Origin of the sequence: Paraburkholderia bengalensis (assembly GCF_037126505.1) — a bacterium.
Classification (GTDB): domain Bacteria; phylum Pseudomonadota; class Gammaproteobacteria; order Burkholderiales; family Burkholderiaceae; genus Paraburkholderia; species Paraburkholderia bengalensis.
This window is the reverse complement of sequence record NZ_JACFYJ010000021.1, coordinates 56417-102250: the sequence shown is the minus strand read 5'-3', so window position 1 is coordinate 102250 and position 45834 is coordinate 56417. Positions and strand designations below refer to the sequence as shown.

General features: G+C 59.4%; 49 protein-coding genes (1 of these 49 running past the window's edge). 25 read left to right on the top strand and 24 right to left on the bottom strand.

Annotated features, from left to right (window positions below; genetic code table 11):
• Positions 1-186, bottom strand: a 186-nt coding sequence (locus H3V53_RS15465) for a type II toxin-antitoxin system ParD family antitoxin (RefSeq protein ID WP_336598680.1), incomplete at its 3' end; no start/stop codon positions are given.
• Between the two features lie 1025 nt (positions 187-1211).
• On the opposite strand from H3V53_RS15465, the gene H3V53_RS15460 reads away from it, so the two are divergent.
• Entirely contained in the window at positions 1212-1685 is a 474-nt protein-coding gene (locus tag H3V53_RS15460; protein WP_336598675.1) for a hypothetical protein, read from the top strand.
• Between the two features lie 482 nt (positions 1686-2167).
• On the opposite strand, the gene H3V53_RS15455 is transcribed toward H3V53_RS15460, so the two are convergent.
• The 3 genes from H3V53_RS15455 to H3V53_RS15445 all read right to left on the bottom strand — a co-directional run bounded on the left by H3V53_RS15455 (position 2168) and on the right by H3V53_RS15445 (position 5120).
• The gene (locus H3V53_RS15455; protein ID WP_336598674.1) at positions 2168-2413 is read right to left on the bottom strand and encodes a hypothetical protein; all 246 of its coding nucleotides are present in this window, start codon (positions 2411-2413) and stop codon (positions 2168-2170) included.
• A gap of 515 nt (positions 2414-2928) precedes the next feature.
• Positions 2929-3918 carry a ParB/RepB/Spo0J family partition protein gene (locus H3V53_RS15450; RefSeq protein WP_336598673.1) on the bottom strand — a complete coding sequence of 330 codons (990 nt, stop codon included), beginning with the start codon at positions 3916-3918 and terminating at the stop codon, positions 2929-2931.
• Entirely contained in the window at positions 3915-5120 is a 1206-nt protein-coding gene (locus H3V53_RS15445) for a ParA family protein (RefSeq protein ID WP_336598679.1), read from the bottom strand. Before H3V53_RS15445 ends, H3V53_RS15450 begins: the two co-directional genes overlap by 4 nt.
• 1041 nt (positions 5121-6161) lie before the next feature.
• On the opposite strand from H3V53_RS15445, the gene H3V53_RS15440 reads away from it, so the two are divergent.
• Entirely contained in the window at positions 6162-7556 is a 1395-nt protein-coding gene (locus H3V53_RS15440) for a replication initiation protein (RefSeq protein ID WP_336598672.1), read from the top strand.
• Positions 7557-8181: 625 nt separating this feature from the next.
• Here the strand turns inward: H3V53_RS15440 and H3V53_RS15435 are convergent.
• On the bottom strand, positions 8182-9501 hold the full coding sequence (locus H3V53_RS15435; protein WP_336598671.1) for a hypothetical protein: 1320 nt from the start codon (positions 9499-9501) through the stop codon (positions 8182-8184).
• A gap of 651 nt (positions 9502-10152) precedes the next feature.
• Between H3V53_RS15435 and H3V53_RS15430 the strand changes: the two genes are divergently transcribed.
• The 14 genes from H3V53_RS15430 (at position 10153) to H3V53_RS15365 (ending at position 25031) form a co-directional block, all read left to right on the top strand.
• Positions 10153-10866 (top strand): VirB8 family type IV secretion system protein, encoded by a 714-nt coding sequence (locus H3V53_RS15430; protein WP_336598670.1) that lies wholly within the window; start codon positions 10153-10155, stop codon positions 10864-10866.
• Between the two features lie 5 nt (positions 10867-10871).
• On the top strand, positions 10872-11753 hold the full coding sequence (locus tag H3V53_RS15425) for a TrbG/VirB9 family P-type conjugative transfer protein (RefSeq protein WP_336598669.1): 882 nt from the start codon (positions 10872-10874) through the stop codon (positions 11751-11753).
• Between the two features lie 2 nt (positions 11754-11755).
• On the top strand, positions 11756-13015 hold the full coding sequence (locus H3V53_RS15420) for a TraB/TrbI/VirB10 family type IV secretion system protein (RefSeq protein ID WP_336598668.1): 1260 nt from the start codon (positions 11756-11758) through the stop codon (positions 13013-13015).
• Positions 13008-13814 (top strand): transglycosylase SLT domain-containing protein, encoded by an 807-nt coding sequence (locus tag H3V53_RS15415; RefSeq protein ID WP_336598667.1) that lies wholly within the window; start codon positions 13008-13010, stop codon positions 13812-13814. The genes H3V53_RS15420 and H3V53_RS15415 overlap by 8 nt, the downstream gene beginning before the upstream one ends.
• On the top strand, positions 13811-15076 hold the full coding sequence (locus H3V53_RS15410; protein ID WP_336598666.1) for a TrbG/VirB9 family P-type conjugative transfer protein: 1266 nt from the start codon (positions 13811-13813) through the stop codon (positions 15074-15076). Before H3V53_RS15415 ends, H3V53_RS15410 begins: the two co-directional genes overlap by 4 nt.
• Complete coding sequence (locus H3V53_RS15405) at positions 15073-15519, top strand: lytic transglycosylase domain-containing protein (protein ID WP_336598665.1); 447 nt, start codon at positions 15073-15075, stop codon at positions 15517-15519. Before H3V53_RS15410 ends, H3V53_RS15405 begins: the two co-directional genes overlap by 4 nt.
• A gap of 5 nt (positions 15520-15524) precedes the next feature.
• A complete protein-coding gene (locus tag H3V53_RS15400) occupies positions 15525-16148 on the top strand; it encodes a toxin co-regulated pilus biosynthesis Q family protein (protein ID WP_336598664.1) in 624 nt (207 codons plus the stop codon).
• Between the two features lie 5 nt (positions 16149-16153).
• On the top strand, positions 16154-17770 hold the full coding sequence (locus H3V53_RS15395) for a type II secretory pathway protein (protein ID WP_336598663.1): 1617 nt from the start codon (positions 16154-16156) through the stop codon (positions 17768-17770).
• The gene (locus H3V53_RS15390; RefSeq protein ID WP_336598662.1) at positions 17707-19062 is read left to right on the top strand and encodes a type IV pilus inner membrane component PilO; all 1356 of its coding nucleotides are present in this window, start codon (positions 17707-17709) and stop codon (positions 19060-19062) included. Before H3V53_RS15395 ends, H3V53_RS15390 begins: the two co-directional genes overlap by 64 nt.
• Positions 19049-19660: a hypothetical protein gene (locus H3V53_RS15385; protein ID WP_336598661.1), complete on the top strand. Its 612-nt coding sequence runs from the start codon at positions 19049-19051 to the stop codon at positions 19658-19660. Before H3V53_RS15390 ends, H3V53_RS15385 begins: the two co-directional genes overlap by 14 nt.
• A gap of 3 nt (positions 19661-19663) precedes the next feature.
• Complete coding sequence (locus H3V53_RS15380; RefSeq protein ID WP_336598660.1) at positions 19664-22084, top strand: ATPase, T2SS/T4P/T4SS family; 2421 nt, start codon at positions 19664-19666, stop codon at positions 22082-22084.
• Between the two features lie 371 nt (positions 22085-22455).
• Complete coding sequence (locus tag H3V53_RS15375; RefSeq protein WP_336598659.1) at positions 22456-23217, top strand: type II secretion system protein; 762 nt, start codon at positions 22456-22458, stop codon at positions 23215-23217.
• A 65-nt stretch (positions 23218-23282) separates the two neighbouring features.
• A complete protein-coding gene (locus H3V53_RS15370; protein WP_336598658.1) occupies positions 23283-23870 on the top strand; it encodes a hypothetical protein in 588 nt (195 codons plus the stop codon).
• Between the two features lie 15 nt (positions 23871-23885).
• A complete protein-coding gene (locus tag H3V53_RS15365) occupies positions 23886-25031 on the top strand; it encodes a hypothetical protein (protein ID WP_336598657.1) in 1146 nt (381 codons plus the stop codon).
• Positions 25032-25748: 717 nt separating this feature from the next.
• Here the strand turns inward: H3V53_RS15365 and H3V53_RS15360 are convergent.
• From H3V53_RS15360 to H3V53_RS15330, 7 genes are all read right to left on the bottom strand, one after another.
• Entirely contained in the window at positions 25749-26723 is a 975-nt protein-coding gene (locus H3V53_RS15360) for a CAP domain-containing protein (protein WP_336598656.1), read from the bottom strand.
• Positions 26724-26921: 198 nt separating this feature from the next.
• On the bottom strand, positions 26922-27293 hold the full coding sequence (locus H3V53_RS15355) for a hypothetical protein (RefSeq protein WP_336598655.1): 372 nt from the start codon (positions 27291-27293) through the stop codon (positions 26922-26924).
• Between the two features lies 1 nt (position 27294).
• Positions 27295-27465 carry a hypothetical protein gene (locus H3V53_RS15350; RefSeq protein WP_336598654.1) on the bottom strand — a complete coding sequence of 57 codons (171 nt, stop codon included), beginning with the start codon at positions 27463-27465 and terminating at the stop codon, positions 27295-27297.
• A gap of 13 nt (positions 27466-27478) precedes the next feature.
• Positions 27479-28663 (bottom strand): hypothetical protein, encoded by a 1185-nt coding sequence (locus H3V53_RS15345; protein WP_336598653.1) that lies wholly within the window; start codon positions 28661-28663, stop codon positions 27479-27481.
• Positions 28664-28729: 66 nt separating this feature from the next.
• Positions 28730-30064 (bottom strand): coiled-coil domain-containing protein, encoded by a 1335-nt coding sequence (locus H3V53_RS15340; protein ID WP_336598652.1) that lies wholly within the window; start codon positions 30062-30064, stop codon positions 28730-28732.
• Between the two features lie 140 nt (positions 30065-30204).
• Positions 30205-30684, bottom strand: coding sequence for a hypothetical protein (locus H3V53_RS15335; protein WP_336598651.1), 480 nt, complete (start codon positions 30682-30684; stop codon positions 30205-30207).
• Between the two features lie 216 nt (positions 30685-30900).
• On the bottom strand, positions 30901-31575 hold the full coding sequence (locus H3V53_RS15330; protein ID WP_336598650.1) for a nuclease-related domain-containing protein: 675 nt from the start codon (positions 31573-31575) through the stop codon (positions 30901-30903).
• 388 nt (positions 31576-31963) lie between these two features.
• On the opposite strand from H3V53_RS15330, the gene H3V53_RS15325 reads away from it, so the two are divergent.
• The 5 genes from H3V53_RS15325 to H3V53_RS15305 all read left to right on the top strand — a co-directional run bounded on the left by H3V53_RS15325 (position 31964) and on the right by H3V53_RS15305 (position 35286).
• Positions 31964-32275, top strand: a complete 312-nt coding sequence (locus H3V53_RS15325; protein WP_336598649.1) for a hypothetical protein — start codon at positions 31964-31966, stop codon at positions 32273-32275.
• Between the two features lie 109 nt (positions 32276-32384).
• A complete protein-coding gene (locus H3V53_RS15320) occupies positions 32385-32819 on the top strand; it encodes a hypothetical protein (RefSeq protein WP_336598648.1) in 435 nt (144 codons plus the stop codon).
• Positions 32820-32830: 11 nt separating this feature from the next.
• On the top strand, positions 32831-33610 hold the full coding sequence (locus H3V53_RS15315) for a hypothetical protein (RefSeq protein WP_336598647.1): 780 nt from the start codon (positions 32831-32833) through the stop codon (positions 33608-33610).
• A 267-nt stretch (positions 33611-33877) separates the two neighbouring features.
• The gene (locus H3V53_RS15310; RefSeq protein WP_336598646.1) at positions 33878-34960 is read left to right on the top strand and encodes a DUF7146 domain-containing protein; all 1083 of its coding nucleotides are present in this window, start codon (positions 33878-33880) and stop codon (positions 34958-34960) included.
• A 104-nt stretch (positions 34961-35064) separates the two neighbouring features.
• Entirely contained in the window at positions 35065-35286 is a 222-nt protein-coding gene (locus tag H3V53_RS15305; RefSeq protein WP_028366960.1) for a hypothetical protein, read from the top strand.
• A gap of 69 nt (positions 35287-35355) precedes the next feature.
• Here the strand turns inward: H3V53_RS15305 and H3V53_RS15300 are convergent, their stop codons facing one another.
• The 4 genes from H3V53_RS15300 to H3V53_RS15285 form a co-directional block, all read right to left on the bottom strand.
• Complete coding sequence (locus tag H3V53_RS15300) at positions 35356-35598, bottom strand: hypothetical protein (RefSeq protein WP_028366961.1); 243 nt, start codon at positions 35596-35598, stop codon at positions 35356-35358.
• The gene (locus tag H3V53_RS15295; protein WP_336598645.1) at positions 35591-35743 is read right to left on the bottom strand and encodes a hypothetical protein; all 153 of its coding nucleotides are present in this window, start codon (positions 35741-35743) and stop codon (positions 35591-35593) included. Before H3V53_RS15295 ends, H3V53_RS15300 begins: the two co-directional genes overlap by 8 nt.
• Before the next feature lie 88 nt (positions 35744-35831).
• On the bottom strand, positions 35832-36218 hold the full coding sequence (locus tag H3V53_RS15290; RefSeq protein WP_336598644.1) for a hypothetical protein: 387 nt from the start codon (positions 36216-36218) through the stop codon (positions 35832-35834).
• Complete coding sequence (locus H3V53_RS15285) at positions 36215-37234, bottom strand: PRTRC system protein D (protein ID WP_336598643.1); 1020 nt, start codon at positions 37232-37234, stop codon at positions 36215-36217. Before H3V53_RS15285 ends, H3V53_RS15290 begins: the two co-directional genes overlap by 4 nt.
• A gap of 1287 nt (positions 37235-38521) precedes the next feature.
• Between H3V53_RS15285 and H3V53_RS15280 the strand changes: the two genes are divergently transcribed.
• The gene (locus H3V53_RS15280) at positions 38522-39649 is read left to right on the top strand and encodes an integrase domain-containing protein (protein ID WP_336598678.1); all 1128 of its coding nucleotides are present in this window, start codon (positions 38522-38524) and stop codon (positions 39647-39649) included.
• Between the two features lie 258 nt (positions 39650-39907).
• On the opposite strand, the gene H3V53_RS15275 is transcribed toward H3V53_RS15280, so the two are convergent.
• From H3V53_RS15275 to H3V53_RS15240, 8 genes are all read right to left on the bottom strand, one after another.
• Positions 39908-40045, bottom strand: coding sequence for a hypothetical protein (locus tag H3V53_RS15275; RefSeq protein WP_336598642.1), 138 nt, complete (start codon positions 40043-40045; stop codon positions 39908-39910).
• A 76-nt stretch (positions 40046-40121) separates the two neighbouring features.
• A complete protein-coding gene (locus tag H3V53_RS15270; RefSeq protein ID WP_336598641.1) occupies positions 40122-40580 on the bottom strand; it encodes a hypothetical protein in 459 nt (152 codons plus the stop codon).
• 308 nt (positions 40581-40888) lie between these two features.
• On the bottom strand, positions 40889-41281 hold the full coding sequence (locus tag H3V53_RS15265; RefSeq protein WP_336598640.1) for a DUF7682 family zinc-binding protein: 393 nt from the start codon (positions 41279-41281) through the stop codon (positions 40889-40891).
• A gap of 56 nt (positions 41282-41337) precedes the next feature.
• Complete coding sequence (locus tag H3V53_RS15260; RefSeq protein WP_336598639.1) at positions 41338-41652, bottom strand: hypothetical protein; 315 nt, start codon at positions 41650-41652, stop codon at positions 41338-41340.
• 184 nt (positions 41653-41836) lie between these two features.
• The gene (locus H3V53_RS15255) at positions 41837-43051 is read right to left on the bottom strand and encodes a DUF1173 family protein (protein ID WP_336598638.1); all 1215 of its coding nucleotides are present in this window, start codon (positions 43049-43051) and stop codon (positions 41837-41839) included.
• Between the two features lie 3 nt (positions 43052-43054).
• On the bottom strand, positions 43055-43345 hold the full coding sequence (locus tag H3V53_RS15250; RefSeq protein ID WP_336598637.1) for a hypothetical protein: 291 nt from the start codon (positions 43343-43345) through the stop codon (positions 43055-43057).
• Complete coding sequence (locus H3V53_RS15245; protein WP_336598636.1) at positions 43342-43587, bottom strand: hypothetical protein; 246 nt, start codon at positions 43585-43587, stop codon at positions 43342-43344. Before H3V53_RS15245 ends, H3V53_RS15250 begins: the two co-directional genes overlap by 4 nt.
• Before the next feature lie 28 nt (positions 43588-43615).
• The gene (locus H3V53_RS15240; RefSeq protein WP_336598635.1) at positions 43616-44008 is read right to left on the bottom strand and encodes a hypothetical protein; all 393 of its coding nucleotides are present in this window, start codon (positions 44006-44008) and stop codon (positions 43616-43618) included.
• Between the two features lie 591 nt (positions 44009-44599).
• Here H3V53_RS15240 and H3V53_RS15235 point away from each other — a divergent pair.
• The 3 genes from H3V53_RS15235 to H3V53_RS15225 all read left to right on the top strand — a co-directional run.
• Entirely contained in the window at positions 44600-45394 is a 795-nt protein-coding gene (locus H3V53_RS15235) for a hypothetical protein (protein WP_336598634.1), read from the top strand.
• A gap of 13 nt (positions 45395-45407) precedes the next feature.
• Positions 45408-45629, top strand: coding sequence for a hypothetical protein (locus H3V53_RS15230; protein ID WP_336598633.1), 222 nt, complete (start codon positions 45408-45410; stop codon positions 45627-45629).
• A gap of 81 nt (positions 45630-45710) precedes the next feature.
• A protein-coding gene (locus H3V53_RS15225) for an SNF2-related protein (protein WP_336598632.1) crosses the window boundary here: on the top strand, positions 45711-45834 show its beginning. 2996 nt of this gene lie beyond the right edge of the window; the window shows 124 of its 3120 coding nt (coding positions 1-124); it begins with the start codon at positions 45711-45713; the stop codon falls past the right edge of the window.

The following is a 45834-nucleotide window of genomic DNA, read 5'->3' as shown; positions in this document are numbered from 1 at the left end:
CGGGCCGGAGCGCTCCCCCTTCTCGAGTTCGACACGCAAGGCATCGAGTTTGGCTTCCTGTTCCTCCAGCAAACGCAGGCCGGCCCGAACCACGTCGCTTGCCGTGTCGTATCGCCCGGCCCGCACGCGATCTTCGACAAATTCGGCGAAGTGGTCGCCGAGCGAAACGGATGTATTCTTGCCCATCATTGGCTCTCCTAGTTTCTGTATCCATTATACCAATTCTTGGTAACCGGCCGCGCACACCGTGATAACCGCTTCGCGCGGAGGATGGCAATCGGCGGCGGCGACTTCGCTTCCGCCCTGCCGCGAGTGAAGGATTTTTTTACAAATAACGTATCAATCACTACATTTTTGCGAACGAGGGTGTATGCCGCTCGCCAAGTGCATTGATGGTGCGCTGAGACGCCTGTGGCCTCAAATTTTCGTGAAACATCCGACAAACGACTCGAATTAGATGCGCTAAATCAATGATTTATCGGCGCTATTCTTTCTTTCCGGATGTTTCACGCGCGACTCGTAGCCCCGCGGACGGTTTGACATTACCGCCCGGTAATGTCGAAACAGACTGGGTGCGGGGCCGTTTGACAGTACGGCCCGAAGTGACACCGGGGACGAGTACGGTGACTCGCCGCGTCGAACGGGGTCCGCCAATGACTAATGGTCCGAGCCGGGGAAGACTCCAAAGGGCCCCGCGGGCATTATTCATTAGTAATCCTTAGCGTATGAGCCATTCCGTCGGGGGTTCGCAGATCCAAAAAGGCCTCCGTGAGTGTCCGCAGTCCGTCAGGGGGACGCTAGATAGCCGGCTCAGTTGAGTTCGCTGTTCGGTGGAAATCCCGGGCATGGCCAACCATGTTTCGCCTTCGGGGTGGATTTCCTCGGTATGGATGCTCAACGACCGTAGCACCTGCCTGCCGTGTTTTTTGGCTCGGCTATCCTTTTCGCAGCACGCTTGGAGGTGGCCAACCGGAGTTCCTTTCGCTCAGTCGCGGTACTGCCCTCGGTCAGAGCGGCCGTTCAAAAGCACTCTCAAGAAGCCATTGAGGCTGGAGGTTGACCAATTGAACCCCGCGCTCTCGCCCTCACCTCCCTCATAAGCCCCGAGCAACTGATGACGGCGGTACTTTCCGTATGGAGGCGGCAATTCAGTTTCTATTTTTAGGGCATAGGCGCCTGTTGGTTGATAAAGCCCGCGCACACCGCTACCCATGTTTCGTCGCCGCGCCGAGCTGTGCGGCGCATTCACTGACGACATCATTGTTCACTATGCCGGTGCGGAACTCGGGTTGATCCATCTGTTGCGCGTTGTGGGCAAGGGCGTGAAGCGCTTCTCCCGCTCGTGCCGCCCGTCCTTGAGGCGCTCGGCGGCTATCTGGCCGTACGCGGCTTTGCGCGCGGTCCCCTCGCCTGCCCGTGGCACGACGGTCATTCCCGCGCAGCCCGACAAGCAGCGCATTGGTCGGGTGGAACGCGAAGCGGCTGCAAAAGACGTTGACGTGCAAGCTACGCCGGTCGGCCTCCCGCGGCAGACGAGGCCCGACCAATATGCCACGCTGTATGCCGTGATCAAGCGCTTTTTCGCGGTGGCGATGCGGAGGCCTTGCTTCACCACTCCCGTCACGCACGCGCCTTCGCGGCGTTACGGCACGCGTTCTTCTCGCACGCGGTGGCAAACGGCGTGAGCCTCGAAAGTAGGCGGAATTTTGCGGGGCACGACTCGCTCAATACAACGTCCGTCCGGTTGACCGTGAAGGTTCATTAGCTCAAGCGGAGTGAGTGAGCAGTGTGCTTACTTCGGCTTCGGCCTGCCGCAGAGACGTTTCCGCCTCTCGGTACTGCCGGGCGATTTCTTCGGTCGGCATATCAGGAGCGCGATCTCAGCTGTGGCATAGGGTTATTTAGGAGAAGGAGTCAGGTGGGTAAGATTGTTGCGTAGCGCGATTGGCATCTGCCGCGAGCCCTTCCCTGTATTTATCAGCGAGAGACAGGGGCGGAAATACTGCTGCTTCCGACCCGCAAGAACGTAGAGACACCGTGTGTCTTTGCTGCTTTCGACAGCTCCCGTGCGGTTTTTTCGGCGATTCCCACCTCGCTGAAATCGAGAGGTGTTTCCCGCAGACAAGCGCGGACAACTGAGCGCGACTTCCCTTGAGGGTCGCTGATCTCACTCGTTCGACCATGAAAGGATCGCGGCAGGAAGTTCGGATACCGCTACCGCTTCACGCATCTTGGCGAATCCCAGTTTTATCTTCAGTTTGTCGGTCAGCACCACTGCCGCTTGTCTGTAAGAGGACCAGTTGAGTACCGTTGCCGGCGTGGTAGAGAGCAGCCACCGAAGAGGGTCTGCCACATGAATAACGATGTGCGCGGTACGACGACGAAGGATCTTACGTGCAGCCGTAGCGACCATCGAAAAGCCATCAATTAAGAACTTTGCTAGGCAGTTTAAAGTCGCCGATTGATTAGATATTAACGGCCGACTCAGTCACGTTCATGAGACTTGTCAGTCGCCACCACGACCTCAACTCTCTACTACGCACCAGAGATGTCAGCGCGCGCCAGAATCAGGAGCGTACGGACGTAGAGAGCGTGCTGCTTCTCGACACGTCGCGCGACATCGCACCGCTCTTCGGCCCGTCTTTGGCCCGACTATGGCTTACGCCAATTTCTCAAGCGTTTCTTGGCCCGAGCGTGGTCCGAACTTGGGCCGACGTCGGTATTACCGGGCACTCGCACCGTTTAGGTCTCTAGGCGGCGCCGACACAAAGCCCCGCGTGCCAGTAGTACTGACACGCGGGCGCCAACTGCGTCCCCCGGTGTGCGGACACTGTGTCGGTACTACTGACACCGCGCCGTCGCGCCGACCGTCTTTGGCTTGGGCATGAAAAAAGCCCGCGGTTGCGGGCTTCCATTGGAATGGCTGCGTCACTGCTGCGCGCTTGGTTCTTCCCGGTACAGCTCGCTAATCAGTTGCCGGATGCGAGTCTCCTGAGCCTCGCTAAGCGATCCCGTCTTGATCTTGACTGTGAAGGAATTGACGTCCTTCGTAATGCTTCCGGCCTGCTCCTTGCCCGAAAAAAACTTCGCGATACTCCGCTCGCGCGCCTCAGCTCGTGACCCTTTGCGCGTGGCCTGCGCGGCGATTGCCGCAGCATAACGGCCCTGGAGAATTTCTCCTTTAACGACGTCCGGCCATAAGTCCTTTGCCGCAGCCAAGCCTGCGGCGCCATGCTTCTTAATAGCCGAGACAATTTCCTCTGCGGCGTTGCAACCCAGCAATGCCGGTTGCAAGTCCAAATGCTCCTTGATGAAATCAGGGAGCTTGTCGAAGGCCAGGAATTGATACAGCCCGGAGCGCGACATGCCGAGGGACTCGGCGAGCCGCTTTCTATTCGGGAACTCTGCTTCCGCCCGACGGAGCGAAACTGCAACTTCGTAGTCGGTCAGGTTGGCACGCCCGATGTTCTCTACCAACGCGAGAACTACCATGTCCTCATCGGAGCATTCGACTATTACCGCCTTAATCTGCTCCAGGCCCAAGATCTTGTGCGCACGCAATCGCCGCTCACCAGCGATCAGCTGGTAGCCGGACTCGACGCGCCGCACCGCCACCGGCTGAACTAAGCCCTTCTCGCGAATTGACTCGGCAAGATCCGAAAGCTCGGATTCGACAAAAATGCGCCGAGGTTGCCATGGGTTAGGCACCACCTCGGCAACTGGAATCGTTGCCTGGCCGCCGCGCGCTTCCAACTCTTGAATTTTTAATTGTGCGGCCGCCAACGCCCCCGCCATCCCGGGTCCCGTCTTCGGCTTCTCAACCACGGGTTTGGTCGTTTCCATCTCCTCGTCAGAGATTGAGGACGTCTTCCGGAGGTTGGCAGTTTGTTGAGCCATGCGATCACGAATGCTGCTCATTGCGCGAGACTCCATTCATCGACGTACATGTTGTCAATCCACCTGCAGTATTCGACCAGCGGTTGGCGTACACGCTGCACCGTCTTTGAAACCCCATCGGATTTGCTGAGGTCAAACACAGTCGATAGCGCTAGCGCCCCGTTGCTCATCACCGAACTTGCCGGAATCTCGGTCGTAGTCAGCCAGTCTTCGTAGGCGCGTTGCGTCCAAGAACGAACAATGGGTGCAGATGAAGTCGGGCTTGTATCCACTTTCGACAGAATGACGGAGATAAAATCGTAGACCTTGTCTGACTCCTTCTCCATGAAGTTCGCGGCTATATCCGAAAATAGCCCCCAGAACGACACCGAGCTGATGAAGTCCAAGCTCTCTGGCACCAAGGGCATCACCATCGAATCAGCTGCCATCAACGCGTTTAAAGTGAGGTAGGAGAGGGATGGCGCAGTGTCCAAGATGATGTAGTCGTATTTCTTGCGCAGCGGCTCCAAGCCTTTTCGCAGGATTGCCCAAAACTGATAGCTCGGGCGAGTCTTAAGCATCGAGGGGATGAAGAACTCAGCACTGAACAGCGATGGATGCGCGGGAATCACATCCAAGCCGTCCCAATAAGTTTCCTTGATCGCGTATTCCAGACCTCCTTCCATCTCTTCGTTATAGATAAAAGGGAGCACTGTCGAATCCTCGTCGACCTCCTTCTCAGCATAAAGTCCGCAAAGTTCGGACAGTGATGCCTGCGGGTCCAAGTCAACCACCAGTACCTTCCGCCCACGCAACGACAACCCCTGAGAAATACACATGGTGGTCGTAGTCTTCGTTGACCCTCCCTTGAAGTTTGCAACCAGAACGATCTTGCCGTCGGCCTCGCGACCAGTCACTAGCGGCGATTGATAGATTTCCGACAATTGTTGTACGTAGGTGCGTGCCTCTGCCAGGCTGAACAGGCGGCTACGTCCCGTTCCGTGCGCAACGCCCGGCGGCAAAGTGCTGCCTTCACGTGTTGCTTGGTAGTGGAGTTTGGTCCGGTCTAGCCCGCACAAATCTGCCACTTCGGCAGTCGTAAAGTTCGGTGGCGCCTTTCGCGGCCTCGGCGTAAGGATTTGCTCACGCAGTTCGGCTGTCAGTCCGTCCAGCTTTTTCGCAAAATTGGCGATTTTCGCTAGAGGCACCTTGCGCGTGATAGGAGGGAATTCGGCTTTATTCATCATTTTTACGCTTTCACCTGAAATCAGGACAAAGCGTAGAATACTCGAAAACTTTGACAAAAGCGCGTTCGCCTTAGCTGGCTTCTGAAATTTGTCGCCTAAATGACTGAAAACCAATGAAAAACCCCAACGGTCAGAGGGGACCAAGCCTTGACTGCCCTTGTCGAAGCACGGCGGCAGGTGCGCTCATGGTGAGATGAATTGTGGAAATATGTCGACACGCTGGCGCCAGCTGAGGGGAGGCATTGGCCAGCGCATGAGGCCACTTGGCTATTTCAACAATTCTACTCACCAACGAAAGGCCGCCTCGCAGCGGGAAGGCACGTGGCTCCGGGCGCACTTCAATCATCCTTCTCTCAGCCGGAACGAGCCGCTGACGTGTATGGCCGCGCAGGTTACGCCTCTACAAAATTTCTCACCATCAGCCACCGCCGAACGCGATTTATCCACAGGAGCCATCGACCAAGAACTTCGTTCGGACGACCTCGCGCGACTCGAGCGGAAAAAAGTGAGCACCCTAACTATGGCAACGCACAAAATCACTCACCTTCCGTTCAACAAAACCACTCACCGACGACCGATCGTTTTCCCGCTAGCCCATTGTCTGGCAAGGGTTTCAGCGACTGGAGGGCATAATGCAACAAAATCACTCACCATCTCTCCTTACCTACAAATTCACTCACCAGCCGCTGGAAAACTTCTCACCTTCGTGAGGATTCGCACTCACCTTTGGCCAACAAGATCTCTCACCTCGAGCACAGAAATTCTCACCTAAACGGTGCTACCTGATTGATTTCGCGAGCCTTTTTCGCTCTCTGTAGTTAGCTTGTTGGTTTTGGTTTTAAAAATCACTTAAAAAACTAACAACCGCCCCGGGCCGTTCAATGCAAAAGATAGGCGACCCTGTTCGGTCCTTAGGCGCCAATGCCCGCGATGAAAATTGTTGCAATGATTGGCTTCATGGTGAGTCTTTTTGTTTTGACATCTCACCTACACGTGTTAGATTCTGCGCGACCGGGCAAACTAGGGACACGATCCTCGATGGGAAACAACATTACGACACGCGCAACCTCGCGTCAGCTGTCGTTTGAGCTGTTCGAGGAGATGCTCGCCGCAGATACGCCAATCAACGAATCGACGAAGGAAATTGGCTACCAGCGTAACAACGTTTTCGTCGATATCACCGATGTGGGTATTACAGCCAGGCGATTCCTGGACGCGGCGCATTTCATTGTTGCGCAGGAGCCAACCACCCCGAAGGTTTACGACGTTGAACTCAGCTACTTCCGATGGCTCATGCGCTATGACAGTTACAACTATAAGCACCTGCGAACGGTGGTGTCCGAAGCTCAGAAGGCTTTGATTCAGGTTTCGTCCTCGCCCACGGGCAGCACGTTCGGAGAGGATGAAAAGTGGGTGTCAGTCCAGCTCATCGGTATCGTCGGCATCGACAAAGGGCGGATCACGTTTGCTGTTCCGGAGCCGCTGATTCCGCACATCAAAGATCCGGTGAAATCGCACTGGCTGAGCCTGCGAATCACCTCCGCCTTCACGCTTACCTATGCTAGAGCTATCTACGACCACGTCCTCGGTTACGTAGCCGAAGGGATAACCGAATGGTTCGAAGTCGATGTGGTACGTGGCTGGCCCGGAAAAGCTGCGTCTCCCGCAACCGAATTCAAGTATTTCAAACGCGACAGCCTCGACAAGGCGGTTAAGCAGATCAACGCAGTCTCCGACATTGAGTTGAGCTACGAGACTCGCACCGTGAACCCGAAGTCGAAAAAGATCGACCGGATTCGTTTCAGGCTGACGCGCAAGGAAACTGCTGGGGCTATTCGAGCGAGCCTACTTGGCGCGCAAGAGATATATACGACGCTGAAGAACGAATTCGGGTTCACTGAAAAGCAGTTCAACACCATCTCGCAAAACCGCGCTGTTTGGTCGGATGAGCGTATTCTCCAGGCAATCGAATACACGCGCGCCAAGGTCGACTCCGGCCAAATCAAGAAGAGTCCGGGCGCCTACCTGCTAAAGGCTATCACTGATGGCTACAAGCTATCGGATGCTGACCGCAAAATGCTTACGGTCCAGCAACAGCAGCAGGAACGGGGGAGGGCGGAGTCCAGCGCTAAGGAACTGGCTACAGCAGCCGTCGCCGCAAGCACTGCAGCGGCAGAGGAGCGCAGTAAAACTAAGGCCGTCGAGAATGCCGACCTTGGGCGTGAGGCGTATCACAAGGCGGACGGTAGGGCGCAAAAGGACTTCATGCGTGCCTTTATCGCCTCCGCGGCTGGCAAGCTGGCCATCAAGCGGGTAAAGCTCAACCCTGCGACGATCCAAGAGTCGGAAGTGCTGGCGCATAAGGACCTTTCCTTTGCGCTCTACACCTTCGTGTTCCTGCGCACGAAAGCGGAAGCCGCCGCCAAGGTTTAAGCTTCATGTGAGCACTCGGCCCAGCACCTCGTAGACCCTCACGGGCTCCATAAGACCGTCACGAACATCGCACAGTATAGGCACACGCCCTGACGAATTTGCGAGACTGAGCGCGCCATCTTTTTACGTGTAATGGCTTGTCCAAAGTCCGCCTCGTTCTAAGTGTATGAACTTAAACAAGAACGCGCGTGACGAAACTGTAGCCAGTCCTGCGCGTTCCACCCTTTTTTGGCCCCACCAAACGATGGAAGTACACAGATCCGTGGTTCATGGGATGGTGAAAGAGCTATGAAACAAGCGCTCACTCCACGGGAGTAGCCTTAACACGTATAAAGACACCTCCCCGCGTCAGCGGCTCATACTTGGGGACCGTGAGCATAAAGGCGCTTAATTCCCTGCGCCTTTCGCCTCAAATCGCGCATTAGAAGTTTTTTCAGTGGTAGCCATTGATCAAGGGTTGCTAGAAACTGATCGGCCCACAAACGGCGCACGAACCCACGAATGACTGTTGAACCGCGCGCAGCCGGCAGCGGCTAAGCTGCCGTCTCATGGATTTGCTGGCGACCGTCTACAGTTGCTGCAACGATGCAGATCAATTCTGCGGCCGAGGCATAGCTCGATGCGCTCAGGTAGTTCTGCACGATGCACCGATCCTAACGGTTTCGAACGGGTTCGCAGCAAGGTATTGATACGAAACCAGATCGTCGAAGCACTTCCTCACCGTTTCGAGCGCTTTCCGCCGGCTCGCGTACGAGAGCGGTCCACGGAAGGGACGCCAAGTCGGTTCATCGCGCGAGCGCCGCCCCTTCATTATCCAGACAGATCGCGGTTGAGGATCCACCGCAAACTGGTTGATGTATTCATCGGCATCGATGACATCAATGCTCGACAGCGGCTTTTCCTTCGCGATAATGGCCCACAACAACAAACGTTCGACTTCGTTTTGATATCTGTTCCGAGTCGTTGGGTTCCGGTACTCAGACAGCCAGTGCTCCAGCGCAGATCGATCGTCGTGAACGCCAACAGGAGGCATGGCAATGCCACGGTTCGATCCCACAGAGCCGGACAGGTGCGGAGGTGTTGAAAGGCGGGAAAGAGGAACTGGCCTGTTAAGCCGTCGCCGGTGCGTAGCGACATACGGCCGGCGCAGATCTACGCGCGGCTTAACGATGCCGCTACTGGCTCCTGCCACGCTATTGGCGTTCGCCGCGCGGCCTGCGAACGCCACGTTCAGACAGCCCACAAGCGTTTCAAGGCGCGATTCACTGTCTGGATCCAACGCGTCGAGATGTATCTCCACGAATATACGGCCCGGTCGGCCGCGCCTCTCGGGCGCACGCCGCACTTTGGCAAGGAATTGTGAAGCGTCGATTCCCATAAGACGCGCCAGCATACGTTGTGGGCTCGGCTGTGGTACCAGCTTCCGGGCAGCTACCGCCTCTTTGCGGATTGCCTCAACCCCTCGCACGGCTACTAAGTCTGCAATGGCCCGCCCCATTTCGAAGGTCAGGCAATCCGCCGGGAGAACACTCGTTAGCTCATCGGGTAGATTGGCCACGGCCGATGCCGACACGATTCGCGAATGCGCGATGCCCATCACTTCGGCAGCTTCGCGCATCGTTGCCCATGTTTTCAGCCGAACGCCTTCGCGATAGCGCCTGTACAGCGCCAAGGGGCTATCCCTCTTGTAGGTTCCACGAAAGCCGGGAGCGCGATGGGTGCCGCATAGATGCGCCATAATTTCAGTACGCGACTTCCCAGTCGGATCAATCAGGGCAGCGCGGCTCACTAGATAAGCAATACCGTTCTTGTTCCTCATGCGAACGAGTTGACGGGCTGTCTCGTGCACTATGCCAACGTCGGAAAACAGCGCCAAAATCTCGTCAGGAAATGCCGAAACAGCTAGCGCTTGTTGAATCTGTGCCCGGCGAACGCGGAGGCCCAAGCTCGTTAGTCTCTCCGCTGCCTCCGCTTGGCTTCCCCACTTTAGTCCAAGCCCTGCACGATAGAGAGCCACGAGCGCCAGCGGGTCGTCAGCTAAAGTGTTGGTCCTACTATTAGCCGCGTTACTCATTTCGCTCATCCAATCTCATGATCGTCGGTTAGTGCATGCGGACGAAAAAGAAGCCAAACCCTCGCGCCAATCCGTTACCTTTCATTTGTCGGTTTCTTGCCGGCTAGCGCTTGGACACCATGCCGTCAAGCCTTAGGCGACCGAGAGAGGTCTTCCAGGACATCAATGCCATCTTGAACGTGAAGCAATTCTTCTGATCCCATACACGTATAACGCGTTTTTCATTGTCTGTGGCTAAGTCGTTGATTACGCAGCTATCGTTTGTGTATCGTTTATAGACCACCGCAATAAACGATACATTACCTGTACGTACAATAGCGCAAAGTCGCAGCCAGCGGATTCGAAAAGCTTATCGAAAACGACGGTCTTTCCGGGTTTTGATCTGTAACGCGTTAAACGCTCTGCTCTGGACGCGCGGCAAGTAAAAGAGGCAAACATAAAAGGCCGCTAAAACTCTGTGCCTTTTGCCGCAAATCGCTTGTGAGAAATTGCTTCAATGGTAGCCATTCATCAAGGGTTGCCATGCGCATTTTCAGGAACAAGCGGCAGGCCGCGCTATCCACGGCCCCCGGCATGTATGCCGAGGAAGAAGATCCATCGAAAGTCATCTTCGAGACGAGCACGCGGCTCAAGGTCGAGAGCAACCGCTGGATGCTCATCGCTTTCGCCTGCGCTGCCGTCGCGGCCGGAGCGGTCTGGACGCGTCAGCCACCGCCTTCCGTTACTCGCGTGGTTGGCGTCTCGGCCGACGTCAGCGGTCACCCGGTGGTGACTGAACTTGTTGCGTACAAGCCGGACTCGCAGGCCTTGCGCACGAGCATGCGTGACATGGCCGTCCGCTGGTTCACGATCGAGCCGGTGCTGACCGACAGCCTTCAGACGTCGCGTATGTCGCTGAACATCAACTCGGTGAAGGCACAGATGATCGGCGCGGCCACAGACCAGTTCAAAACCTGGCTGCGCGACGACGCGCCTTTCCAGCAGATCTCGGCCAATCCCAAGCTGATCCGTGAAGTGAACGTGCGCAACATCGCGCTGCTGGAGGACCAGACGGTCCTCGTTGAATTCACAACGACGACCTCCCAGGCAGGCGCTTCCGGCAAGCCAGAGGTCAAGTCGTATGCGCTGACCCTGCGCTATCAGATCGTCGCGCCAACGGCCGACGCAGCACTTACCGCCAATCCCTTCGGCATCTACATTCCGTTCTTCCGCCTTGAGCGGACCGGTGGAGCTTGAACAGCATGACTTCCAGACTTCAGCGGCCGGCGCTCGGCCTCCTTGCCCTGCTCACGGCAATAGCCTTGCCGATGACCGCGGCGAACGCCAAAAAGCCTACGGACAACGGTTCGTTCAACGCCGCGATGATTGCCGGTGACCCGATGAGTCCGGTTAATCCATTCAACGGTGGATCAGACCCGCTTACGATGCCAGGCGACGCTCGCATCGGCGTCTTCCCATATAGCCGCGACCAGATTTTTCGAGTGCTCACCGCGCCGCTCAAACTCACGACGATTGAGCTCGAGCCGGGCGAGAAACTGATTGCCGATCCGGCTATGGGCGACAGCATCCAGTGGGAGGTCGACGACGACAAGATGAACCACGTGTTCATCAAGCCGCACAAGGCGGACATCGTCAATACGCTGCACCTGACGACGAACCGGCGGGAGTATGACTTCACGCTGATCGCGTCGCCCGCTGGCGGCTTCTTCTATCAGACCGTGCGCTTCCAGTATCCGCGTGCACCGATGGGTCGGGCTGCAACGCGCGATGACATTGGTGGAGTGGGCCCGGGCGCTGCCGCTGGCGACCGGGGCGGTGACTCCGGCAGCATCAGCGTCGCGCCCGACAAGCTGAACTGGGACTACTCCGTCGACGGCAATGCGGAGTTCAAGCCCGAGGTGGTGTTCGATGACGGCCATTCGATCTGGATGCGCATGCCCGCGAAGGCGCAGACCTGGCCGGTGCCAATGTACAAGGACCATGGCGATCGCGTCGTCGGCAATTTCATCCGCCGTGGTGACTTCCTTGTGTTCCAGCGCCTCGCTGATGAGATCGTCCTCGTTTCCGGCAAGGATGAGGTGACGGTGATGCGTGGGCGCCGGCGCGTGTTCGGAGTGTTCTGATCGTGGCCAAAAAAACGGAGCAGGCGACGCCCAACGCCGAGCAGGCGGCGATCGTCAAAGGCAAGACGCCCCGCAACGCCATCATGAGCATTGGGCTGCTGGCTGCACTGATTATCGGCGCACTAGGCTTCTACTACGAGTTGAAAGCGAGCGACCAGGCTGCGGAAGAAGCGCGTCTGAAAAAGGCAACGGCTCTTAAAAGCAGCACGGAGGCACCCGCTGCAGGCACCGCTGACATCGACAAGGTGATCAAACAGCAGCAGGAGGCGGCTGCAGCTGAGGCGGCCGCGCGCGCCGCGTCGGATGCAGCAGCAGCGCAGCGTCCGACGGTCAAGCCGATGCTGACCGGCAATGATTTCCAGCGCGAGGTGGGGTCGGGCGGTGGCGACACAGAAGCTCTCGCCGCCAGCAACAAGCAGGATGCGATCTATACCTCGTCGGTTTTCAAGCAGTCTGGCGCCTCCCGTAATTCAAATCCGCCCGCAACCGCCACGCCTGCGGGCGTTCCCACTCTGGACGATTTTCGTGCGGCGCGCGCCGCAGCGACTTCCGCTGCGCAGAACCCGGCAGACGCGATGGCGCTCGCACTGGGCAAACAGGGCCGGGCACCAGAAGACCGCGACAAGGCGTTCCTGAAAGAAACGGCAGGGCAGGGCGGCATCGAGCAGACGACGTTCAACGGTCGGTCGCGCCGTTGCACGCTCACGCCGCCGCACAACATTCATGTAAAAACCATCGAAGGCCTGAATTCGGACAAGCCTGGCCGCGTTGCGCTGATGGTCGACGAGGACATCTACGATAGCCTGCGTGGCGACTGCCTGATGATCCCGAAGGGTTCGTTCATCAACGGCGCGTATAGCGCAGACATCAAGGTCGGACAGGAACGTCTGCTTGTCGCGTCGACCAGCCTTCGGCTGCCGAACGGCAAGAGCGTGCCGATGAACGGCATGCAGGGCGCGGATCAGAATGGCGCCGCCGGTTTTTCCGGTGATGTCAACAATCACTTCCTGGCGATCTTTGGGGCGGGCTTCATCACCGCTGTACTGCTGAAGAGCTTCGACAACGGATCAACGACCTCCACGACGGCAAGCCCGATCGGCATAACGACCACCGGGAGCACTGCAGGGCAGGTGGCTGCGACGACGGCGCAGGCCGTGCTTCAACGCAACCAGAACATCCCGCCGACGATCACGGTGCCACCCGGGCAGCAGTTCCTCGTCCAGGTGACGCAGGACATTGTCATGGAGCCGTACCATGACTAGGCGCGTCGTCGCTGCGCTGCTGCTGACGGCCATGTGCTCGTCGGCGCATGCCGCAGTGATCGAGACGGTGATCAGCCCAACGCGCTTTGTCGTTGAAGAGCACGGCGAGCGCTCCGTGCTGGAGCTTCCCGGCAGGCCCGTGTACGCATGCGGCCTCCAGCGCTTCCTTACATGGGCGCAACCGCTGAGAGGGCAAAGCATCACGCCTGGGTCACGCGGCTTCGCAACTGTACTCGTTGATGGCGCGCCGGAAAGCCTGCAGGCGTTACTGGTGCGCAATGGTTGGCTGCAGCCAGCTATGCTTGACGACGAAGCACAGGCCGCGTTGACCGAGCGCCGTGGCGGCTGGGCCTGTGCGTCTGCGCTGACACCATTCGACGTCATGCATACAAGCGTCGACGCGAAGATCCTTGCGGGCGTCGCGCTCAATGAGTCGGCCTACAACGGTCGCGCCTGGCCATGGACGCTTAACGTCGCAGGCCGCGGCTTCTTCTTCCGCACGCGCGACGACGCCTACAAGGCGGTCCGCTTTCTCATCTCCGACGGTCGGTGCGATTTCGATGTAGGCCTCATGCAGATCAACTGGTGCTACCACCGGCAGCGCTTCGCGTCGCCGTGGGAAGCACTTGCACCCGCAACGAATATCCGTGTGGCTGAAGACATCCTCAACGAGAACTATCGCAAGACGAACTCGGCGGTGAAAGCCGTGGCGTATTACCACAGCGCCAATCCGAAGCCGGGCCGCGAGTATCTCGCGCGCTTCATCCAGCATCTTTCACAAATCGACCGCGGTCTATGAAGCAAACGCTAACCCTTATCGCGCTGGCAGTCTTCTCGGTGTCAGCCTTGGCTGCGAGCACCGATCCGCTGGACTTCGACTACCAGATCAACGGCAACATGACCGAGCGCCCGGCGCTTGTGTTCAACGATGGCACCGACACTTACCTGCAGCCGCGTGCGGGCCAGGTCCTGAAGGTTGAGGGCGGTCACACAGAAGGCCCGTACATCGTCGTGTCCGGTACGCCCGAAGTCATTTCATATTCGGTCGGCGGGTCCAGTGCAACGGCGCGCTGGAAAAAGTCCAACAGTTTTACTTCCGAGCGGGGTAACCGCAGCGGTGACATGCCCGCCGGGTTCACGGGTTTCTCGAACCGCCTTGCGCTGATCGGCGCACGCGCTCGACTGGAGACGACACGCCCGATGAACGCAACGCTGCCGCTGGCCCAGATGGTCAAGGCACTCGTGCCGCAGGGGTGGACCGGGTCCGCGCAGAAGGACGTGGACCTGACGAACGCGCAGAGCTTCGCGACGCGCGATGGCGAGAACTGGATGCAGTCGCTCGACCGCCTGCTCGGCGCTGTGGACCTCTATGCGGACGTCGATTTCACCGCGCACCACGTCACGCTGCGTCGTGCTGCCGTCAAGTCGACGGGTGTGAACTACGTCGCGAGCGCCGCGCCCGCTGATCCCATCGTTGGGGAAACCCAGACGGCGAGCGTAGGGCCGGATTCTGCCGCGGCCGCAGTCGCAAGTGGTGCGACGGCGGTTTCCGACAAGGCGCAATCCCAGGACGGGCTGGCGGTGAAGTTCGGGGCTATCGCGATCCGCGATGGCGACGACACGCACATCCAGATCCGCTTTTCACAAAGGCCTGCAAAAGAGCTCGTCTTTCGGGACATGGAAGGCCATTCCCTCAAGCCAAAATGGGACGACTCAAGCAATGTCGTGACGTTTAACCGTGCAGAGCGGTTCGTGGTGTCGAACGGTTCGGACAGTGTTGAAGTCGCGCGCGTCGCGGGCCTTGTGTACGTCTTTGAGCCAAAAAACAGCGCGGGCCTCGAGAGCGTGTTCGACAAGGAAGGATCGACCTATTTCAAGTTTGCGGACACCGTCGGCAACGTGAAGGTGTCGGATGTCGCTCACATGGGATCGGGCGAGCAGAAGGGGCGCTATTACAAGTTCAACGGCACTGCCGACCAGTTCATCGTGAACGCGGACGGCAACGTCGTGAATGTGACGCGCAAGCATGACGTGCGCTTTTTCGACCGTCCGAAATCATGAAGGTCCGATCGGTCGCGAAGCTCGCTGTGCCTGTAGCACTGCTTGCGGGCGTTCAGATTTTCAGTCTGCCGGCTCTTGCAGATTGCCTCGATGACGCCGCGCAGTTCCATCACGTCAACGTGGTGCTCGTGCGCGCGATCGCGCAACAGGAGTCGGGGATGCGCGCCAATGCGATCAACGTGAATACGGATGGCTCGGAAGACATTGGCCTGATGCAGATCAATTCGTCGTGGCTCCCAAAGCTCAGGCGCTACGGCATTACGCGCGCGTCCCTGTTCAACCCGTGCGTCAACGGTTACGTCGGCACATGGATCCTTGCGTCGAACATCAGGCAGTTCGGCCCGACGTGGAAGGCGGTTGGTGCGTACAACGCCGTCTCGACCAACAAGCAACTGGTGTACGCGAACAACATTTATCGGCGCATCCAGCGCGCGGCCCACTGAAACTCATGAAGCAAATGATCATCATGCCCTCCCGTCGTCGCGCCACGCTGGTCGCGCAGTTACTCGCACTGCTCGCAATGACGGGGTTTACGCCCGCGTCGTTCTCCCAGTCAAAACTGTCCCCGCCTTCAGGCGATGGCTGGCAGTTGCTCGCTGCACCCACGGCGCCGGTCGCGCCTGTTGCCACGCTGGCGATGGTCGCTCCCCCGGGCAGTCCCGGTGCCCGGACCGCCTCGTCGCAGGCATCGCTACCGCCAGTACTGGCTTCCACTCCCGAACCGCCGGCTCCTGCACTGCACACGCCCGCATCCACTGCCGTCACGCCGGTCGTCCTGCCGGGAACGCCGGCGCCTGCATCCGCTGGCGTTCTCTCGTTCGCTATCACACCGCAGGACGTCAACCTGCGTAACGCCCTCGACCGCTGGCTACAGCAGCAAGGCTGGCAGCTTGCGTGGAAGATCGACGATGACCTGCCGCTCGAATTCAACGCGACGTTTAGCGGCGACTTTGACGCTGTCCTCACGCAGGTGATGCGAGCCACGAACCATATGCGCACGCCCACGCGCGTTTGCGTACACACCAACAACGTTGTTCGCGTGGTCGCACGCGCAGCCAACTGCCAGGATTAATCAAGATGCGCATCAACCGTTTCCAGGCTGCTGTTTCCCTTCTGCTGGCGTCCGCCCTGACGGGTTGCGCGATCTCGCAATCTGACATCAACGGCGCATACGATGCGGCGACGCGTGACGCAACGCACGCGATGGCGAATACCGGCGACTCCATGCCGCTCGTTGAACATGTGCCGACTGCGTTCCTCGGCGACCGGCTTGTGCCAGTCGCATATGAGGCCACGCTGCCTGCCGTCTTCCGCGAAAAGACCATCACACTGCCAGCGAACCTCCCGATCACGAAGATTGCAACGCTGGTGTCGAATGCGACGGGCTACCCCGTTCACCTGAGCCCTGACGTGTTCATCTCGCGCGACGCGCTGATCGATACGGCCTCTGGCACGGCGGGCGGCCAGGCGCGGGGTCCGCTGCCGTCCGCGAGCGGCACCGTTGAACCCGTCTACCGACAGGCCGGAGACGCGCGCATCGGCCAGTACCTGCACAGCCTGACAGAGGATCTCGGTCTGGCGTGGAGCTTCGATGGTGCGACGATCAATATCTCGCGGTTCGTCACTCGCACCTTCCAGATCGCCGCCATTCCGGGCGCGGTGAGCATCAAGTCGACGTTGTCGAAGGGTACCGACACGTCGACCGGCTCGCAGTCCAATGGAACGGGTACGACCAGCGCTAACACCGGTTCGTTCTCGGCTGTCACTTCTACGGGACGGGATGGCACCTTCGACCAGATCGCGTCGATCACAAAGGAACTGGAGAGCCTGAGAACGCCGCTGGGCAAGATCACGGTCAATGCGCAGACCCGTCTGGTCACCGTGCGCGATACGAAGGAGGCCGTCGACCGGATGAGCGATGTGCTCAAGCACGAAAACGCAGTCTTCACGCGGCAGGTCGCGATTCGCGTGCGTACCTTGCAGATCGCCCTCAACGACGGCTCCCAGGCTGGCGTAAGTGCAGACATCGTCTTTAACCGCATCTCGGACGGCCTGAAGAAGTACTCGATCAGCGTCGTCTCTCCGACGACGCTCGCGACCGCAGCTGGCCAGGTTGGTCTGTCGATCCTCACGCCAAACGCGCCGCTGACGGGTACGAATGCCATCATCAGTGCGGTCAATACGTATGGCAAGACAATCTCGGATAACACGCAGACGAAGGTAACGCTCAATGGTCTGCCCGTGTCGATCGGCTCGTTTGAGACGAAGGGCTACCTCGCGGCGACCACACCATCGGCAGGCTCGATCAGTGGAACGACGGGCGGGGTGCCGGGCCTGCAACCAGGGTCAGTTACGGTCGGTGACTTCGTGAACATCCTGCCGTCGGTGAACGATCATAACCAGATCATCCTGTCGTACTGGAGCGACAACTCCAAACTGAATGGCCCTTTCACCACCATCGGAACGGGATCCGGGCAGTCGGCCCAGCAGATCCAGTTGCCCGATATCGTGGGCAGCAAGGATGACCAGACTATCGCGCTCGCTGACGGTCAGACCGTCGTCATGTATGGCGCCATTACGAACAACTACGACGGGTCGAGCAACAACGGCATCATGGGCGCCAGTGGTGCATGGAACAAGGCGAAGACCTTCCAGGTGATCATGCTGACCGCGACCGTCGTACCGTCGATGTGAGCGGCGCGATGCATTTCGAGACCATTCCCAACGAAAAGAAGGCCAGGCTCGTCTTTGGCCTGGAGTGGCGCGCCTACGCGACGAAGGGCGGGGCAGCCGAGCGACGGCGCTATGCGCAAGAACTCGACGCGACGCACTACGTTGAACTCAAGGGCAAGGAAGAGACGGTTGCGGGCTTCTGCGCGCCCGACGCTGCCGAGCGAAAGGGCGGCGTGAAGTTGTATTCGGCGGCCGCGCGCGTGGCCGGCCTCGAGCGCGTGCGCACCAAACCTGCCGTGCTCGTGCTGATCCAGGACGGGCAGCGCGTGCATGCGGTGCTGGTCGTGCGCGGTACCGTCCGTGTCGACGAAACCGTTGCGTTGCCTGCGCTTGAGACAAAACGTGTCGCGTGGGAAGACGAGTGCGCAAAAAACCGCGTCGATCTCGTCACGATCGGATACGGCGCCGATCTCGGCGACGTCGACGAACCGTTCGCCGTGAGCGAACTGCTGCGCGGCAAGAGCGTTGGCCTGATCAGGAAGGTGCCCGTCAAGGTGCCGACGGCGATCCCGGTGATCGTGATTGCCGTTGCCCTCATCTACGGTATGAGCGAGGCGATGAGCTATATCAGCCCGCCACCGCCACCGCCGGCGCCGCCGCCGAGCTTCATGCAGGACTATCAGACCGCGGTCGCTCGCGCGTTTGCCGGACAGATTCCGATGGCATCGGCGCTTGCGCCAGCCCTGTTCGACATTTTCCGGAATCAGGAAACGAACATGGCGGGGTGGCAGTTCCAGAAGGCGTCATGCGGCGTGGCGGGCAACTGTTCGATCACCTACAAGCGCGAGGGCGGCACATTCAAGGAATTTGACGCCCGGGCGTCCGCCGACATGCGGCCAGTCGTATTCGATGCGGGCGGTCTGTCGCTCCAGACGAGAGGCCCCGCCGTGCCGCGCGTGCAAAAGCTCGCACTCGCACAGGCGAAGCAGTGGCCGAGCGCGCAGGCGCTGATCAAGCAGCTTCAGACCGATCCCCAGCGGCTGTCGACCAAGCCCGACCAGCTGATGAGTCACGGCTATGTGGTCACGCTCCGGCCGCCCCAGCGTCTGCTCGCACGTCAGCCGCTTGCGGGCGAGGTGAAGGGTCCGCTCGTCCAGTCGGGTGACTGGACCATCGAAGGCTATATGTGGCAAAGCCGGCTGCTGTCGCGGCTGCCGGACAACATGTCTCTGGACACGCTTGAGCTCGAACTGAAGGAAGACGGCACCGGCGTGCATTTCACCGCGAAGGGTAAATACTATGTTCTCCAATAACGCGGCCTGTCGCACGGCGGCATCGATCTTCCTGCTATGCGTGACGGGCTTCGCGCATGCAGACGAAAAGCACCTCACGCTCGATGACATTGACGGGCTCGCGCGTCAGAACCTCGTCAACACAATGCGCAAGGCGGATGGAACACAACCTCCCGCGGGCGCCCCTGCGGCGAGCGTCGTACTCAATGCACCGCTAAATTCACCGGCGCCAGCGCCCGATGCTCAGGCCGCTGCCGCAAGCAAGCCGCCTAAACAGCAACGGCCGCCCGCCCACGTCAGCCCGCCGGTCTCGTTCGTTGGCGCGTACAGCGACATGAGCGGAGCGCACGTGCTGTACGACTATCAGGGGGGCATCTACTCGGCAGCACGTGGCGCGAAGCTGCTCAACGGCTGGGTGGTAACGCGCGTCGATGGGTATCACGTCACAGTGTCCGAAGGCAAGCGCACGTGGTCGGAGGTCATCTCTGCACCCGACATGGGCTCGGGCACGACGGACGATAGTGCTGCTGTGCGCGCGGTAACGGATCTCGGTGGCCCTCTGCCTGCGGGCGCCCCTGGTGGCGTGGGTCCGGCAACGGTGCTTTTCAACGCGAGGTAAGTAATGGGCATTTTTTCTGGAGTCGAACCGGACGAAGACCAGGCAGGTGGTGGCGGTTTCCTGAAACGTCTGCGCGGCGTGCGGCCCGCTTCATTTGTCGAGGGCGGCGGCTCAGCCACACGGGTAGCGCAGGAGCCAAGTTTCGTCAAAGGCACGAAGCAGCGTGCACAGGAGCCGACGCGCGCCATCAATCCGACGGTCTCGTTCCTCGGCCGCAAGCTGTCAGGCGACGACATCGAGGACGTCGAGAATTTCACTGAGTCTGTCGCGATGGAGGCGGCGCAGCACGTCGAGCGCGAGACGGCTCGCACAGCCGAGCCGACGGCGCGTGCGCAAACTGCACCGATGTCGCAGTCTGAAAGCGACCACGATCCCAGCGCTGGGAACGCGAGCGATGTTGTCAGCGGTCTCGGCGACCGTTATGCGGAAGGTGACAGGGCACTGCGCGAGCTGGAAGCCCTGCTTGCACAACAGACTCGCGCCGACGCCGGGACGAACGATGTGCCTGCGCGTCCTGTTTCGCCGCCAACGCCGACAGCGTCCAAGGCCGCGCCGGGCGCTGACACTGCGGACACTGAAGGAGCCGACCGGCCAGCAATTGCGGCGAGGGCGCCCGAGCCGGTGACTTCTGCGGCCCCGACCGAAGCAGAATCGGGCGCGCGTGGTTACGCGAGCCGCCCGCCCGCCAGCGCGCGCGTCGAGCGGACCGTAGAAACCTTGCCTCCTTCCGTCGATGACGACGATGACAGCGATCCTACAGGCGCGCTGAACGGTAGGCCGACGCTCGTCTCCGCAGAGGCGCTACCAGACTACAAGCGCGTCATCACGGGGGTTGATGCGGACTCGGTGCTCCGGGTATCGGCGGCCGTACGCAAAGAATTTGTTGCCGTAGAAATCCAGCCGGGCATTGCAATCGTTGCCACGACCGCACGATTTAGTGAGCGTGCGCAGTTCGCGACGTTCCTGAAAGACCTGGCGTCGCATGACCTGCTTGTGCAGGAAGAGATGATCGCGACGGAAGAGGTCATCGCGGCCATCTACGAGCGCAAGCGTGACGTTGCCATCAAGGGTGGGGAGCGCGAGGCATCACGCGCGATTGGTAACTTCCGTGACATTATCGAAGCTGCCCACGCGTACGGTGCGAGCGACGTCCACATCGAGCCACGAGATTTCCTGTCAGAAGTCGAAGTGCGCTTTCGGGTGAACGGTGACCTTTATACCTATCGGCGGCTGCCGAAAAACATGGTGCGCCGGGCGCTGTCTGCCGCCTACTCGGACCTCGTTCAAAAGAACACGAACTCGGGGAACTCATTCCAGCCGAGTGCGCCGCAGTCGGCCATGATTCCGCTGGTCCTCGGCAGGGACACGGTGAACCTGCGCTGGCAGTCCGCCTCGACGGTTGGCGGTTACGACGTTGGTTTGCGTCTGCTTGACGGCAACTTCAAGAACTACTCGGTGCTGATGCCTGACCAGATGGGGCTGTCGCCGAGCCAGCTTGCGCTGATCGAGACGCTGAATCATGTCAGCGGGGGCATTACGGTGCTCACCGGGGAGACAGGGTCGGGCAAGACCACGCTGCTGCGGGCACTTTCCTACATGCTTCCCGACCGCGAACTGAAAAAGCAGTTCGCCGTCAGTGAGCCGTCCGAATATCCGTTGCCGTGGTTATCCGAGATCTCGATCATCCGTCGGCCGGACGAGTCAGACGAGGAGGCGAGCCGCAAATATGCGGAAGTGATCCGGACGCTCATGCGGATGGATCCGGACGATGTGACGATCTCGGAAGTGCGTGACCGCGTCGTGATGGGCCTGGTGTCGGAACTGGCAATGACCGGGCACCCGGTCCGTTTCTCGCTGCATGCAGGCGACATCATTTCGGCGGTAATGCGGATGGCGGGTGGCCGGCTGCAGCTGCCGATCGACGAACTGGCCGCCGAGGGCTTCATCAACGCCGTCGGCAACCAGAAGCTCGTCCCGACGCTGTGCAACGACTGCAAGCTGCCCGCCGAAGAGGTGATGCCTCAGCGGGATCTTGAACTGCTGCGCTCGAAGTTTGGCCTCGATACATCGAAGATGGCTTGCCGGAATCATGCTGGATGCCCGACCTGTCGACTGGATGGCCTGTTTGCACGGGACGGCAAGGTCGCAGGCGGCACGATGCGACCGACGCTGGTCGCCGAGCTTTACCGTCCGACCGAAGAGTTCCGCGAGCGTATCGCCGCGCGCGACTGGCGTGGTGCGCGCGCCGTATGGCGCAAAGAGCGTACGACCAGCTTCGACAACGAAGACATGACCGGAAAGACGGTATATGAACACGCTCTTTTCAAGGCTTCGCGCGGCGAAATCGACCCACAATTCATCAACCGTTCGATGCAGTCGTTCGCGCAATATCGCGTGATGCCGGGTGCTGACGGGAAACTGTGACGAGGTCCGTGCGAAATGTTCAGTTCGTTGATTGCCATGCTTCCCGAAGCGACGCAGATGCGCCTTGCGCGCTGGCGCTTCCAGAGCGTGCGCGAATCCTTCTACAAGGAAACGCGCCTCGATATCGAAAAGAAAGGTCTGCGGGACGTCGAGACGCTGCGCGAGCGGCTCGAGACTTATGAGACGCGAAACAGGGCGCGCAACCGGATCGAGTGGAAGGTGTTCGCGCGCGTGCGCGACCGCCTGGTGAAGGGCGACTCTTTCTCCGCGGCGATACGACCGTATATTCCCGGCGATGAGTACACGCTGTTCGACATTGCCGGCGAATCGACGCAGAAAGACGCGGTGAACGAGGCTTCGAGCTGGCAGAGATGGCGGCCTTCGCAAAGCGCACGTTGTCTTCGCAGACGTCCCTGCAGCTTGCCTACCCGACGTTCCTGCTCGTCTATCTGTACGGCTTCTGCATGATGTTCGGCGGGGTGATTTATCCGCAGGTGGTCGAAATCAAGCCGCTCGAACAGTGGCCAGACTTCGGGCAGATGTTCTACCACATCGATACGTTCGCCTACGACTACTGGTGGATCTCCGCCTCGGTCGTCGCGAGCCTGATAGCAGGCTATTTCTGGACTCTCAAGCGCTGGGTCGGGCCGCTTCGAAACCGGTTCGACCGGTTCCCGCTGATGTGGCGCAACCGGCGCGACATGCGGGCTGCCTTGCTGATCGTCTCGCTGGCCGGCCTGTTCGAATCGAACCTGACGTTGCGTGCGGCGATCAACCGGATCGCCAAGAGCGCCGATCCGTGGATGCGCTGGCACCTCAACACAATGAGCAAGCGTCTCACGCAGCGGCCGGATCAACCGATGCGTGCCCTTGACACGGGCATCTTCTCGGAAATGATCGTTGACACGATCACCGATGCCGCAGGGCGCGACCAGTTCGAGGCGGCCATCAAGTCGCTTGGCCGCGAGTCACTCGCGCGTGTCGTCGAGGCGGTAAAGCGCAATGCGAGGCTGACGCATTACATGCTGCTCGGCTTCGCGGTCGTCGTGTTCATGACCGTCGGTATCGGATCGTATGTGGTGACAGGTGCCGTGAACATGAGTGGCGGCATTCCTTCGGCAGGATCGCAATAAATGCAGCTTCTATCGGATCGCGGCTGTTACGGCGCGGCATGTAAATAATCTTCGGGGAACATTCCATGCAACAGAAACAGGTGGCAAACCGGGCGCGTCTCATCAGGTTCGGGCGGCTCAAGAAGCAGTCCGGCGAACTGTCGCTGATCGAGGCCGGGGCATACATGGCGGGCGCGGCATTGCTCGCCATCGCCGTGATCAAAGGTAGCGCATACGTTTATACGACCATCAAGTCGTCGCAGTTCACCAGCGAAGCGCAGATGTTCCATACGGGCATTCTGAACGCGACGCAGAACGACGCGGATTTCGGGGCGGAGACGTTGACCACGCTCGCGACCAACCGCGCATTTGATGCGGCCGGTGCGCGGCTGGCATCCGACAAGTCGTCGTTGAAGGGCATCTTCAACCAGCCTGTGACCATTTCGATTGGTTCGCTCAGCACGGCCAACGACTCAATCATCATGTCGTATCAGGTGCCAGCCGCCGTGTGTGCGATGAGTGTCGCAGCGCTGACCAACACGTATTCACAGGTTGTCGTTGGGGCGACTACGCTGTCGGGCCCCACGACGACCTTCAGCAGTAGCGCGGCGGGCACGGCCTGTGAATCGGCGGGTGCCTACGCGACGTTCCAGCTTTACACGTCGCGCACCTAAGCGGGCCGGGCGTTCATGGGCAGCCTACTGGAAATGATGTTTGTGCTGCTTGGCGCAGCGATCCTGACGGTGCAGGGCATCAAGCAGGACGTCGCGCACAAGCGCGATACGATGCTGGCTGTCGAAGGCCAGAACGAAGCGACGCTCGTGACAGCCTACGATAGCTGGATCACCGATAACTTCGCATCACTCCTGTCGCAATACACCGCGTCAGGCAACAACGCCACGTTGACACCGCCAACGGTTGATCAGCTTAAGACGGCGGGCAATCTCAAGCAGGCGCATAGCATGGGCCCGTTCTGGGGCGGTGGTTATGCTGTGTCGATGACGATGGTGCCGGCGGGCTGCACGCAGGCGGCGGGCAATTGTCACGTCTCGTTTGCGCTGTATCCGACCCAGCCTCTGCTCAAGGGCGGTAAGGCAGACGTAGCGGGAGCCGCCCAGATCGCCGTGGCGGGGTCCAAACTCGCCGGAACAAGCCAGTTCGGATACTCGAATGCGCAGGCGCCGGGCACCATCACCGGCATCAACGGTTCATTTACCGCACCAAACCCGCTCGGATCTAAAGCCGCCTCGATCATGGCCACGAATGGTCCTGATTCGGACGGCAATTCGATCTATATCCGGCGCGACGGCAGCGTGACGTGGACGGGCGATCAGGACGTCAATAACGTCAGTCTGAAAAACGTTAACGACATCAAGGCGCAGACGATAGAGGCGAGTGGGGCGGTGACGGCAGCGAGTGTGACGGCAACGGGCGCGGTAAAGGGCAACGCAGTGACGTCGACCACCACACTCCAGGCAGGGAACATCGCTTCTCCCCGCAGTCCATGTTCGCCGAATGGCGTGATCGCGAACAACAGCGATGGGTCGGGACAGCAATTGACGTGTCAGTCAGGTATCTGGCTCCCAAATGGCGGGCGTGTCCTGCGCATGGGATACAACCCGGTTTCCGATGGCGGGATCGTTTGGAAACCGTCGTGTCCTGCAGGGGGGACTCCCATTGTGGAACTCACCCCCCAAAACTGGTACGTGAACCAGTCTGCCACCGTGAACTTCAACGCCTACGACAACGGTACCTATTGGATTGTCCGCATCACGGACGGGGCGAACGCGGGCATCACGGGGTTGGCCTACGCGGGAACATATTGCTCATATTAAGAAAGTAAAAAATGAAAAAGAAAGCTCCTCGAACGTCGATGCGGATTACGCTTCTTTGCTCGTTGCTCTCGGCAAACGTTGCGATGGCTGGTAATCCCGTCGTCTGCACATCCAATTACTACGATGCCACCTGCACTCCGCATCTGACTCGCGCCTACCAGACGCCTGGCAATTTATGTTCGACAGACCCGGGCTGGATAACGGTCACGCCGCCTCGTTGGATCGGCTCAAAGTTTAGTGATCCGCAGTGCAGCTATACGCCACCGCCGACTTGTCCGTCGGGATATGACCAGAATGGAGCGCCTTCGTGGAACGGTTCGTCGTGGGTTGGGCTTTCGTGTCAACCCAGCGCGCCTAAAGACCCAAGCAGCATGTGCAACGCACAAATTCCGGCTGTGTACACGGCGACGGGCTCATGGAATGTTTACGATCTCACAATCCCAATCAACGCACAGATCGCCGCACAGGCGGCTTCGGTCAACGGCATTCCAGCGTACACAAACGTTTTCACGCGTAGTTACGATGGGCCGACTTATTCGTTGCCCTGCTACGACAGAAACAACTACGGTGCGTCGTGCTACGTCAATGGCTCAAACGTAGTTGGAGTGATCATGTCGCAGGCTAGTAACGCCAGCAGCGGCCAGTGCAATCACTAAAAAAAAAAAGCGCCCCTATGGGCGCTCCTAAGGGCGCTTCTTTGCCGCTGTGATCAATCGGTCAGCCGATGATGTTGCCCGTGGTGAAAGAGAAGCTGCGCGAGAACGCTGTGCCGTTGATTGTTCCGGTAAGCGATACCGTGTAGGTGGTGTTCGGCAGCAACGGCGTTGCAGGATATGCAACTGCCTCGTACGCTAGGACCAGATGGTTCGGGTCCGTCGACGAATTCAGTAGCTGAAGCGTGGTGACCGTTCCAGACGTGTCAGTTACGGTCCCAGCGGTCAGAACTACCTTGTCGGTGACATTTCCTGCAACGGCGATCGGCGTACCCCAGTTGCCCGACGTGTTCGGGGGTGTCGGCGTTTCGCCGCCGCTGCTATACGCAACCCCAGTGACGCCCTGGCACGGATAAGTCAGCGGCATATTGCCCGGGATTGTTTGCTGATGCGCGAGCGTCATCGAGCCTTGAACTTCCGGGAACCCGTTGAACGAGGTTTCGTTTGTACCGATGCCGATAGCCGATGCGGGCCAAACACCGACACCGATGTGATACACACCGGACAGCCAGCCATAGACCAACTGCTGGCCGTACTGCGTTTCCGTCAGCTTCGCGTTCGTGTAATAACCCGCGCTTACGCCGCCGATGAACGAGTCGGAGTAGTTGAAATGTGCGGCACGGTCGACATACGTGACACCAATGAACCCAGGCTTGCCGGGAACCTCATCGTCGGTGATGGCGCCGCCGTTTTGACCCAGGTACTGCGCGTGCCCGACCGCCGCCTGATCGAGCAGGCTGTTGTCTTGAAGCGCTGGGAATCCGCACTGTTGGCGTTGCTGGTTCAACAGATTGAAAGCGGCGAGTTGGGCGCTGTCGGCTGCATACTGCGGCGTGGTCAAGTTACCCGCGGTCGGGCTGCTCGCGGGCGTCGAGGGTGCCGCGGCAGTGCTGCCGCCACCTCCACCACCGCCGCATGCGGCCAGAGCCATAGCTGCCGCGATCGAAACTGCCGTCAATGCGAGTTTGCTGCTTTTCATTCTTAGGTCCTCGTGTTTAATGTGGCCGCGCCCCCGCGCAACCTTGATTTCATCTTATCGAGCGCAGTCCAAAGTCAAGGCAGCGTCGGCCGAAACTTTCGAAGGCGCGAATACTTGCCTCAGATTTTGCGTGCGAAGGCATTGTAAAGAGCGGTAAGCGGTTGCGGCGAAGCGTCGTTGCGCAGGCGCAACCGTTTGCTACTGGCGTGCCGAGCGGTTCTTCCGTCGGTTTATGCGGATCGCAATAAAAAGCGCGGCCAGCACCGTGCCCGCGATCGCGGGTTGCTGTTTGCCGACCGTTGTGAGTAGCAGAGATCCTCCCCACGCCATAATGAGAAAGAACACCAGATGTTTGAACGCCTTGCTGTCAAGTACGCGCAACAATCGGGCGCCGGATCGTTGCTCACACCGCTTCGCATATTGTTCGTTGGCTGTTTCGAGGTCGAACGTCTCGGGCATCGCCTGACGCTCGACTCTGTAATGGCGCTCGTAGTGCGGGAAGCGAGAGTCGCCGCGGCCTCTGAGCCAGGCTGCGGCGCTGTCGCCAAAAAGATAAGCGAAGTCCTGCATATCAGTGCATCACGTCCGCGGTGAACTCCACCGCGCCGATCACGCCCGGAATGCATTGGCCGTCGGCTTCGGCGTGGAATTCGCCAGTTTCAATATCGCGCCAGCCGAACTGGACGCGGCCATCGTGCGAAAAGACCACTAACCCAATCTGAACCGCGAAATCGTGATGCATGGCGCGACCTCCCTTAATGTGATTGCTTGCGCTTGCTCACCTGACTCTTTGGCGAGAGAAGGTAGTTGCAGCCGGGGCAGCTAAAGTCTTTCGCGAGTTCGATCTTTCCTTCGCCGTTGGACAGGACATAATCGGTGCCGCAACCGCGACAGGCCGCCATCGTGAGGCGCGAGTCGAGCGCCATCGCTCGCGTCAGATGGTTTCCACGATCTGCGGTAATGACAAGACTCTTGCCAAACGTCTTGGCCATGATGTCGTTCGCCGCAATCAGCGCTTCGGGAATATTTCCGCCGTTGTCCAGGGCGCTGCGGTACAACCACACGTATGTCGTCGCCTGCAGCCGATGAACCGATTGTTCGACATACCAGGTCAGCGACGTCGGGTTGCATCCGCAGGGAGAGCTAACGCCGTGGATGTGCTTATAGGTGGCTCGGGCCTTGCCCGGATTGAGGTTGAAAAGATTTGTCGCAGTCGAGGCTCGGCAGCCTTGTGCCATCATCATTCGGGCGAAAACTTCCTTGTCGCTGCGTTCGAGCCGCAGATCCGTCCATGCGTTCTGATAAGGCAGCGATGCGGTCCGGACGGGCGACGTGTGCATCAGGTAGTGCGCAACGGTCTCTTCGGTAAGCCAGCCAGCGCCAAATTCCATCCAGAAATTCGCGTCGTGGAAACGCCACCGGAACAACGGGAACTTGATTGCGCCGATCGCGTTGTCGAGTCGCGCCATCGGCAGCCCTTTGAGATACGACGCAAGTTCCCGGGAAATGCCGAGCAGTGGGATCGCGGCGACATTCATGTGCAACACGTCCTTGAGCAGCTGGACGTACGCCTGATTGTAGTGATAGATGTCGCGGCCAGTGATTTGATCCACCCGCGGCATCTCTTTGGTTAGCCTCTCGACGTTGAGTGAGTCCATTGCGCCGTCGACGAAAGTTTCCCAGTCGCGTGGGTCTTCAAGCACCGGAGCAAGCGCGACAAACGGGAGATTCATCAGCGTTGCCTTCGCGGCGGCATGCTGCCGGAAGGTGTCCATGTTGGCGAGCGAGACACCAAAGATGCTTTCGAGCTCGGAATGTCCGGCGAGCGCGAGGAACATGAAGTCGGTAAGCGAAAAGTTCGTACGTTGGATCTTTTCGGCCAACCACGGGGTAAGCAGTACGTTGCGTGCTTCGGTGCTGAGTGCTTTATCAGTAGACATTTTTGTTCATTCTTCTTGTTGATCCAGCGCCCGGCCTAGGGCGCCATTCGCTATCGCATCGGTCTATTACCGTTGCAACGCCGCTTCGATTTCGGCGACATACTTGCGCAGCTGCGCAGCCAGGGCCTCGAGCGCGGGGTCGTACTGCTTCGGATCCGAGGATGCCAGCACAGCCAGTTGGAACGAGCTCATCTTGCCGCTGACGTCCTCCCAGGCGGCGGTCAGCGCTTCAAGAGAACTGTGCACTGCCTTGTTGGCAATCAGTTCGGCTTGCTGACGCCTGAGTTCCGCCTCGATGGTGACCTGTTCGTCTTTGAGAGCCTGCGTCCTGCTCTTTGCCTCTTCGAGTTCCTCGAGCGCTGCCATCACCGCTTGCTTGGTTGTTTGATAGCCCGCGGGAAGCGTTTCAACGGGAACTTCGACCTTTTCCACTTTCGCTGGCGCATTCTGGGCAGCCAGGAGTTGCTGCGAAAGCTCCTCGAGCTTTCTGTTTTTGGCAGCCAGTTCCTGCTCCATCGCCGGATAGCCGGAAGTGCGCTCGGTCAATGCGGTGCGAAGGTTGGCGATGCTGCTTTCTTTTTCGGCAAGATGACGCTCGTAAGTGGCAAGCTGCTCCTTGAGATGCTGGCTCTCGCGGTCAGTGACCTCAAGTTGCGTCTTGTGGTTCTCAAGTATTTCGTGGATGTTCTCCAGTTCGCGGGTGACGTCTTCGACCTGCTCGTCCTTCATCTGCAGTTCTCGCAGCAGCCTTTCGACGTCATCCCGTGTCATCTTCTTGCTGGGGTCCTTAAGCTCTTCGGCTTCCCGTTTCTTGAGCTTGATGGCGTCGATCTGCTCGTCCGTAACGTCTTTGGCGGCTAGCAGGTTCAGTTCCCCATAGCTGAAGATACGGATCGCTTCAGCATCATCCGCAAAGCGTTGGTGGCAGCGAATGTAGCCACGAGCGCTGGGCTGTGTGATACCCAGCACCGCCTTGAAGAATTCAAAGCAGAGTTGCGCTGCCTTCCGGCGCGCAGTGAGTGTGTCACCGACCTTACCGGTGTGATGAGTGATGGCCATGTTGACCATTTGCTGAAGGTTGCCGCCGAGGATGATCAGTTCCTGAACGATCTTCGCTTTTGACTCTGCAACCGAGAGCGTGTGCTCAACGAGCTTCGCGATGAAGTCGCTGCCTTCGGGTCCCGTGCCAAAGATCTCGCGCGCGGCCGCCGCGATCCTGTCGCGCGTCACCGCGTTCGGGTCTTGCACACTGAAGACAAACTCAGTCATCGGATCGAACGGGACCAGATCCGCGGATGAGGCCGCGTCATCGTCCTGGTACGTGTCTTTCGGAACCATCCTGTGAACTGGCGCCCGGCTCGAAAGCCTCAGGTCAGTTCTGGACGTCTTGCCATTTTGCATTCTTCTCTCCAGAAGTTGAAATGACGACCACCCTCGTTGTCGTCGTTGAAAGGAGCTTTCGCCCTAAATCGAAGCGTTGCTTCGCTAACCCACTTACTTATGCTGATCGCTCGGATCCGGTTGCCCGGCCCTTGCCGCTGTTACGACGCGTCACGTCCGTCCTCTCGGTGACTCTCCGTGAGGGACCGGAAGAGGGCCATCAATTCTTGGCGCGTCATGTCGGGGTTTTCCGCCTTTGCACGAACAATTGCGTCGATATGGTCCGCACTGACATTCCTTCCGGCGAGAGCGGAAAGCACTCCATACGTCAGATGCCGTGTGGCCGCCGGGTTGTCGCCGAACTTTTGATAGCAACGGATATATGCTCTGGCGCTCGGCGTTGAAACGCCCATCGTTTCGCGAATAAACCGGTAACAGAGCGAGACGGCTGCTCGTCTATTGGCCGGCGTATCACCAAGCCGGCCAACATGCACTTCGATGGACTTCTCCATCAGTTGCTGCATTTTTTCGCCAAGACGCACCAATTGCTCAGCTTTCGTAGGGAGCGACTGGCGGTCCGCCTCGCATGCCTTGAGCAGTGCACTGATGGCCTTGAATTCGTCGTCGTTTGCTGCGCTCATAAACCACCCCGTTAATGCAATTTGTAAGAGAGAGTAACGCGTTGAATTCGCGCCCAACCCGGGAAAGACGACGTTTTCGCACCGTCTTTTGTAGAAGCGGGGGGCATCCGCTCTCCGTTTTAAGGGAACCGAAGACATACATAACGGTCACGTTTCGGAAACATTTAGTCACATCTGAGAGCAATCGCTCTATTGCTGAAAGTGAAACGGTAAGTTTTACCTCGCTACCCGGGCGAGGTGCGCTTCCATAGCAGCAGGCGACCTTTCGATCAGAACCGCAATTCCCTGAGTGGCCTTCTGCACGTCGACGGATTGCATCCCCGCGTAGCTGTCGCGTCGCGCGCGCAGCCAGTGCGGCAGGTCGCTGAGAGACAGAAGGTCGGAATGGAGCGCGGGGCTGAGATGTGCATCGTCAGAAACGAGCAAACCGGCACCGGCGACGGGCCACAGGGAGGGAAGGCGGCGGCGGAAAAACGCGACCTTCGTCCGGTTCTGCTCCAGCGGCGATCGGCGGTCCTCTGCCTTGCCGTCGCGATCTGTCCTCGTCAGGAAGCCGGGAACCGAGGCAGGACTGATATAGCCCGACCAGTTCTTGGTCTCGAACACGAAGATGCCGAACGGGGTAACGGCGAGGTGATCAATCTCGGCGGTTGGGAAGTCCGCGCCAGGCGCGTGTTCAACAATGATCGGCCCGTTGAAAAGATGGTAGTCAGCGCCGCAGATAGCGGTCAGGCTGTTACGCAACGCGGCCTGCGCTTTCGCTTCGCCTGCTTCTCCGAGCACCGAACTGCGGTCCGTGGGCTTTCGCCGGAACAGGCGGCCAAACGATGGACGTTTTTTTCGAGTGACGATTTGCCACGCGGCGACTCCCAGAAGAATCTGAATAAACATTGCTGCCCCATGCGTTGATGATGAGTTCAGCTTGACACGTCTATTTCGAAGTCAAGGGAGCGAAAGACGCCAGATTCGTATTGCAAAGGCGAAAGCACACCTGTTTTCTAAAGCTTTTCCGTCGCCAGGTCGACTGGCGATGCGTAAAGTCACTCCTATCCCCGCGTCCTGGACGCATCGACTCGAGTTTGTTGGCCGTGTGACGTAATGCGGCCGCGCTCTATCCCCTGTTCGCTTCCGCCGATAGCTGCTTTTGTCACGTCTTGACCGAGCCGTGAGGAAAGCGTCTCTCCGCGCGCCCGTTTTCCCTGCTCACAAGAGCATCGAAACGGTCCAGTGCCTTCCAGCCTGGACATCCCCTAGTGCGTCAATTTTTCTGGAGAGAAAAATGCCGAAGCAGTTCTTGATGAAGGCGACTCGTTCGCCCATGTCGTTTCTCGCTGTGTGCTTTGCGCTTTGGCTCGCGGCACATTCATTCTTCGCCGCACTTTTTGTCGGCTTCCTCGCGATTAAATGGATCAGATCGGCGATCCGCGACGCATTGAAAGACGAGAAAGAGACGAGCGATACAACACCGGCAACGCCGACGACTGCCAAGCCTCAGGCCGAAGCGGTGCCGACGGCGGCTGTAACACCTATCAAACGACACTACGCGAAGTCGCCTGTCGTTGTTCCTCTTAAGACCGGCACCGACGAATAGTCGAGTCGCCTCAACAGCAAGGACGCCCTCCGGGGCGTCCTTGCAATTCACCCCAACGGGAACCCTTCCCGTTGCGGGGCATGGGTTTCCCGCTTTTCGGAGAAATCCCATGGAAACAGAAATCACGGCATGGCAACTCGATATGTTCGGCGGCGAATTGCCGGTGGTTGTCAGAGCACCCATCAAGCCTGATCCGTTGCCCGATCCACAGTTCTGGAGCGAAGCGGTGCGCGAGAAGATGGTCGATGCACTGGTAAACCTTGCGAGGGACAGCCGTCGGGGCGACAACATGCCTGAGTCATTGGCGGACTGTTGTGCGCTGTTCGGCGAGAGAATTCGAAACTGTAAGAAGATCGAGTTGGCGGACTATCGCGCAACCCTTGGCTGGGTGATGGAATTCTGGGACGGCGCCCTGCCGTACCGTTACGTGTGTGAGGTCAGTGGTTACCCCGCCGATGCCCTGCAGAACATCATCATGGAAAATCCGCTGCTCAGGCGGGACATGGAAGATGTTCGTCGTAGCTGCTTCGGCTCCTTGCTGTAGGAGAGCCGGAGATGACAGCAACGACATTCGGCAAAGTCCTGAGCGGACTCTTTGGCCTTCGGGAGCCAGTAGCAGCGCCGGCAGCTCCCGCACCGGTAGTGGTAGGGCAAGGGGGCCGCAACGAGCGTCAGGTGGTTATCGCAGGCGAGGCGCGGCTGTTCCGCGACGAAGGCGATGTAGTCGTTCAGTTTCGCCCGGCCTTCGATTACCAGCTGCGCGACACGCCTGTCGGCATGAAGCTCGTACCGTCACTCGAACCTCACTGGGCCGTCGTTGACGAACATCCCGGCCCGCTGACGGAGGCGATCGCTGCGGCGATCAAGGCGGCGGCTTCGCCGGTCGTCCGGGAGCGTGAGGCCGCAGAGGCAGAGCGTGCCCGTGCACCTGTGCAAGTCAAGCCAGCTACCACGCCGGTCGTGATCGAGAATGCGGCGCCAGCGTTGGCGTCGTCCGCGAAAGCGTCGGAGCCGCATCGCACGGAGCGTCCGCATTACGGCGTCGTAAAAGAGTGGGGCGAGCGCGAGTTCCCCGATGGAAAGCGTCCCGGCAAGACCTACGAGTCGTTCTGCCTGACGCTGGAGAACCGTGGGCAGACCCGCCTGTTGCAGGGCGAAGGCCTGCGTGACGCAATCGCCGAGACGCACTGCCGCCTTGGTGATCGCGTCGAAGTCCGGCGACTCGGCAAGACGAAGGTGCCCGCAGTCAATTCGCGCGGGGAGCCGATTCTTGACGGAACGGGCGCTCAGGTCCTGTGGGACAAGTGGCTGTGGTCTATCAAAAAGAAGTCGTGATGGACATTCAGAACATCTGATCCCGAACTCTCTCACCTTTATTCCTGGCTCTGCTCACCTTCGCTGCCTTGACCATCCCTCACGGGTGGCTGGGCGCGAAGTGTGGGTTTTCTTTCCTCGCATTTGTCAGTACTCCAACCGGCAGCGCCCGTCCTTGCTGAGAAAAGCCGTTCCGCGTGGCTTACGCGTAACCGACGGCTTTTCTGAACAACGGTTTCACCGCCTGTAAAGGCATCGACCTCAACCACACCACTACTGGAGTGACATATGAATGTTAAGGACCTGAAGCTGTCCCCGGAACAGTGGGTAGCGTTGCTCCAGAAGTACGGAGTGCCCGCAACCTCACTCACCGGAAAAGGCGCGCCTTGTCCGATCTGCGGCGGTAACGACCGCTTCACTTATGACAACAAGCGCGGCCGCGGCGACTGGGTGTGCCGCAAGTGCGACGAAGGAAGCATGAAGGCCGGAGACGGCTTCGAGCTGATCTGCAAGGCAGCGGGGATCACTTTTCGAGAGCTGATGCTTGAGCTCGAGGGCGCTCCGCTGACGGCGCACGATACGCCGCGATTTACTGGTACTGCGCCTTCGCCCGGTCGAAAGGCCGATCCGGCATGGGCCCGAAAGCGGCTGGAGTCAATGTGGAGCAGCGCCGTGGTGCACGGACACGACGATCTCGTGTCGAGGTATCTACGTGCGAGAGTGCCCGGTCTTGACCTTCCGTCGTCCCCGGCGCTCCGTCTGGCAATGCTCGAATATCGGCACGAGAAAAAGGTCATTGGAAAGTGGCCCGGCATTCTCGCCAGATTCACGCTGCCTGATGGACGCCTCGGCACGCTTCACCGGACGTTCCTTGATCGGTCTAAGCCTGCGAAGGCAACGATCATCACTAATGATGGCGAAGTCCTGCCTTCAAAGATGAATGACGTGACGCTGCATAAACTCAACGGCGGCGCAGTCCGGCTGATGGAGCCGGTCAACGGCGAGATCGGCGTGGGAGAAGGGCTGGAATCGGTGCTCGGCGCGCACATGCTTTTCGGCGTGCCGGTGTGGTACTGCCTCAACCGTGTGCTGCTTTCTGACTTCGTTGTTCCTGAAGGCTACGGAATTCGCGTAGTGCACATCTTCGCGGATTTTGATGCGATTGATCCGAAGACGCGAAAGTCTCCCGGGATGGCTGATGCGCTGGCGCTTGCGAAACGGCTTCGCGCCGACGGCTATACCGCCATCGTTCACCGCCCGAAGGTTCGCGGGACCGACTTCGCGGACGAATGGATGACGTCATGTAACAAGCCTCGCGGTCCAGCCGTCCCTGTGCGGCTGGGCAGCACGCGCGAGGCGCTGCACATCTGATTGACAGCGGCTTTGTCCGTTCAGTAGTTGTTCTTAACCGCCCGGTGGGGATTCGTCCCCGCCGGGGCCGTCAATCCGTCTGGGCCTATCTCATGGAGAGAAGCATGTTCAAGATGATTGTTGGCCGGTTTGAGATTGTCGCTACTTCGGGTGTTGAAAACGGTTCGGTGCGCGTCGGCAAGTCGCAGGCGAAGGCTTACGATGTGATCGACCGGCGTCAGGCGGTGAATACGAAACCCGAAAAGGTCGGCCTGGATCTGGATGACGCGTGGTTCTATTGCGTTCGCCATCAGGGTCGAGCTCACGCTATTGCCTTGTTGCATTGACTCAACCCCATAAAGACAAACCCGGCCAATGGCCGGGTTTTTTTTCGACTGTACGGACCGCTCGTCCTTCTATCGCCACCACCAGGGCCGCGTCTTGACCCGGATGACCGTGCGCAGAAGGTAGTACATCATGATAAGGAATGGGCGAAGAATCCCGATCGCCCAAAGAAAGGCGGTGCCGCAGATGAAAAACACCCACACCGTGACATCGCAGGTCGGAAAGAGCAGGTCGATAAACATCAATCCAGCAAGGCCGGCGGCGATAACCGCGCGCCGTGCGAGCGGATCGAGAGCCCAGAATTTTTCAAGCATGGTCGCGATCCTTTCGAAGCCACGACAGCGCCGCGCTGCGGAGGTGATACGCCGATTCCCACAGGGCAACAACGACTGCGACGAGGAGCCAAAAGCGCGCGGCCCGAGTCCAGTCCACGTTGGTGAGTATGTGCAGGAGATCCATCGTTTCTACTCCGTTAGTGAAGCCCTCTATTGCGGGCCGATGACCTATCTTCGCAAATGTGGCGTGAAGTCAAGGACATCGGCCGCGACTAGAAGTCGGCGAACTGGTCGGCGATAGCGTCCGTGTTAAAACGCCGTGTGCCGTTGATCCCCGGCTCCGCAGCGTGCGACTCGAGCGGTTCTGACGCCGTGGCCGGGGCAGCATCGACAGAGAAGATCGGTGTGGGATCGCTCTTAACCATATCTGCGGCCTCTGTTTTCGGCTGGGGCGCCGCCGGTTCCGTCATGCGCATGACCGGCTCGACGGAAACGCCGGATGCAAGACGTTTCGCGTTCCCCTCGTTGAGCGCCGCTCGCGCGAGCGCCCTGAGTGCGCCCGCGCGCATGCGCTCATTGTCGAACTGTTTGATGAAGGCGAAAAGATCAGGGTCCGTCGCTTCATTGAGCGTGACTTTGACCACGGCCTTTCCAATCATGCAGCGGCTCCCACCTGTTTGCGTTCGCGAGCAAGCGTTGCCTCACCAACGATCAGGAAGCCCTTTGCGTTGGCATAGCAGGGAGCATCGAGCACGTCGAGTTGGACGCGCGGAAACGCGGCGCGTATCGAGGGTTCGTAAAGAGCTGCGCCACCACCGGTGAGGACGATCGAGCGTAAGTCCGCAGTCCGGCCGACACGGTTTTGCATTTCCTTGACCGTTGCGTTGATGATGGCCTGCGACTGTTCCAGATAGGGGCTAAGGTCAACATCCTTCCCGTAGAACAGGAGCGGCTTTTTCTCGCGCAGGCATTTGTCGATCCGTTCAATGTCATCGACCGGTTCCTTCTCGGTCTTTGCGATCAGCGACGCAATGCTCTTGTAGACCTGAGACGCACCGCCTGGAGCGCCGCCGCTGCGGCGGTCATTCATCGTGAAGCCGTGAGCGACCACCCAGTCAGTCGTGAAATAGCCTACATCAATAACCAGATGGGCGTTTTCGCGGTCGAAGCGGCTACCGCCGTACTCGGAGAACGATACGAGTGATCCCAGGGGTTGCGGCACTACCTTTACGGAGTGAACACGGATATCGCCGTGGCCAAAGTTGAGCGTCCCGGTGAACGCATCGCGCAGATGCGCCGAATATTTGTTGATGGTGTGAACGGGCAGCCCCAGCACCATGCGGTCGACCTCGGTGACGCCCGCAAACTGGAGAGATCCCCCGAGTAGCGCTGCATAGTTCGACGTGAGGCAGAAGTCTTCCGATAGCGTTCGACCTGCATTGCCGTACGCGGAGGACAGTTCAACGCCTGGGCCAATCTCGTATGTCGCGCCGTCCACTTCGATCGGCAATACCTTGCGCGCATGTAGCACGCCTTGTCCATAGCTAGAAACCGCTTCGCTCACCGCAATCGGCGTCACCGAGGGAAACATTTGGGTGGCAATGTCCGACCCCAGGCGGAATGCGCTTTTCGTATTGCCGTATCCGACGTCGACTGCAAATACCGATACCTTCATTGGGCTCTCTCCAGAGTTGTCTATCAGTGTTCACTGCGCGTTCGGCCCCAGCAGGGGCCAAGTACGGGCCAAAGATCGTTGTCGCAATGACGGCTTCTGCTCTTGGTCCCTGCTGGGGCCAAGTACGGGCCGAAGGATCCCTGCCGCAATGACGTCTTCTGCTCTTGGGGCCGAGTTGGGGCCAACGTTGGCCCCAAGACCGCGAGTGACGTTCCAACTCTATCGGCTAGGGAGCGAAGTCAAGGAAGCTAAAGCTCGCAACATTTAGGGAGCTTTAGCAATTCCGGGAGCGGCGAGCGCAGCTATTCTCTTGGTTACCCACCGCGCGGATAGCGCATCGACCTCCGAGTTTCACCATTGAAGGGATCGCTTTGCCTGGCGAAAACCCTTCCTGTCACAGGCCGCATTCTGACGCGGCCTTTTTCTGAATCAAATCAAGTGCACCATGGTCCACACTGAGGACCCCGGACACGCGATATCCATTGGGTTAGCGGGCGGTTTTGCCCAGATTTGCGCGATGAGACGACGTGTAAAGCGGACAGTCGGACACTACCGACACTGCGCGCGACGACTCAGAGACGTATGGACGCACCCTTTCAGCACACGAAGCTGGGACTCGTTACATGAAGCCCGACCTACTACAGCGGCAGATTGAACAGTCTTGGGGGTGGGGGTATGTGCACGCCAGTTGAGGCGAGCATGTCCCTGTACGGAAGACGAACGGCGGGCGCGGCCGGAGAAAGAACTGCGCAAAAAGTATTGCCGGGCATTTGGCCAAAGTCGTGCGAGTCGATAGACAGACGCACACGGGCACGCGAAGCGTGTCACAGGCCGGCACGGTAGCCAGAGCAGTCGGCGGAGTCGGGATCGCGGAGCGAAAGAGCGCTGCGGCCCGACCTGCGAGACAGCGGACCCGATCAACGACGATGGACTCTGCAAAGGCAGATCCGATGCGGTGATGGCAGGGAAAGCAGGTATCGCAGGCAGGCATCGCGCGTGAGCGCGGCGTCTCGCAGCAGGCAGCAGATGGACAGTCGATGCACGTTTCTTCCACGTGCGGGGCTGATCGAATGGAATCGCTAAAGGACAGGAAGGCAGTACCCGGCGGGGAACGCAACGCGCAGCGCGGTCAGGTTGATGCAGGGGATAGGCTTCCGACGTCCCGCCCGCAGTGCGAACGACGACGGCCGTGAAAAGCGGTCAGGTTGAAAATGTATCCGGCGCCGCGGCGTGCGGACAGGCTGTGCAACGATGGCTGCACGGCGCGACATGCATGGGGACATCAGGGTGTCAGCGATATTGAACGTGCGCGCGGTGCTGCGCGACTACTGGTTGCCTGCCGACTTCAAGGCTGCATTGGAACAGCTGCTTCTGGATAACGTGAATCGCGTCCATAGCCGGACGAGAATCAGCGCGAAGCCGCTTTCGATAAAAACGCAGGAGCGCCGGACATTGGCGATCTGCAAGTCGTTTGAAGAGTTGCGCCGGAATGGCTTCGCGCTGCAATCCCCATACTCACTGAAGCACAAGCATGTCGAGTTTCTCGTCAAGTTCTGGGTCGATGCGAAGCAGACCGGGGGGACAATCGAGAACAAGTTGACCTATCTGCGGGCGCTCTGCGAGTGGATGAAGAAGCCGAATCTGATCGGCACGCTGGCCGATTATGTCGACCGCGAGCAGCACAACCTCGTGCGCTCGTACGTCGCGCTGCAGGACAGATCGTGGGAAGGAAATGGAATCGACGCTGAAGCCAAGATCAACGAGATCGCCTTCACTCACCCGAGCGTGGCGGTGCAACTGAAACTCCAGGCGGCGTTTGGTCTGCGCGTTGAAGAGAGCTTCCTTCTTCGGCCCGAGGAAGCTGTGCGTGGCGATAGTTTGCTCAATGTCACCCGAGGCACGAAAGGCGGCCGGGAGCGCGTCGTGCCGATAGAACTCAAGCTCGCCGTGCTAGAGGAAGCGGCGACGCTTGCAAACGCTTATACCGGGTCAACAATCCCGCATGGATACACGAAAAAACAATGGCGTGAACACTACTATCACGTGCTCAAAAAGCACGGCGTCACGCAGGGGGGTATAGGCGTAACGAGCCACGGTCTCCGCCATCAGTACCTACAGCAAATGTACGAGCGGATCACTGGCGCCCGGGCTCCGATCAAGCAACCCGCGGAACGGGTGGACCGTGAGGCGCACAAGGCTGCGATGCAGCGCATTGTGCAGGCAGCTGGACACAGCCGCGCGACTAAGGCGAACGCTTATCTGTCAACGCATGCGGCGATGGATGCGCGAAAGAAGCGCCGGATCACGCCGGAAATGGCAGTTGAGGCGCTCGCGCAGGCCGGCGGCAACAAGTCTCGGGCGGCCGCAGCTTTAGGAGTTTCACGACAGGCGCTCTACCGGCTCCTCGAGCGTTGAAGCGGGCCAGCGCCCAGCTTACTGGCGTGCCTGCAAATGCGCCCGACGCCGACACTTCCAGTGGGCCTCTGAACGCTATCTCGGAACTTTGATAACACGGACCTGCCCGCAAACGCCCAAAGACGTACACGTAAGTGTGACGTTTATTGGGGCGGTCTATAAACGTCACACTTGCAAACCTTGGCAAATCAAAGGCTTAGAAACGTGCGAAATTTAACGCGTTTTACGTGTACGTGAAGCCCAGGACGAGAGTTGCCGCTAGAAAAGCCACTTCAGAAGCGGGCTGGTCAGTGCATGGTAGGTGATGATTGCGCTGATCGCGAGGAGCGTAAGCAGTTGCGGCATCAACTTCTCACGGTGGCGGTATGCGGCGCGGATGTATTCGACAGGTGACATGTTTTCTCCGAAGGTCGTTCGCTCACCGGTGCGGCGAGATTTGATTCCAGTATGACGCCGCTCTCATGAAGTCAAGTCACCAGCGGTTGCGATCCGGGAGATCGTCGACGGCTGCCGAGACGCGTGTCTCGAACGAGCACTCCTCGTCATCGCCGGTCGCCGGAATGCGCGGAAACTGCACGGACGCCACACCATCGATGTAGACGAAGCGCGCCATCTGCTGCAGCGTGCGGTAACGCGCAGCATCCTCCAGCACCGGGTCGACCGGCCAGAAGTCGCGCGTTGTGATTTTCCCGTCGACGATTTTCTGAGCGAGCATTGAAAAGACCGGGCCGCGCTTCTCCCAGTCCTCAGCAGTCCGCGCGAGCAGATCAAGAAGGTACGGCGCGTCGACCGGCGAGATTTCCTTGCGGACAAGATCAAGCAGATCGCCTTCCGTAGCGGCCGGCCGATTCAATCTCGTGTTCCAGATTTTTCCGGCTTCATCGAGCGCGGCGTGCTTGTTGTCGGTGAAGGGGATCCACGGCGTCTGCATCCCGCAGTCGTCACACAAGATGCAGCAAAGCTTCTCGGTTGGTGGCTCCGATAGCGATCGCGCCTCCATATCGTTCATCACGGGGGCGGTGCTGGAGTTGATTTGCAGAAAATTCGTGGACGGCCTGATGCGGCCCCCAATCACTCGTTGGGACCAGCCGAAGGCCCAGTTGCCGCCACAGTGTGCGCAGGGGAATAGTTCATCAGTCATGGCGCTTTAGCAGGTCAGTGTATTTGTATGGGATTGTAATATTCGCCGACCGGCGTCACTGCAAAAAGCGAGAGGAAAAAACGCCAGATTGGGGCAAATCACGACCGCAGGGCGTCGGCGGCCCGATTGTATGCCTCGTGAGACAGCAGACGTATCGGTCGCAACGACTCACAGTCGAACATCAGGCGGTAGGCGTAACCCACTGGCACGGAGAGCAGCTGGCCATTTGAGGACCGGATCGGCTTGCCCTTCAGGGCGCAGGGGTGGGTGCCGTCCCGCACCTTCGCCAGGACCATTCGAGCCTCTTTCTGGATCGACGGAAGATGCGCAACGCACGACAGGTCGATTGGATCGGCGGCGGCTAGTTCTGCCTTGGCGAGACGCTTATGCTGCCTTGCGAGCATCTCGGCTTCCTTGGCTTTGGTGATGGCGGCGCAGGTATGGCAGTACTTGCCTTTGCCCGAGTGGCCGCAGGGGAAGTTGCGCTTCATGGTGGTGTCGTCCTTGGGATAGCTGATACACCATTCGACCATGAAGGCTCTCGCAGTCAAGGGAAGGTTGGGGCTGGTTTTAATGGCTCTTTTGTCTGCTTGCCATCGAGCTCGGCCGACAGGTCGAGAATGCGCGCGTCTGCAGCCGCGAGCCGTGTGTTCAGGCGCTCTATGTGGGCCAGAGCGACGGCGTACTGGTCGGCGAGCATAGTGAGCGCCCAGAACGGCGTGAGCGCGGCCGAACAATCCCGGCAGGTGACGATTCCGCCGCGTGGGTCAAGGCGGATGTTGTGATGGTCGCACTCACCGGGCCGGTGGGTGCGTTCGTCGGTGGTGACGCGCAGGCGCGCGAACGGGATGACACTGCTCATGCACGTCCGGTTGTTAAAGGTAGTGGTTTATGGGGCGGCGGGCCGCGACTGTACCGCGGAAGCGGCGTCCGGTGGAAAGAGCGTGCGGGAGATCGTCTCGTCGCGGCGAAAGAAAGAGTTGGATTCCACTGGGACGGTCCTGTTTAGAGCTATGTCTGCTCACCCTATCGACATAACCGGCAAGTCAAGTCGGCGACGGCAGCGCGACCGAGGAGAGCGGCGACGGCGGTATCCATTCAACGCATGGCTCATTGCGCGAAGCGTACAGCACCTGTTTCTGCAACTTGCGCGCACGGTAGGCATCGTTCGATTCCATGCCGTAGACCTCGATGGCGGTTGGGCGCGCGGTGTCAGTCAGGCGGAAGTCGGGCAGCATGTCGTCCGACTGGTCGCGGCGTAGTGGCTTGTCGAACCGCCGGCGTTCTCCGACGAGACGATTCGCCATCTCCACCTCGTAGCTCGAGTCGCAGGCGATGAACGAGCGGCTGCAAAGCTGCAGCGCGAGATCGACCGCCCGCAGATTGCCGTCTTTCGTGCGTTCAACGACGAGCACAGCGACGACGCGTGCTTCCGGCTTGCCGATCATCGGCCACGCATGCCGGAAAGACCGGGCCGCGTTCTCGATCAACGTCTTCGACGCGTAGAACGTTTCAAACGTCTGGCGCAGACGAATGACGAAACCGTATTTCGATGGGTCGATCGCCTTTATCTCTGCGATGATCACTCCGCGATCCGAGGTTGTGGGCGTCGTGCGAATGCGGGAGAGGAAGGCGTCGAACTCGGCCTTGATGGTCGGGAGCTCACTCTCTTCGTAGCGCCGCATGACGTGAACGACATCCTGAATCTGCTTCCCGTTCATCTTCCCATCGCCGAGCACAGCAAGGATCCGCGCGCTGCACGTGCCCCAGTTGCGCTGCGCTTCTGCAGACCAACGGTTAAGGCGAGCGTCCTGCCATACGCGTCGCAGAAATCCAAGAAGGGGAGCGGACCGGCGCGACTCGGCGCGCGGAGCGGCGTTCTCTGAGTTTTCGCGGCGTGCCTTTTCGACGGTGCGCACCGTCAGAGAGACGTCCAGCCGCGCATCGAGGCCGGCTGCCGTGTTCCGTATCGCTTCCTGCCCTGTCACGGAAGACGGGCCAGCGTCGGTGGGTTCGGCGAAGAAGGAGCAGAGGTCCCGATTGTGATGCATCCCTTCGTCGGGCCAGCGCGCGAGATGGAACAGTGCGCCATAGCGGCGAACGACGAGTCGCAGTGGCTTGCCGCCGCCGGCGCTCTGGCAGAGACACTCGGCATAGCCGGGCGAGCGCTTCGCCCGTTCGAGCCGTGTCGCGAAACGCGCGGGATTGTCCTGAACGTCTTCGAGGGACGTCACCAGGCCATCGAAGCGGACGTTTGTCATCGGTCAGTTCCGTAGGAAGTCTGCTATCGCAATGCCGTTGCTCGCGCGAAACGCATACGTCCCGAGTAGCTTGCTCACCTGACGAACGCTGCTCGCGAACTGGTCGAGGTGGTGTTGTGTTGGGAAGCGTGCAACGATGCGTCGCAGTATGCCGGGAGCGACGTAGTCCCGTTGTTCGATATAGCCGTCGCCAATCAGGGCGTCGATCCAGCAGTCCGGAAGTCCTAATGCGGCGGCGCTGCTGGCTCCTTGTCCACGCGTTGTATCGAGGAATTCAAAAACGATCGTGATCAAGGTTGGACCTTTGCGGGACGGAGCGCGTCGCCGAGCCTCGCCATCCGCCCGAGCGGGATGATGCGCTCGATGGTCGAGGCGTCAATGACGTGGCGCGCGCCTGTTGCGTTCTGAAACTCGAGAAAGGTCACGCCGTCAACGACGTGCTTGCCGACGAAAGTGCGTTCCAGCAAGAAACCGGGGAAATAACCGTTCGACAGCGCGATCGCGCGTGTCTCAATTCGGTAGCCCGTCGCGGGCAATAGGTGTTCGGTAGCGTGTTCCATGCGCTCAGGGCCGCGCGGGCTCGTTGGGCTTGTGCTTTACCCGATAAGCATCGAGGAGTGAGATTGCACCGATCGCTGTAGCAAACGTGTTGAACAGGGCGAGAGCTATCAGCCACGCTGCGCGCTGGTCGTGCGCCGCGATCTCTGATGCGCGCTCCCGCTCGGCTACCGCAAGATTGGCGCGCTGCGCGCTTAGTGACTGGCTCAGCGCATCTTCAGAGCGCACTTCGTGACGTGCCAGAACACCGGAACGAAGCTCAGGCGGCAAATCTTTGATCGCATCCGAGACACCTGTCAGTTCCGAGACGATTGCGGTGTCGATCACAACGCCGACGGCTGCGCGTTGTGGTTGCAACTGGATTCCAGCAAGGCCGATCGTGACCGTCGACGTGAGCACGGCGATGGCGAGGATGGACAGCGTGGCGCGTTGACTAAATTTCATGATGACCGATGTGTTGGTGGCGCAAGGGCAGCACTGCTCCGTATTTTCGAGCGAACACCTTTCTCATGGGCGGACAAAGGGAGCGGAAAAACTGGAGCATTCCCCTTTCCAGTGGCCATAGATCGAAAGTGGAATGTAAGTGCTGCGCCGGAAAGAGATACGAAAACCGCCACCATTCTCCGGATTGGTCCGTAACGCGTTAATGGGCGGCGGACCTGGTCACCGCAGGGCGGTTGCTCCGCAGCGTTCGAGGAACGGGACCTCGGTCTAGCCCAGAGTCGCAGTTATCCACAAGTTTGTCCCCCGAAAGTGGGGATAACTCTGGGCGGGCCGCGGAAAGAGGCGAGGCGAAATAGCCGTCATTCGACCGTGCCGACAGCTTCTCGCGTCGTATTGTTTACCCATCACCCGCGCATACGCGCATCGACTGACTGCGCATCAGCGCAAATTCACCTGACGGCCGCTCTCAGGCCGCTCATTCAACCCAGACGGGAACCATCCCGCTCTGGCGTGGTGTTTCCCGTCAATTTCATCGAGGGAAACACCGTGTACACAGCACTTGTTCAGCAGTTCAAGGACGCACAAACGAAGGCGGCCGCTGCCTATCTTGAAGTAAGGGCAGCAGAAATCGCGCTTTTCCCGGGCGACGGTCAGTATTGCTACCGCGCTGCAGAGTCCCGCTCCGAATACAAGACGGAGCGTGAACTTAGCGACTTCTGCAACCGGCTCTCGCATGTGCTCGTTAGAGAAGCAGTCCGACGCTTTTCGCCGCCCGGAGGACGGCTGGAGATCGACGACAGCAAGGAACTCCAGAAGGCTTCCGTCGATATTAGCGGGGCGCTCGCAGCGGGGAAGTGTCCTGACTTCGACGCTTTCTGGGCTCATCTCGAACGCACCTACAGCGGCGACGCTGGAAAGCGTATCGCGTTGATCCAGGCCGCGAAGCTGATCATTGACGGGTTCAACATTCGTCCGAACTCCGAGATCAAGCGGACGTCGAGCGCAATCGTGCTTGAGGGGCGCATCTGGAGCGAGCCATGCCATCGGTCAAGCGCCCGGAGGCCGACCTATCACTCACAGCAGACAGTTACCAGCATCACGCGCGGGCTCGGTGCCTTCGCAGGCCATGCTGGCTTCGACGCGCTTGCTTCCGTGCTCAGCCATGGTGGCCTGGTCGACTACCACTTCGAGACGCGCGAAAAGGTGTCTTTCCAAGGCCTGGACATCGTGATGTACAACGAGAAGTGGCAATTTAAGTTCTCGCACGAGGTGGGCGACGCGCTGTCGCTGTTCATCAGCGAGTATGGCGCGGAATACCTTGCTTCACGTGATCGGTATTGAGGCGGAAGCAGCCATGTTCCGTCAACGCATCTTCCGTTTCTCCCACCTTGTCGCGCAGACGTATGCGCTCCCGCACGACGTTCTCTTGACGATCGTGAGGGCGAGTGATCGTTACTCGCCCGCGCTGCGTGCAGCCGCCTTGCGCCACATCGTGCTGCAGGCTCCGTTGCACGTGACGGGCGGCCAGCCGTTCGCCGCGCGCCGGCGAGCTGTTCGCAGGTTTTATCAGCTGTAGTTTTCGTCCCGCCGCGCAGTACGTCGGCGTCCTTTCTTCGGCCCGCTTTTACGCGGGCCTTTTCTATTTATGGATGCAATCATGCAGAGAGATCTGTTTTCCTTCGAGCCCGACTGGTACGAGCCGTTGCGCTCGCTCATCAGTCTTGGCTCACAGGCTGCACCGGTCGCTCACCAGGGCGAACTGGCCGCGGCGCGACGGCAGC

What these genes read in the sequence shown, in the direction of transcription:
- H3V53_RS15295 (WP_336598645.1), bottom strand. Translation starts at nt 35,743, where the DNA reads ATGGATCTCCTGCACATACTCACCAACGTGGACTGGACTCGGGCCGCG.
- H3V53_RS15440 (WP_336598672.1), top strand. Translation starts at nt 6,162, where the DNA reads ATGGGAAACAACATTACGACACGCGCAACCTCGCGTCAGCTGTCGTTT.
- H3V53_RS15410 (WP_336598666.1), top strand. Translation starts at nt 13,811, where the DNA reads ATGAAGCAAACGCTAACCCTTATCGCGCTGGCAGTCTTCTCGGTGTCA.
- H3V53_RS15375 (WP_336598659.1), top strand. Translation starts at nt 22,456, where the DNA reads ATGGCGGCCTTCGCAAAGCGCACGTTGTCTTCGCAGACGTCCCTGCAG.
- H3V53_RS15400 (WP_336598664.1), top strand. Translation starts at nt 15,525, where the DNA reads ATGAAGCAAATGATCATCATGCCCTCCCGTCGTCGCGCCACGCTGGTC.
- H3V53_RS15300 (WP_028366961.1), bottom strand. Translation starts at nt 35,598, where the DNA reads ATGCTTGAAAAATTCTGGGCTCTCGATCCGCTCGCACGGCGCGCGGTT.
- H3V53_RS15430 (WP_336598670.1), top strand. Translation starts at nt 10,153, where the DNA reads ATGCGCATTTTCAGGAACAAGCGGCAGGCCGCGCTATCCACGGCCCCC.
- H3V53_RS15365 (WP_336598657.1), top strand. Translation starts at nt 23,886, where the DNA reads ATGGGCAGCCTACTGGAAATGATGTTTGTGCTGCTTGGCGCAGCGATC.
- H3V53_RS15380 (WP_336598660.1), top strand. Translation starts at nt 19,664, where the DNA reads ATGGGCATTTTTTCTGGAGTCGAACCGGACGAAGACCAGGCAGGTGGT.
- H3V53_RS15255 (WP_336598638.1), bottom strand. Translation starts at nt 43,051, where the DNA reads ATGACAAACGTCCGCTTCGATGGCCTGGTGACGTCCCTCGAAGACGTT.
- H3V53_RS15230 (WP_336598633.1), top strand. Translation starts at nt 45,408, where the DNA reads ATGTTCCGTCAACGCATCTTCCGTTTCTCCCACCTTGTCGCGCAGACG.
- H3V53_RS15390 (WP_336598662.1), top strand. Translation starts at nt 17,707, where the DNA reads ATGGAACAAGGCGAAGACCTTCCAGGTGATCATGCTGACCGCGACCGT.
- H3V53_RS15305 (WP_028366960.1), top strand. Translation starts at nt 35,065, where the DNA reads ATGTTCAAGATGATTGTTGGCCGGTTTGAGATTGTCGCTACTTCGGGT.
- H3V53_RS15340 (WP_336598652.1), bottom strand. Translation starts at nt 30,064, where the DNA reads ATGCAAAATGGCAAGACGTCCAGAACTGACCTGAGGCTTTCGAGCCGG.
- H3V53_RS15270 (WP_336598641.1), bottom strand. Translation starts at nt 40,580, where the DNA reads ATGCAGACGCCGTGGATCCCCTTCACCGACAACAAGCACGCCGCGCTC.
- H3V53_RS15285 (WP_336598643.1), bottom strand. Translation starts at nt 37,234, where the DNA reads ATGAAGGTATCGGTATTTGCAGTCGACGTCGGATACGGCAATACGAAA.
- H3V53_RS15445 (WP_336598679.1), bottom strand. Translation starts at nt 5,120, where the DNA reads ATGAATAAAGCCGAATTCCCTCCTATCACGCGCAAGGTGCCTCTAGCG.
- H3V53_RS15405 (WP_336598665.1), top strand. Translation starts at nt 15,073, where the DNA reads ATGAAGGTCCGATCGGTCGCGAAGCTCGCTGTGCCTGTAGCACTGCTT.
- H3V53_RS15345 (WP_336598653.1), bottom strand. Translation starts at nt 28,663, where the DNA reads ATGTCTACTGATAAAGCACTCAGCACCGAAGCACGCAACGTACTGCTT.
- H3V53_RS15385 (WP_336598661.1), top strand. Translation starts at nt 19,049, where the DNA reads ATGTTCTCCAATAACGCGGCCTGTCGCACGGCGGCATCGATCTTCCTG.
- H3V53_RS15260 (WP_336598639.1), bottom strand. Translation starts at nt 41,652, where the DNA reads ATGAGCAGTGTCATCCCGTTCGCGCGCCTGCGCGTCACCACCGACGAA.
- H3V53_RS15425 (WP_336598669.1), top strand. Translation starts at nt 10,872, where the DNA reads ATGACTTCCAGACTTCAGCGGCCGGCGCTCGGCCTCCTTGCCCTGCTC.
- H3V53_RS15310 (WP_336598646.1), top strand. Translation starts at nt 33,878, where the DNA reads ATGAATGTTAAGGACCTGAAGCTGTCCCCGGAACAGTGGGTAGCGTTG.
- H3V53_RS15290 (WP_336598644.1), bottom strand. Translation starts at nt 36,218, where the DNA reads ATGATTGGAAAGGCCGTGGTCAAAGTCACGCTCAATGAAGCGACGGAC.
- H3V53_RS15350 (WP_336598654.1), bottom strand. Translation starts at nt 27,465, where the DNA reads ATGCATCACGATTTCGCGGTTCAGATTGGGTTAGTGGTCTTTTCGCAC.
- H3V53_RS15325 (WP_336598649.1), top strand. Translation starts at nt 31,964, where the DNA reads ATGCCGAAGCAGTTCTTGATGAAGGCGACTCGTTCGCCCATGTCGTTT.
- H3V53_RS15275 (WP_336598642.1), bottom strand. Translation starts at nt 40,045, where the DNA reads ATGTCACCTGTCGAATACATCCGCGCCGCATACCGCCACCGTGAGAAG.
- H3V53_RS15415 (WP_336598667.1), top strand. Translation starts at nt 13,008, where the DNA reads ATGACTAGGCGCGTCGTCGCTGCGCTGCTGCTGACGGCCATGTGCTCG.
- H3V53_RS15335 (WP_336598651.1), bottom strand. Translation starts at nt 30,684, where the DNA reads ATGAGCGCAGCAAACGACGACGAATTCAAGGCCATCAGTGCACTGCTC.
- H3V53_RS15315 (WP_336598647.1), top strand. Translation starts at nt 32,831, where the DNA reads ATGACAGCAACGACATTCGGCAAAGTCCTGAGCGGACTCTTTGGCCTT.
- H3V53_RS15330 (WP_336598650.1), bottom strand. Translation starts at nt 31,575, where the DNA reads ATGTTTATTCAGATTCTTCTGGGAGTCGCCGCGTGGCAAATCGTCACT.
- H3V53_RS15395 (WP_336598663.1), top strand. Translation starts at nt 16,154, where the DNA reads ATGCGCATCAACCGTTTCCAGGCTGCTGTTTCCCTTCTGCTGGCGTCC.
- H3V53_RS15455 (WP_336598674.1), bottom strand. Translation starts at nt 2,413, where the DNA reads ATGGTCGCTACGGCTGCACGTAAGATCCTTCGTCGTCGTACCGCGCAC.
- H3V53_RS15360 (WP_336598656.1), bottom strand. Translation starts at nt 26,723, where the DNA reads ATGAAAAGCAGCAAACTCGCATTGACGGCAGTTTCGATCGCGGCAGCT.
- H3V53_RS15450 (WP_336598673.1), bottom strand. Translation starts at nt 3,918, where the DNA reads ATGAGCAGCATTCGTGATCGCATGGCTCAACAAACTGCCAACCTCCGG.
- H3V53_RS15320 (WP_336598648.1), top strand. Translation starts at nt 32,385, where the DNA reads ATGGAAACAGAAATCACGGCATGGCAACTCGATATGTTCGGCGGCGAA.
- H3V53_RS15265 (WP_336598640.1), bottom strand. Translation starts at nt 41,281, where the DNA reads ATGAAGCGCAACTTCCCCTGCGGCCACTCGGGCAAAGGCAAGTACTGC.
- H3V53_RS15460 (WP_336598675.1), top strand. Translation starts at nt 1,212, where the DNA reads ATGTTTCGTCGCCGCGCCGAGCTGTGCGGCGCATTCACTGACGACATC.
- H3V53_RS15370 (WP_336598658.1), top strand. Translation starts at nt 23,283, where the DNA reads ATGCAACAGAAACAGGTGGCAAACCGGGCGCGTCTCATCAGGTTCGGG.
- H3V53_RS15355 (WP_336598655.1), bottom strand. Translation starts at nt 27,293, where the DNA reads ATGCAGGACTTCGCTTATCTTTTTGGCGACAGCGCCGCAGCCTGGCTC.